The following is a 55,356-nucleotide window of genomic DNA, read 5'->3' as shown; positions in this document are numbered from 1 at the left end:
AAGCTGCCGACGGCACGGGAGGTCGTGGAGGCCACCAGGGTCAACCCCAACACCGTGCTGAAGGCGTACCGCGAGCTCGAGCACGAGGGGCTCGTGGAGGGCCGGCGGGGCATGGGCACGTTCGTCACCGCCTCCCTCGCCACCGACGCGGCGAAGGCGGACGCGCCGCTGCGGCAGGACTTGGAGCAGTGGATGGACCGCGCGGTGGACGAGGGGCTCTCGGGCGACGAGGTCGACGCGATCTACACCGACGTGCGGGGCACGCACTACTGATGCCCGCCGAATGATGTCCACTGTGGACTTGGGAGCACGATGAACGCCGGTCCCGTGCGCGCGGAGCACGTCGCGAAGCACTTCGGGCGCACCAAGGCGCTCGACGGCTGCTCGTTCTCGTTGCCGGAGGGCAGCGTGACCGGGCTGGTCGGGCCGAACGGCGCGGGCAAGAGCACGCTGCTGTCGCTGATCGCCGGGCTCGCGAAGCCCACCAGCGGTGAGATCACCGTGCACGGCACCGCGGTCCGCGGCCGGATGCACCCGGACGTGGCGCTGCTGACCCAGAAAAGGCCGCTCTACGACCAGTTCACCGTCCGCGAGATGATGCGGGCGGGCGCGGCGATGAACGACCGCTGGTCGGACGAGCGCGCGAACGAGGTGCTGGATCTCCTTGCGGGCGTGGACGAGGACGCGAAGGTGGGCACGTTGTCCGCCGGCGCGCGCACGCAGGTCGCGATCGCGGTGGCGCTCGGCAGGCTGCCGAAGGTGTTGCTGCTCGACGAGCCGTTGTCCGACCTCGACCCGTTGGCGCGCGACGAGACGTTGCGGATCGTCATGACCGAGGTCGCCGAACGCGGCACGACGGTGCTGCTGTCCTCGCACCTGCTCACCGACCTCGGTGACGTCTGCGACCACCTGCTGCTGCTCGACGAGGGCCGCGTGCAGGTGTCCGGTGACATCGAGGAGATCCTGGACGAGCACCACGTCGTCGTGGGGCCCGCCGAGCTGGAGCTCGGGGTGGACGGCGTCGTGGACTCCTCGCGCACCGCGCGGCAGGCGACGGCGCTGGTGCGCGGCGGCACCGTGCCCGAGGGCTTCCAGGCCGCGCGCCCCGACCTGGAAGCGCTGGTGATGGGCTACCTGCGGGCCTCACGGACCCGCAGGCTCGCCCGCCGGTAGCTCCGGAACGTCAGTAGATCGTCTTGTGCAGGCCCTGGATCAGCATCCGGTAGAGCTCGCCGGCCGCACCCCACCGCGCGAGCGCCGCACGTGCCGCGTTCGCGCCCGCCGCGCCGTGCACGCCGCCGCCCGGCCACGCCGACGACCCGGTCAGGTAGAGGCGGTCGAACGGGGTGTCCGCGCGGCCGAGGCCCGGTACGGGCCGGAAGACCAGCTGCTGGTGGATCGCCGCCGTGCCGCCGTTGACCGACCCGATCTGGTCGGGGCCCAGTACCGAGCGGTCGAGGATGCGCGAGCGGAAGCCGGGTGCGCGTTCCTCGATCATCAGCTCGAGGCGGTCGGCGCGGCGCTTGAGCCGCTCCGGCGTCCAGCTCCCGCCCAGCGGCACGTGGGTGTAGGCCCAGGCCGCCTCGGTGCCGGCGGGGGAGCGGGTCGGGTCGGTCGTCGTCATCTGGCCGAGGATCATGAACGGGTTGCGCGGCACCTTGCCGCACGCCAGCTCGTGGGCGACGTTCGCGAGGCCGTTGACGTCGCCGCCGAGGTGGACCGTGCCCGCCTGCGCGGCCTCGGGGTTCGTCCACGGGATCGGGCCCGACAGCGCCCAGTCGACCTTGATCGTGTCGCCGTCCCACTGGAACTTCTTCAGGTCCTGCGCGAGCTTCGACGGCAGCGCGTCACCGCCGATCAGGTCCAGGTACAGCCTCGGCGCGGGCACGTCGGCGAGCACCGCACGCCGTGCGCGCACAACGGAACCGTCTTCCAGACGCACACCCACGGCGACACCGCGCGCGTGCAGCACTTCGGTCACCCGCGCACCCGTCTCGATGCGTCCGCCGAACCGGCGGACGAGGGACCCGGCCAGCTCACCCGCGCCGCCGCGGGGCACGGGATTGCCGACCTCCTGGGCGAGCATGGCCAGCAGCCAGCCGAAGCCCGCTCCACCGGCCTGGTCGGGGCCGAGGTCGGAGTGCATCGTGTTGCCCGCCAGCAACACCCGCGCGCCCTCACCGGCGAAGAGCTCCTCGCCGAGCCGTCGCACGGGCTGGGTCAGCAGCCGCGTCAGCCGCAGCGCGTCGCCCAGGCCCAGCGTGCGCAGCAACGAGATGCCGCCGCGCACCGGTGGGAACGGCCGCAGCAGGCTCTCCAGCACGCTGTGGCGGACCTGCTGCCACTGGGCGTACGTGGCCTGCCACGCCTCGGCGTCCGAGTCGGCGAACGAGCCGACGGACTTCGCCGTGACGTCGACGTCACGGGAGAGCAGCGCGACGCGGTCGTCCGGCAGCACGTGGGCCAGCACGGCCGGTGCGTGCTCCCACTGCACGTCGAGGTTCAACGCGCCGATGACCGGCGAGCCGAGACCGAGTGGGTAGAACGCGCTGTAGACGTCGTTCCTGAAACCCGGAGCGGTGGTCTCCGCCGATGCCACGGCACCACCGGCCGTGTCGCGCTGCTCCAGCACGAGCACGTCCCAGCCCGCGTCCGCCAGCAGGGTCGCGGCGACCAGCCCGTTCGGACCGGAGCCGATGACGACCGCGTCGACCTCGTTCACGCACGTCCTCCCATTGCTGTCATGACCTCACGCAGCACATCGCGCGCGTCGTGTTCTGGCCACCATTTCAGATCTTGATGTGCCCGTGTGGTGTTGCGCGGTGACGACGGTGCGCGCACGTCGAGACCGGCGTCGGTGAGGTCCGGGTGGCGGCGCAGCGCGGTGCCGGCGTTGCCGGACGCACCGGTGACGACGATTTTCACTCCACGGGGATACCCGCGATGTGACCGATCACGCGTATCTCATTTCGTTCGGTGCCGAAGAGCTAGCACACTCCGTAACCGAACGGTAGTCACATGAACCTTACGGAGCTGTGTTCCGTAGCACATAAGGGGGCATTATGTGGGCCCCCGCCCAATACTGAGCTACCGCTTAGTATGTCTCGATCATTTGGACAAGGACCTCTGCATGCCCCTCCGCCGTGTACTGCCCACCGCCGCCTTGGCCCTGGCCGTCCTGGTGGCCGGCTGTGGTGCCAAGGAAGACGCGAAGGCCCAGGTCAAGACCGGGCCGGGCGTTACCGACGACACGATCTCGCTCGGCATCCTCACGGACATGACAGGGCCGTTCAAAGCCTCGGCGCTGACCCGCATGAAGGGCTACGAGCTGTACTTGAAGCAGGTCAACGACCGCGGCGGCATCTGCGGCCGCAAGGTCGAGCTGAAGACGAAGGACCACGCGTACGACGTGCAGAAGGCGCTCGACGCCTACTTCGACCTGGAACCCCAGGTCCTGGGCCTGCTGGAACTCGCGGGCACGCCGATGACCGCGGCGATCGAGCCCGACATCATGCAGACCAGGACGCTGACCGCGCCGGCCTCGTGGGCCGCGTCCTTGCTCGGCAACCCGCACATGATGATCGTCGGCACCACGTACGACCTCGACGTCATCAACGGGCTCGACCACTACAAGCGTCGCGGTGTGATCAAGGAAGGCGACACCGTCGGCCACGTCTACGCCCAGGGCAGCTACGGCGACAACGCCGTCGAGGGCAGCCGGTTCGTCGGGACGCAGTGGAACATGAAGATCGCCGAGCAGCCGATCAGCGAGACCGCCGCCGACCTCACGCAGCAGATCGCCGCGCTCAAGGCCGCGGGCGCGAAGGCCGTCGTGCTCAGCACCACCCCCGCCCAGACCGCCGCCGCCGTCGGGGTGGCCGCGGCGCTGAAGTGGGAGGTGCCGTTCATGGTCAACGTGGTCGGCTTCGACACCGCGATCCTCGACTCGCCGGTCGGCCCGGCCGTGGAGAAGCAGGTGTCCGTGGTGACGTCCGTGGCGCCGTTCACCGGCAGCCAGCCCGGCCCGCGCGAGGTGGCGGCGGCGTTCAACAAGTACTACCCGAACGACAAGCCCGCGATCTACGTCGACCACGGCTACACGGTCGCGAAGGTGTTCCTCTCGGTCGTCGAGAAGGCCTGCGAGAAGGGCGACCTCTCGCGCGACGGCGTGCTGGACGCGTTCCACAGCACCAACGGCCTGGACACCCAGGGCCTGACCAGCGCGTTGCACTACTCGCTGGTGGGACGGCCCTCGGCCACGCAGTCCTACATCACGAAGGTCGACTCGAAGGCGCCCGGCGGTCTCACCACCGTCGAGGAGCTGTTCGAGTCGGAGCTCGTGAAGCTCAAGGGCACGCGGGCCAAATAGGCGCCAAATGAGAAACGCCCCCTCCCGCGTGCGGGAGGGGGCGTTTTCCGTCCTACTTGCCGAATCCGGCCTTGCGGAGCGCGTCCGCCATCGACCCGCTCGCGGGCGGCGGCGCGGTGCGCTGCTGGCCACCACCGCGCTGCTGTCCGCCGCGCTGCTGCGGGCGGCCGCCGCGGTCACGGCCACCGCCGCCCCCGCCCTGCTGCTTCGGAGCGGGCTTGCCCGGCTCGTCGGTCAGGCGCAGCGTCAGGCCGATGCGCTTGCGGGCCTCGTCGACCTCCAGCACCTTCACGCGCACCACGTCACCGGACTTCACGACGTCGCGCGGGTCCTTCACGTAGGTGTTCGAGAGCGCGGAGATGTGCACGAGACCGTCCTGGTGCACGCCGATGTCGACGAACGCGCCGAACGCGGCCACGTTCGTCACGACGCCCTCCAGCACCATGCCGGGCTTGAGGTCGGCGATCTTCTCAACGCCGTCCGCGAAGGTCGCCGTCTTGAACGCCGGGCGCGGGTCGCGGCCGGGCTTCTCGAGTTCGCGAAGGATGTCCGTGACGGTCGGCAGACCGAACTGCTCGTCCACGAACTGCTCGGGCCGCACCTTCGTCAGCACCGCGGTGTTGCCGATGAGCTCGGCGCCCGCGGCCTCCTGGATGCGGCGCACGACCGGGTACGCCTCCGGGTGCACCGAGGAGGCGTCGAGCGGCTCGTCGCCCCCGCGGATCTTGAGGAAGCCCGCGCACTGCTCGAACGCCTTCGGGCCCAGGCGCGCGACGTTCATCAACGCCTTGCGGGTCTTGAACGGGCCGTTGGAGTCGCGGTGCAGCACGATGTTCTCCGCGAGGCCGGCGGTGATGCCGGAGACGCGGGTCAGCAGCGGCACGGACGCCGTGTTGAGGTCGACGCCGACCGCGTTCACGCAGTCCTCGACCACCGCGTCGAGCGAGCGCGACAGCTTCGACTCCGCCAGGTCGTGCTGGTACTGGCCGACGCCGATGGACTTCGGGTCGATCTTCACCAGCTCGGCCAGCGGGTCCTGCAGGCGCCGCGCGATCGACACCGCGCCGCGGATCGTCACGTCGAGGTCGGGCAGTTCGGACGACGCGTAGGGCGACGCCGAGTAGACCGACGCGCCCGCCTCGGACACCACGATCTTGGTGAGGTTCAGCTCGGGGTGGCGCTTGATCAGGTCGGCGGCCAGCTTGTCGGTCTCGCGCGAGGCGGTGCCGTTGCCGATCGCGATGAGGTCGACGTTGTGCTGCTTGGACCACGCGGCGAGCTTCGCGATCGACTCGTCCCAGCGGTTCGCGGGCACGTGCGGCTGGATGACGCCGTGCGCGACGACCTTGCCGGTGGCGTCGACGATCGCGACCTTCACGCCCGTGCGGTAGCCGGGGTCGAGGCCCATCGTGGCGCGCGTGCCGGCCGGGGCGGCCAGCAGCAGGTCGCGCAGGTTCGAGGCGAACACCTTCACGGCCTCGTCCTCGGCGAAGCTGCGCAGCCGGCCGCGCAGGTCGATGCCGAGGTGCACGAGGATCCGCGTGCGCCACGCCCAGCGGACGGTGTCGGTGAGCCACTTGTCGCCGGGGCGGCCGCGGTCGTCGATGCCGAAGCGGGACGCGATGCGCGCCTCGAACGTCGAGGGGCCCTCCTCGCGCGGCTCCTCCGGCTCCAGGACGAGGTCGAGGACCTCCTCCTTCTCACCGCGGAAGAGCGCGAGGATGCGGTGCGACGGCAGCTTCGCGAACGGCTCGTCGAACTCGAAGTAGTCGGAGAACTTGGCGCCGTCGGTCTCCTTGCCCTCGCGGACCTTGGAGACGACGCGGCCGCGCGTCCACATCTGCTCGCGCAGGTCGCCGATCAGGTCGCCGTCCTCGCCGAACCGCTCGACCAGGATGGCCCGCGCGCCCTGCAGGGCGGCCGCGGCGTCCGCGACCTCCTTGGCCGGGTCGACGAACTTGGCGGCCTCTTCCTGGGGGTTCAGGCCGGGATCACCCAGAAGTGCGTCGGCCAGCGGTTCGAGACCGGCCTCCTTCGCGATCTGGGCCTTGGTGCGGCGCTTCTGCTTGTAGGGCAGGTAGAGGTCCTCGAGCCGCGCCTTGGAGTCGGCGGCGTGGATCTGCGCTTCCAGGGCTTCGGTGAGCTTGCCCTGCTCGCTGATCGAGCTGAGGACGGCCGCGCGGCGCTCCTCCAGTTCGCGCAGGTAGCCGAGGCGTTCCTCGAGCGTGCGCAGCTGGGCGTCGTCGAGACCGCCGGTCGCCTCCTTGCGGTAGCGGGCGACGAACGGGACGGTCGCGCCACCGTCGAGCAGTTCGACAGCAGAGCCGACCTGGCCTGCGGCCACTCCGAGCTCGTCAGCGATCTTCTGGTGGATGAGCGTTGTCACAGCGCGCCATTCTGCCCGCTGCCGGATTCGACGTGGCACGGTGTCCTTCATGACCATCGCCGCGGTCGTCCCATCACTGCTGTCGGGCCTGGACGTTCCTGGCGCCGACAACACGCTAGGCCTGCCACGGGCCCGGCGTGTCGTCCTGCTGCTCGTCGACGGGCTCGGCCACGAGCTGCTGCGCTCGTACGCCTCGCACGCGCCGTTCCTGTCCTCGCTGCCCGACCGGTCGATCGACGCCGGGTTCCCGTCCTCGACGGCCACGAGCCTCGCCTCGGTCGGCACCGGGCTGCTCTCCGGTGAGCACGGCATCGTCGGTTACACGTTCGCGGTCGGCGACGAGGTGCTCAACTCGCTGACCTGGTCGCGTGCGGGCGACCACCGCCACGACCTGCGCAAGGCGCTCGTGCCCGAGGTCGTGCAGCCGCACCCGACGCTGTTCGAACGGGCGGCGGCGGCCGGGGTCGCGGTCAGCGCGGTCGCGCCGCTCACCCACCGCGGCAGCGGGCTGACGAGGGCGGTGCTGCGCGGGTCGTGGTTCCGCGGCGTGGCCGGGTTCGGCGACCTCGCGCTGGGGTCGGTCGCGGCGGTCGCCGAGGACCGCTCGTTCTGCTACGCCTACCACCCCGACCTGGACACGATCGGGCACTTCTACGGCCCCGGCTCCGAGGAATGGGTGCTGCAGCTGGAGTTCGTCGACGCGCTGGCGTCGCGGATCGCGTCACGGCTGCCCGCCGGCTCGCTGTTCGTCGTCACGGCGGACCACGGGATGATCACCGCGGGCGAGCGGATCGACTTCGACACGGAACCGCTGCTGTGGCAGGGGGTGCGCGTGATCGCCGGCGAACCGCGGGTGCGCTACCTGCACACCGAGACCTCCGAGGTGCTGCCGGTGTGGCGGGAGTTCCTCGGTGACAGGGCGGACGTGCTCACGAGGGAGGACGCGGTGGAGGCCGGGTGGTTCGGCCTGGTCAGCCCGCTCGCGGCGGACCGCATCGGGGACGTCGTCGTCGCGATGAAGGGCACCGCGGTGCTGCTGCGCGGCCAGGCCGAGCCGAGCTGGAACGCCCTGACGGGGTTCCACGGGGCGCGGACCAGGGAGGAGATGGCGATCCCGCTCCTGGTCCACTCAGTACCTTCAGCGTAGACCGAATCCAGCCGCTTCCCGCACCTCGTCTTAGGATCACCGGACGTGACGATCGAACTGCCAGGACCAGTCGCCTTCGTGCTCGGCGGTGGGGGAAGCCTCGGCGCCGCCCAGGTCGGCATGCTGCGCGCGCTGCGGGAGCACGGCGTGCGGCCCGACCTGGTCGTCGGCACGTCGGTCGGCTCGGTCAACGGCTCGTTGCTCGCCCTCGACCCGGACGAGGCCGCGGAACGGCTGGCCGTGCTGTGGCAGGGCATGACGCGGCAGCGGGTGTTCCCCGGCGGGCCGATCGCGCAGCTGAGGTCGTTGCGCACCAACAAGACCTACCTCTTCCCGAACACCGGGCTGGCGCACGTGCTGTCCGAGGGTCTCGACGGCCGAACCTCGTTCTCCGACCTGACGCTGCCGTTCGGCGCGGTGTCGGTGAACGGCGTGACCGGGGAGGCCGTGAACATCACCGAGGGCGAGCTGGTGCCCGCGATCCTCGCCAGCGCGGCGATCCCGGGTGTCTACCCGCCCGTGCGCATCGGCGACCAGGTGCTCTACGACGGCGGGGTGCTGGCGAACGTGCCGATCCGCCAGGCCCTCGCGATGGGCGCGAAGTCGTTGGTGGTGCTGGACTGCGCGTTCCCCGGCCACCTGCCGACGGTGCCGGAGACGCTGGCCGAGACGTTGTTGTTCTGGGCGACGCTGGGCATGCGCAACCAGGCCGTGCTGGAGGTGGAGCTCGCGTCGCAGAGCGCCCCGGTGCTCTACCTGCCCGGCCCGCCCGTGCAGGCCGTGACGCCGCTGGACTTCTCGCACACCGCGGAACTGGTCGAGGCCTCCTACCTGGCCTCGACCACGTTCCTCACGTCCCTGGAGTTCGCCGGCGTGGGCCTGTACGGGCACCCGTCACACGGGTAGCGCCGCGAACTGGCCGGCGGGGCGCGGCAGGCCGTAGTGCTCGCGCAGGGTGCTGCCGGTGTACTCGGTGCGGAACAGGCCGCGTTCCCGCAGGATCGGCAGGACCTCGTCCGCGAACCGCTCCAGCCCGGACGGCAGCACGGCGGGCATGATGTTGAACCCGTCCGCGGCGCCCGCCCGGTGCCACTGCTCGAGCTGGTCGGCGACCTGGACCGCGGTGCCGGTGAACGTCTTGTGGCCGCGGCCGCCGCCCAGCCTGCCGATCAGCTGGCGGACGGTCAGGTGTTCGCGCCGGGCCAGTTCCACGATCAGCGTGTACCGGGACTTGGCGCCCTCGATCGCGGCCTCGTCCGGGAGGTCGGCGGGCAGCTGCTCGTCCAGTTCCAGGTGGTCGACCTTGAGCAGGCCCGCGAGTTGCCTCGCCGCGTGCTCCGGGACGATCAGCCGTTCCAGTTCGGCGTCGAGCGCGTGCGCTTCCTCCTCCGTGGAGCCGATCACCGGGACCAGGCCGGGCAGGATCTTGACCTCGTCCGGGTCGCGGCCGAACTCGATCGCCCGGCGCTTCACGTCCTGGTAGAACGCGACGGCGTCCTCCAGCGTCTGGTGGGCGGTGAAGACGGCTTCCGCGTGCTTCGCGGCGAAGTCCCTGCCGTCCTCGGAGCTGCCGGCCTGGACGAGCAGCGGGTGGCCCTGCGGTGAGCGCGGGACGTTGAGCGGGCCGCGCACTTTGAAGTGCGGGCCGACGTGGTCGATGGTGTGGACGCGGTCGTCGACGGCGTGCACACCGGTCGCCTTGTCGGCGATGATCGCGTCGTCGTCCCAGGAGTCCCAGAGCTTCTTCGACACCTCCACGAACTCCGCCGCCCTGTCGTAGCGGGTGAGGTGGGCGGGCTGGGCGTCGAGGCCGAAGTTCTGGGCCGCGTCGTCGCCCGCGGTCGTGACGATGTTCCAGCCCGCGCGGCCACCGCTCACGTGGTCGAGGCTCGCGAACCGGCGGGCCAGGTTGAACGGCTCGTTGTAGGTGGTGGACGCCGTGGCGATCAGGCCGATCCTCGTGGTGACGGCGGCGATCGCGGTGAGCAGGATGGTCGGCTCGATCTTGCCGGACGGGCGGCGGCTCGGTTTTCCCCACAGCACGGGGGAGTCCGCGAGGAACACCGAGTCGAACTTGGCCTCCTCGGCGATGCGCGCGATGCGTTGGTGGTAGGCGATGTCGATGTGCGCCAGCGGTTCCGACTCCGGCAGGCGCCACGACGCCTCGTGGTGGCCGGTGTCGTGGAGGAACAGGTTGAGGTGGAGCGTCATGCGGCTACTCCGATGCCGAGTGCGGACAACAGGTGCGTGCGGTCGGCGTCGCGCGCCGGGAGGTCGAGACCGATGCGGCTCTCCTGCAGGACGACCACGCGGTCGGCGAGTTCGATGGCCTCGTCGACGTCGTGCGTTACCAGCAGGACGGCCGGCCGGTGCTTGGCGCAGAGTTCGCGCAGCAGGTCGTGCATCTTGATGCGGGTCAACGCGTCCAGCGCGCCGAACGGTTCGTCGGCCAGCAGCAGCCGGGGTTCGCGGACGAGGCAGCGGGCGAGCGCGACCCGTTGCTGCTCGCCGCCGGACAGCTCCGCGGGCCACGCGCGCTCGCGGCCCTTGAGGCCGACCTCCTCCAGCGCCGCCCTGCCCCTGCCGGGTCTCACGCCGAGCTCGACGTTGTCCAGCACCCGCAGCCACGGCAGCAGCCGGGAGTCCTGGAACGCGACGGCGACCTCCTGCGGGACTTCGAGCTCTCCGCTGCCGGTCACGTCGTGGTCGAGCCCGGCGATGGCCTTGAGCAGCGTCGACTTGCCCGATCCGCTGCGCCCCAGCAGGGCCACGAACTCGCCGGGCGCGATGGTGAGGTCGAGGTCGTCGAGGACCGTGCGCTCCTGGAACGCGCGGGTCAGTCCGGTCACCCGGACAGCGTGCGCCGCCATGCCAGCGCCCTCCGTTCGATGATCCGCAGCAGCGCGTCAGAGAAGAACCCGAACAGGCCGTAGACGACGAGCCCGACGACGATCACGTCGGTCTGGCCGTAGTTCTGGGCCTGGAACATCAGGTAGCCGATGCCGCTGGTCGCGTTGATCTGCTCCAGCACCACGAGAGACAGCCACGACGCGGTGACCGCGAGCCGCAGCCCGAGGAAGAAGCCGGGCAGGGCGCCGGGGAAGACGACCTTGCGCACGTACTGGGAGCGCTTGAGGCCGACGGCCTCCGCCAGTTCGACGTACCGGCTGTCGATGCTCGTGAGCGCCGAGTAGGTCTGCAGGTACATGATCGTCGCGATGGTCACGGCGATCACCACGATCTTGAACTCCTCGCCGATGCCGAGCCAGAGGATCAGCAGCGGGATCAGGCCGAGCGACGGGATCGCGCGCTTGACCTGGACGGTGCCGTCGATCAGCGCCTCGCCGACGCGGCTCAGCCCGGAGGCGATCGCGAGCAGCGTTCCCGCTGTGGCGCCGAAGAAGAAGCCGAGTGCGGCGCGTTGCAACGAGGTCAGGATGCTCTCGGGGAGCTTGCCGCTCTCAGTGAGTTCGATTCCTGTGTGGACGATCGTCCACGGCGCGCTCAGGATGCGCGGGTCGAGTGCGCCGGTCGCCGACGCGACGCTCCAGACGGCGATGATCAGCGCGGGCCCGAGCAGCCGTCCGTACGGGATGGGTCTGCCGAGCCCCAGCCGTCGTCGCCGGGTGGGGCTCGTGGTGGCGGTGACGGCCTTCGGGCGTTCGAGGACCTGGGTCATGTCCGGCTCCGGTACTTGGCGTCGACGGCCTCGGCGGCGACCTTCTCGAACCTGCGGTCGAAGAGCTCGGTGACGTCGAACTTCTCGACGAAACCGCCCTCCGCCAGCAGGTCCGCGGTCTCCTGCTCCCACTGGACCGCGCGGTCCCAGCTCGTCGGGAAGGTCAGCGGCGGCTGGGACTGCACGATCCGGTCGCCGTCTGCCTTGGAGACGTTCTGGTCCTTCACGTAGTAGGCATCGACCCACTTGTCCGGGTTCTCGTCGCTCCACACGGTTCCGCGTGCCCAAAACGGGATGAACGCCTTGATCGCGGCGAGCTTCGCCGGGTCGTTGAGGACCTCGACCGGCGCCCACAGGACCGTGAGCAGGTCGACGGAGTTCATCTCGATCGCCCGCGCGTCCGGGTACTGGCCGAGGTACTTGGTGAGCTGCGGTTCGGCGAGCACGGCGACGTCGACCTGGCCCGCCTGCACGGCGGTGAGGAACTGGTTGCTGGTCAACGGGATCAGCTCGACGTCGGTGATCTTGAGCCCGAGCTCCTTCAGCGTGCGCAGCACCACCACGCCCTGGGCCTGGCCCTGGCTGAACGCGATCTTCTTGCCCTTGAAGTCTCCGAGCGACTTGATCGGGGAACCCGGCTTGGTGGCGTAGGTGTAGAGCGGCTCGTCGCGTTCGCCGACGGCCACGATCTTGGTCTGCAGGCGGGTGGCCTGCGCCTGGATCGGCGGGATGCCGGCGTTGGCGCCGAGGTCGACGGACCGGGCGCGGAACGCCTGGATGACGTCGGGCCCGGCCTGGATGTTCGGCCAGTCGCTGACCTGGAACGGGAGCTTGCCCAGCTCACCGCTCGCCTCGAGCTGCTTGAGCGTGGTGCGGATGGAGATCGAGAGCTTGGTGTCGGGCGGGGGCGCGGTCGTGGGCAGGTCGCCGAGGACCTGCGTGGTGGTGCCGCCGCCCGCGGAGCACCCCGCGGCACCGAGAGCCGCGAGGCCGAGCAACAGGGAACGTCTGGTCAGCATCGGTCACACCTGGCCGATCGTGTGGTAGGAGCCGTCGTGGTAGAGCAGGGGAGGGGAGGAGTCGGAGACGTCGCTGTCGACGACCCGCGCGATGACGACCGTGTGGTCGCCGATCTCGATGAGCCGGTGGGTCTCGGCGCGCAGCCAGTTCGACCCGGTGATCACGGGATCGCCGCCGCCGAGCCGGTGCCAGTGGTCGCCGGCGAACCTGTCGATGCCGCTGGTGGCGAACGTCCGTGCGACCGCTTCCTGGTGCGCGGTCAGGAAGTTGACGACGATCGTGCGCGCCAGGTTGATGTGCGGCCAGCTCGACGACGACCGCGCGATGCCGAACGACAGCAGCGGCGGGTCGAGCGACAGCGACGTGAGGGAGGTGGCGGTGAACCCGACCGGCCCGTGCTCGGCGTCGGCGGTGATCACGACGACCCCGGCGGCGTGGCGGCGGAACGCCTGCTTGAAGTCGGCGCCCGGCAGGACCGCCGTCATCAGTCGACCTTCACGGCGTGGTCCGCGGTGAAGGGACGGCCCGCGACCAGCGTGGACTCGCGCCCGTCCGGCCCGACCGGCGTGTCGCCGACGATCGTGACGCGGTGCAGGGTGCGCTGGACGTCGAGGTGCTCCAGGTCGCGCGGCGCGAGGTGTGCGGTGGCGCGGTTGTCCCAGAACGCGACGCTGCCCGGCTCCCAGCGGAACCGCACGGTGTACTCGGGCCGCGTGATCTCGGCGTAGAGCAGGTCGAGGACCGCCTTGCTCTCCGCTGCCGTGGTTCCTGTGATGTGGCTCGTGAAACCGGGGTTGACGAACAGGCCCTTCTCGCCGGTGACCGGGTGCACGCGCACCACCGGGTGTTCGGCGACGAGCAGGTTGTCGTTGACGCGCTTGGCGTACGCGCCGTCCGCGACCTTCACCGAGCCGCCGTAGCGGTGCTCGGCCCTCAGCCCGTCCACAAAGGACTGGAGTGGCTTCGAGAGGCCGTTGTACGCGGCGACGAGGTTCGTCCACGTCGTGTCGCCGCCGATCTCGGGCACCACGTCGGCGCGCAGGATCGAGGCGGCCGGCGGGTTCACCGCGGCGGTGACGTCGGTGTGCCAGCCGGAGAAGTAGCTGTACTGGCGCTTCTGGGTCTGCTGCTTGAAGTCCTTGCCGTAGCGCTCCGCGTAGCGGCGCGGGTCGATCGTGAAGATCTCCGGGAAGCCGGTCGGCGGGGCGTCGTCGTGCGGGTGCGCGTAGGTGAGCTCGCCGAACTGCCGGCCGAACGCGATCTGGCTCGCGTGGTCCAGTTCCTGGTTCCGGAAGAAAATCACCTTGTGCGTGTGGAGTGCCTTTTGAACCGTTTCCAACTCGGTCGCGCGAAGCGGCCTGGAAATGTCGATGTCCGAGATTTCCGCGCCGATGTGCCCGGCGATCGGCTTGACGGTGACGGTCTTTTCCTGGACTGAGGTCATGGGTAGAGCTTGCAGTTCAGGGCGTTGCCGTGTCTATTTTGCGCTCACGGAAAATAAGTCGGCTGACCATAGAGTTCGCTGAGCACGACGGCTCCTGCGGCCACGCTGAGCACGTTGCGTCCGAAACTGCTGAGAATTACCTCGCTCGTGCGTGATCCGATTTCTTTTGTCAACACCTCCCAGCATTCAGGAATGAACATCGCCCCCGCCTCGACCACGACGAGGACGTCCGGGTTGATCACGTCGAGCAGCAGCCGGGCGGCCTGCCCGACCAGCCCGGCCCGGTGGTTCAGGAGTCCGGCCGCCCTGCGGTCACCGCGTTCGGCGGCGTCGACCACGTCCATCAGCAACGGCTCGCGCACTACACCTCGCTCCACCGCCCGTTCGGCGATGGTCTTGTCCGACACCGCCGCCTGCAAGCACCCGACGCCACCGCACGGGCAGGGCGTGTCGTCACCCCGCAGCCGGAGGTGCGCGATCTCCCCGGCCGCACCTCCGGGCCCGCTGTGCACCGCGCCGCCCGTGACGATGGCCGCGTCGACCACGTTCCCGACGAACAGGTGCACCAGGCTGGTGCGGGCTCTGGGGTCAGCCCCGAAGAGCTGCTCGGCCCGCGCGAGTGCCCTCGAGTGCGACTCGACCTGAACTGACGTGTCGAGCGCGGTGGTCAGAAACTCCTTGGCACGAACGTCCTTCCAGCCCAACTGGCTGTGCTCGGCGATCGTCCCGTCGTCCACGCGCCCACCGGTCGCGACCCCGACCCCGATCGGCACCCGGTCGTGCCGGCGCAGGAACGCGGGCACCCGTTCGGCGATCCGGCGCAACGCCTGCTCCGGCGCAGGCCGGTCGTGCGTCTCCCGCTCCTCCGCGATCACCCGCCCCCGCAGGTCCACAAGTGCCAGAGTCGTGTGCCCGTAAGCGATGTGCACCCCGCACACCACGTGCCGGTCCACGTCGATGTCCACCGGCACGTGCGGCCGCCCGATCGTCACCCGCGGAACACGCGTGTCGACCTCCCGCACCAGCCCGCGCTCGGCCAGCTCGGCGTACTGCTTGGTGACGGTCGCGGCACTCAACCCCGTCAGCCGCGCGATGGTGCTGCGCGCGACGGGCCCGTGCTCCAGCACGGACCTGAGCACGGTGGCGGCGGTGCGGCTCATGCGGTCCCTCCCCTTCTCGCAGGGGTTCGTCTGATCTCCGGTCAGGCGAGGGCGGGCACCGCACAGATCGCGCTCGCCTGCCGACGGAGGTCGACGTGGCGGCGCGTGCTGAGCACAGATGCCTGGGACACGCCTCCGACTCTGACATCCCGCGCTGCCGCGGCCAAGGGCGCCCACGTGGTGGGACCACCGGATGTGCGACGCTCCGGACACCGGGTGGCTCGGCTGACGTGCAAGCCGGCGACCCCCTGGAAGTCGCGCTGAAACGTCACTACCGATCGGTACGCCCAACCGACATACTGGTTGGTATGACGACTGTGGCGAACTTCGGCGGCACCAGCCACCACGCGGACCTCGACGGGCCCGTGCACTGGGTCGACTTCGGCGGACCGGAGGACGCGCCGCGCGTCGTCCTCGTGCACGGGCTGGGCGGCTCGCACCTCAACTGGGTGCTGCTGGCGCCTCTGCTCGCGAAGAAGGTCCGCGTCACGGCCGTCGACCTCGCCGGGCACGGGCTGACCAACCCGGAGGGGCGGCAGAGCACGGTCCAGGCCAACACGAAGCTCCTGGGCCGGTTCCTGCGGGAGGTCGTCACCGAGCCGGTGGTCCTGGTCGGCAACTCGATGGGCGGGCTGATCTCGCTCTTCCAGACCGCTCACGACCCCGAACTGGTGCGGGGCCTGGTGCTGGTCGACCCCGCGCTGCCGATGGTGTTCGGGACGCGGCCGGACCCGACGATGCTCTCCACGTTCTTCCTGTACTCCGTGCCGGGGCTGGGGGAGCGGTTCCTGGCGAGGTCGAGGACCGCGCCGGCCCGCCGCCAGGTCGACCGCCTGCTGGAGCTGGTCTGCGCGGACCCGTCGGGCATCCCCGAGGAGCTCAAGCAGGCGTCGGAGCACCTGATCGGCGAGCGCGCCAAGGTCGAGGGCCTCGACAAGGCGTTCCTCGAGGCGGCGCGCAGCGTCGTGTTCACGAGCTCCAAGCGCGGCGCCTACTACGGGGCGATGGCGAAGGTGCGCGTGCCGGTGTTCCTGATGAGCGGTGATCGGGACAGGCTCGTCAACGTCGCCGCCGCCCGGTACGTGGCCCGCAGGTTCCCGCACTGGCGCTACGACGAGTACGCGAACGTCGGTCACGTGCCCCAGATGGAGATTCCCGAGGTCGTGTCCGAACGGGTCCTGGACTGGATGGACGCCAACCGCCTGAGCACGTCCGCGAGCTGACGCAGCGTGAGCCGCTCCCGCAGGACGGGGGCGGCTCCGGTCAGCACGAAGTGGTCGTCGTGCTGCTCGACGCCCGTCAGCTCGATGCCGCGCGGCAGTTCCGGCACCGCGAACACGCGTGCGGGCAGCCACCTGTGCAGCCGCACGTGCAGCTCGGTGCCGACCAACTGGACGGTCAGCGGCAACCAACTGACCGGTTGTAACTCCGGGATGTCCGAGAAGTCCACTTCGACGCGGAACTCGACGGGCGACGCCACCAGCACGGCGGGCGGGTTCACGTGGACGTCCCGGCACACGACCGTCGCGCGGCGGGCACGCCAGCGCGACCACCTCACGTCCTCCAGCTCGATCCGGACGTCGTCGACCTGGCCGAGGGCCAGCCCGAGGGCGCCCAGCCGCGCGTCGAGTCCCACCACGGTCAGGTGCAGGTCGTGCGCACCCGCCTGGACCGTCAGATCGTGCCTCAGGCCGTGGTCTCCGGCTTCGCACCATTGGTCGACGCCTTGGCCGCCGAACGGGCCGCACGCGGCTTCGGAGCCGCCTTCTTGGCCTCGACCACCTTCTTGACCTGCACGACCTTCTGGGCAGCCTCGGTGCGCTCCGCCGCCTCGGCCGCCAGCGCGACCATCTCGTCGAAGCCCGCCCGGATGCCGTCCGCGAGCAGCTGGACGTCCGGCACGCCGTCGAAGTCGGCGTTGATGCCGAAGGTGAACCTGTCGAGGTAGGAGAAGATGCCGACGGTGATCCGGATCGTCGACGCGACCGGCACGTACGGGAACATCTCCACCAGCGGGCGCCCGAGCATGTAGAGCGGGATGCGCGGGCCGGGGACGTTCGTGGTGACGGTCTGCAGGATCTGCTGCGGGAACCGCATCGCGGTGCGCGAGCCCAGCGCCATCAACGTCGGCGCGGCGAAGTTCGACAGGTTCGTCAGCACGTCGGCGCCCGCGGCCTGGCGGGAGCCCTTCAGGTCGTCCATCTGCTCGCGGATCGACGCGAGGCGCTTCACCGGATCCGCCTCGCCCACGGGCAGGTTGACCAGCACGGCGCTGACGCGGTTGTTCAACTCGTTGTGCTGGTCGGACTTGCGCATCGACACGGGGACCATGGTCCGCACGACCATGCCCTCGGTCAGCTCACCGCGCTTCTCCAGCAGGTCGCGGAAACCGCGGGTGATCGCCGTCAGGATGACGTCGTTGACCGTGCCGCCCGCGGCCGTGCGGATCTGCTTGATCTCGGCCAGGTTCGCGCGCGCCCACACCCAGCGGCGGTGCGGCCCGATAGGACCGTTCAAAGAGGTCGCCGCCCGCGTGACCAGACGCTTCGCCGTACCGGGAAGAGAACCGAGAACGGACTTGCCGAAGTCCAGGATCTCGTTGAGGGAACGGACGTTCCGGGCGACGGCGGGCAACGCGGACAGGTGCTGCACCGGCGTCACCACGGCGTCGCGGACGCCGTCGATCACCAGGTCGAGCGTCGAGGGCTGCGGCTGCGGCTTCCACTCCTTCGGCTCCGGCAGCACGCTGTCCTGCTTGAAGTCCAGGATGAGCTGCAGCATGTCCGAACCGGACACTCCGTCGATCATGCAGTGGTGGACCTTGGAGATGATCGCCCAGCGACCGCCCTCGAGGCCCTCGACCAGCCAGGCCTCCCACATCGGCTTCGAGTCGTCGAGCTTCTGCGCGAAGATCCGGCCGGCGAGGTTGCGCAGCTGGTCCTCCCCGCCCGGCGACGGCACCGCGGTGTGGCGCACGTGGTAGAGGATGTTGAAGTGGTCGTCGTCGACCCAGACCGGGCGGCCCACGTGGAACGGCAGCGCCTTCACCTTCTGGCGGTAGCGCGGAACCTGGTCCATGCGCGCCAGGAAGAGCCGGATCACGTCGCCGTAGGACGGCGCGGGCCCGTCGAAGACCAGGACGGAACCCACGTGCATCGGCACGTTCTCGTCCTCGATGAAGTAGAAGCTGGCGTCCAGGGAGCTCATGCGATCCACTCGAAAAATGGTAGAGCAGCGTTGCGTCTCAATCGACGTCCATGCAGGTGAGAGGCACTGCACAGCTGTGAGGTTGCCGACGCGTTACCGGCACGTGGCGAATCGAGACTCGAAAGTGCTGGCAAAAAGATCGTTCACGAAACATCATGGACTCACCGGGCGACGTGGCCCGGGGCGCCGGCTCGGGGTTGTCGACGTGTGGGGAGGCTCCTATGTCTGCCGTACCTTCGGACGAAGTCTTCGAAGTGCCTGCTGCTCCGCCCCTCCACCTGGTCAGAGGCAACGCTCCCGGTCTGTTCTGGTACCTCACCGAACCCACCCGCTGCGCGCTCGACGTCAGCGAGTTCGTGGCCACGCGGGCGATGCTGCGCGGCGCGCCGTCCGGTGACGGCCACCCGGTCCTCGTCTTCCCCGGCCTCGGCGCCGCGGACTCCTCCACGGTGATGCTGCGCCGTTTCCTGTCCGGGCTGGGCTACGACGTCAACCCGTGGGGCCTGGGCCGCAACATCGGGCCGACGCGCAAGGCCGTGGACGGCATGCACGCGTTGGTGAAGAAGGTCTCCGACGCCTACGGCGCACCGGTCTCGATCGTCGGCTGGTCGCTGGGCGGGATCTTCGCGCGCGAGATGGCGCGCGACCACCCGCACCGCGTCCGCCAGGTCATCACACTCGGATCGCCGTACAACATGAGCGATCCCGTGCAGTCGCGGGCGATGCCGGCCTTCTCCCTGTTGTCCCGCCTGCACATCCCGAAGGACGAGTTCCCGCCGCTCGAGTCGACGAGGCCGCCGATCCCGGTGCCCGCCACGTCGATCTACTCCAAAACGGACGGCATCGTCTCGTGGGAGTCGTGCGTCGAGGAACCGGGGCCGCGCAGGGAGAACATCCAGGTGTCGTCCTCGCACCTGGGCTACGGCTTCAACTCCAGCGTCCTGTGGGTCGTGGCGGACCGGCTGGCGCAGGCGGAGGGCACGTGGGCGCCCTTCGCCGCGCCTCCCGGCATGGCGCGCCTGTACCCGCGGGCCGCCTGAATCCCTAACAGGGCAACGGATCCGCGTAGACCACGAGCGTGTGGTCGGGCTGCTCGGCGAGGTGGAACGCCGCGTACGAGTACTCGACGGCGCCGAGTTCCGGGTGCCGCAGGCGCTTCCGCCCGCCCTGACGGGGCTGCACCTCGTAATGGGGCCACCAGGAGCGCACCTCCTGGCTGGCCTCGTGCAGGTCCTCGACCAGCGCGGTGAACCGGGCCTCGCCGGGGTGCCGGGCGGTGAGCGCGCGAAGCCGGGCCAGCAGTCCGCGCGCCTCCACCTCCCAGTCGATCAGCACGTGGCGCGACTCCGGATCGGCGAACACCCAGCGCGCGAAGTTCGGCTCCCGCTCGTCCAGGCCGGGGAACAGGACGGTGGTCGCCGCGTTGTGGCTGAGCACGTCGTAGGCGGGGCCGATGACGTACGCCGGGTTCGGCTGCAGGAGCGCGGGAACGGCGGCCACCTCCGGCGGCAGTGGCGCGGCGGTGGTGTCGTCCGGCGCCTGCCCGGCCAGGTGGAACAGGTGGTCCTTTTCGGACCGGTCGAGCCGCAGCGCCGACGCGAGCGCGGTGAGGACCTGGTCGGACGCCCGCACGTCACGGCCCTGCTCGAGGTAGGTGTACCAGGTGGCGCTGATCCCGGCGAGCACCGCGATCTCCTCACGTCGCAGCCCCGGCGTCCGGCGCCGCGCGGTGGGCGGCAGACCTGCCTCGGCAGGGGTGATCCGCTCCCGGCGGCTGCGCAGGTACACGCCCAGCTCACGTCGTCGCTCCGCAGTCATGGCACCTCCAGTACCAGAATAAACCGGCTCTGAATACCAGGCTGAGCCCGGCTCAGGCTGAGGTCATGGCTATCGAAGGCAAGGTCGTGGCGATCACCGGAGCGAGCAGCGGGATCGGCGAGGCGACCGCGTTGCTGCTCGCCGAACGAGGCGCACGGCTCGTTCTCGGAGCACGACGGACGGACCGCCTCACGGATCTGGTGAGCAGGATCGAGCGAGCGGGCGGCACGGCGGTGAGTACGCGCACGGACGTGACGCGCCGCGAAGACCTGCATGCGTTGGTGGGCCTCGCCCGTGAACGGTTCGGGCGGCTGGACGTGCTGGTCGGCAACGCCGGTGTGGGCCCGATCTCGCCGCTGGACGACCTGCGCGTGGACGAGTGGGACGAGATGGTCGACGTCAACATCAAGGGCGTGCTGCACGGCATCGCGGCCGCGCTGCCGGTGTTCCGGGAGCAGGGGTCGGGGCACTTCGTCACGACGGCCTCCACGGCCGCGTTCACCGTGGCGCCGTCCATGGCGGTCTACGCGGGCACCAAGGCCGCGGTGCGGGCGATCTGCGAGGGCCTGCGCCAGGAGGCGGGGGCCTCCCTGCGGGTCACCACGGTGTTCCCGGGGTTCGTGCACACCGGCTTCGCGGAGGCGTCGTCCAACACCGCCGTGCGGGAACGCATCGCGGGCCTGCGGGACGAGATCGCGATCCCGCCGGACTCGATCGCCCGCGCCATCGCGTTCGCCGTCGAGCAGCCGGCCGACGTCGACGTGAACGAGATCGTCGTGCGGCCGGCTGCCCAGAGTTAGGTCTAGCGGAAGGAGTTGCGCGTGTAGGTCAGGCTGAAGTCGCCCTTGTTGGAGAAGTACCGGTCGATCAGCAGGGCCGGGTCGGTGGCCACGTAGCCGCGGTAGACCGGGCCGTCGTTCTGGTCGTCCCAGCCCCACGGCGCGTTGGCGGCGTTGTCCTTGCCGTTGTCACCGCGGAACGTGCCGAACGACGAGAAGGTCTCCGCATTGGCGCGGCGAGCCCACATCCCGTTAGCCTCCAGCGTGTTCACCAGTCGGTAGCCGACGCTCCTGTCGTTGCCGCCCGACGGCACCTCACCGGTCGCGGCCGGTTGGTAGACCACGCCGTCACCGCCGGGGAACTCGGCGCCGTTCCAGCGGTACAGGCCGTGGCCCTTGGCCTCCTGGAACGTCGCCGGACGGCCGCCCACCAGCAGCAACGTGCCGTCGATGGTCTCCGCGCCGTTCTGGTAGGGCGACCCGGCGGGCACGTAGGAGTAGAAGTCGCTGTGCGCCACGGTGACCGCGGCCTCGAGCTTGCCGAACCCGCTGTCCTTGCGGACGGCGAGCAGCAGGCCCTCCAGGTCGTTCTCGTGGGTGCGCTGGCCGAACGGGTCGGGCTGGTCGTCCCAGTCGCGCGGGTGGAAGAAGCCGTAGACGAGGAACCAGTGCGTGGCCGTCTCGACGACCGAGTAGTAGGCGGCGCCGGTGAGCTTGGCGAGCTGGGTCTGGTTCTCCCAGTTGTTCAGCGTGTTCCAGTCGCCGTCGAAGTCCACTGTGGACAGGTAGTCGGCGTCGGCGTCGGACGAGTCGGTGTCCTGGTGGTGCACGGGGGCCCAGTGCAGCGCCAGGTCGTGGTCCGAGACGGCCGCGTGGGCGGGCGCGGTGAGGGTCGTCGTGAAGAGGGCGACGGCCAGCAGGGAGGCGCGGATCGTTTTCACGACGGCGCAATCTAGCTGTAGATGGTGACCGTCAGGCGGGGGTTCGAGCGAAAATCAGTCGACTCGTAGGCAACGCGCGCGAGTGGCATCGAACCCGCCGCCGCCGTCAGCGTCGTCTCGATCTCGTGGCGTTCGTCCTCGGTCAGGTACGCCCAGAACGAGCTGTGCCAGATCACCGTGTACGTGCCGCGCTCCTCCGGCGGCACGAGGTTCTCGCGCAGCCACCGCCCGGCGGGGGAGCGGGCCACCTTCACGCCGACCCTGGCGGCGAGCTCGATGGCGTCGTCGAGGTCCCACCGCAGCGCGTCGTGCTCGGGCGGGATGAACGACTGCAGGATCATCGCGTGCTTGGGGTCGGCGGGGTCGCGCGGCTGCAGGTCGCAACCGGCCCTGTCGACGATGCGCAGGTTCGGCGGCTGCGGCCCGACCGCGGCCAGCCGCACGGGCGAGTCCTTGTCGCCCCACTCCCAGCCGAGGCCGAACCAGCGGTAGTGGTCGAGGATCAGGTTGAGCCCCGCGCACGCGCCGAGCTCGAGCAGCCGGACCTTCGGCGCGCCGATCATCGTGAGGCCCCGCAGGAGGAACCCGGCCGTCTTCGGCTGGTGCTGTTGCACGGTGCGGTCGAGCGCGGCCAGGATCTCGCCGGGGTTCTCGACGATGGCGCTCCGCGCCGCGAGCCACGCCAGCAGCGCCGGCGAGTCGGACTCCCCGCCCATCGCCGCCGCGTGCGCGCTGGCGAACCGCTCGGTGAGCTCCGGGGCCCTGCCCGACAGCATCAGCAACCGCACCCCCGCGAGCGCCTGGACGCCGAACAGCGGGCTGTGCACGGCGCTGTGCGAGCACAGCAGGTCCGACACGGCCCCGCCCTTGTCGAGCTCGCTCGCGAGCTCCGACAGGATGCGCGCGGACACCGGCGCGGTGGTGCGCAACCGCACTGCGAACGTGCGCAACGTGGAAGCGCCTATGGCAGCCGCGGTCACGTGTCCTCCAGTGTCGTGAGCAGGGGACTTTACAAGGGCGTCGGTATCGTGCGGCGGGTGAGCGAGTTCCTCGAGCTGTCCGCGGCCGGTCCGGTCGCCACGTTGACGATCAACCGCCCGGCCAAGCGCAACGCCATGAGCTACGAGATGTGGTCGGCCCTGCCGGGGTTGCTGGGGCGCGTTTCCGCAGATGAGACTATTCGCGTGCTCGTGATCCGCGGTGGGGAGCACTTCTCCGCCGGTGCCGACATCGCCGAGTTCTCGACGTTGCGCAGGGGTGCCGAGGGCGCCGCCCACTACGGCGAAGCCGTCCACAACGGCGAGCGCGCGATCGCACAACTGGACAAGCCGACGATCGCCGCGGTCTCCGGGGTCTGCGTCGGCGGCGGCTGCGAGATCGCCCTGGCCTGCGACATTCGGGTGGCGTCCGTCGACGCCCGGTTCGGCATCACGCCCGCGAAGCTCGGCATCGTCTACAACTTCACGTCCACGAAGGCGCTGGTCGACGCCGTCGGCCCGGCGTGGGCGAAGCAGATCCTGTTCTCCGCCGACCTGATCGACTCGGCGACGGCGTTGCGGATCGGGCTCGTGAACGAGGTCGTGGAGTCGCTGGACGCCCGCGTGAAGGAGCTGTCCGAGCAGATCGCGGGGCGCGCGCAGGTGTCGGTGCGGGGCGCCAAGAAGATCATCAACTCGATCACGGACGGCGGGCACGAGGACGACTTCGTGCGCGCGCTGTACGCGGAGGCCGCCTCCAGCGCCGACTACGCCGAGGGCGTGACGGCGTTCCTGGAGAAGCGGCCTCCGCGGTTCTGAGCGGCTAGAACACCTCGGCGGCGATCGTGGTGTCGTCGCCGTGGCCGGTGTGCACCACGGTCTCGCCGGGCAGCGTCAGCAGCTTCTCCCGGATCGACGCCTCGATCGTCGGCCGGTCCGAGAACGACCGGCCGGTCGCCCCGGGCCCGCCCTGGAACAGCGTGTCGCCCGTGAACACCGCGCCCAGCGACGGCACGTAGAAGCACACGGCGCCAGGGGAGTGCCCCGGCGTGTGCAGCACGTGGATCTCCTCGCCGGCCACGGTCAGCACCTGACCGTCCTCCAGCGCCTGGTGCGGGAGGACGCCGGTGTGCGTCAGGTTCCACACCACGTGGTCGGCCTGGTGCAGGGCGAGCGGCGCGCCGGTCGCGTGCGCCAGGTCCGGTGCGACCCGGACGTGGTCGTCGTGCGCGTGCGTCAGCAGGATCGCCACGACCTTGCGGCCGTCCACGACCTTCAGGATCGCGTCCACGTCGTGCGGGGCGTCGATGACGACGCACTCGCTGCCGTCGCCGATGACCCAGACGTTGTTGTCGACGTCGAAGGTCTCGCCGTCCAGCGAGAACGTGCCGGACGTGACCGTGTGGTCCACGCGGAGCGGCATCAGAACACCACGACCGATCGCAGCACGTCGCCGTGGTGCATCTTCTCGAACGCGCCCTCGACACCGTCGAGCGCGATCTCCTCGGTGACGAACGCGTCGAGGTCGAAGCGGCCCTGCTGGTACAGGTCGACCAGCATCGGGAAGTCGCGCGTGGGCAGGCAGTCGCCGTACCACGAGGACTTCAGCGCGCCGCCGCGCGAGAAGAAGTCGATCAGCGGCATCTCGAGCTGCATGTCCGGCGTCGGAACACCCACCAGGACAACGGTTCCGGCGAGGTCGCGTGCGTAGAACGCCTGCTTCCACGTCTCGGGGCGGCCGACCGCGTCGATCACGACGTCCGCGCCGAACGAGTCCGTCAGGTCCTGGATCGCGGTGACGACGTCGTCGACCTCACGGGCGTTGATGGTGTGCGTGGCACCGAATCCCTTGGCCCATTCCAGCTTCCGCGGGTCGGTGTCGACGGCGATGATCTTCGCGGCGCCGGCGATGCGGGCGCCCGCGATGGCGCCGTCACCGACACCGCCGCAGCCGATCACGGCCACCGAGTCGCCGCGGCCGACGTTGCCGGTGTTCACGGCGGCGCCGACGCCGGCCATGACACCGCAGCCCAGCAGGCCGACGGCCGCGGCGCGCGCGGACGGGTCGACCTTCGTGCACTGTCCTGAGTGGACGAGCGTCTTCTCCGCGAACGCGCCGATGCCGAGCGCCGGCGACAGCTTCGTGCCGTCGGTCAGCGTCATCGGCTGCGAGGCGTTGAACGTCGAGAAGCAGTACCAGGGCTTGCCGCGCTTGCACGCGCGGCACGTGCCGCAGACCGCCCGCCAGTTCAGCACGACGAAGTCGCCGGGTGCGAGGTCGGTGACGCCCTCGCCGACCGACTCCACGACACCCGCGGCCTCGTGGCCCAGCAGGAACGGGAAGTCGTCGTTGATGCCGCCCTCGCGGTAGTGCAGGTCGGTGTGGCAGACGCCGCACGCCTGGACCTTCACCACTGCCTCGCCGGGGCCGGGATCGGGCACCAGGATCGAGGTCAGTTCGACGGGTTGACCTTTGCCACGGGCGACGATGCCCTTGACCTCTTGCGCCACTGGGACTCCGCTCTCAGTTGATCAGTGTCGTGCATTCGAACTCGCCGAGTTCTTCCCGGTAGAACTCAATCCCTACACCGTTGGGGTCGCGGATGTACAGGCTGTCCTCGACGCCGCGGTCGGGGCCCAGGTACTCGAGTCCGGCCTCGTCCAGCTTGGACTTGATCTCGTCGAACCGCTCGGGTGAGGTCGAGAGGGCCAGGTGCTGAACGGCGCCGATCGTCTCGGAGAACGGCGGGTGGTCGTGGCCCGGGAAGTCGAAGAACCCCAGCAGGTTCTTGGACCCGAGGTCGAAGAAGAAGTGGCTGGAGCCGTTGTAGTCGCGGTTCTCGACGAGCTCGACCAGCGGGAATCCGAGGAACTCCTGGTAGAACCGAATGGTCTCCTCGACGTCCTTGCAGATCAAGGCGATGTGGTGGACGCCCCTGGTGGGCGAGCCGCCGCGGTCGGCGAGCGGCTTCACGTAGCGTTCGCGCAGCTCATCGCGCTTGGCTCGGATGGCGGCGAGCTCTTCACCCTCTGGCTGTGGCATGCCCACGAGGGTAGTTGATCGTTCAAACGTTCGCAGGATCAGACGCCGACGCCCGGCCCGCGAACGGGCCGGGCGTCCGGATCGGCGTCGTCAGTCCTCCTCGTCACCGGGCCATTCACCGGTGAGCTTCTGGAAGCCCTTGGCGCCGCCGCGGTCGATCGCGGCCTTCACCAGTCCGAAGATGGCGCCCTGGATGGCCGCGGCCATCAGCACCTCGGTCCAGGCGCGGTTGCGCATCGTCGCGCTCGGCGCTTCCTTGTCGCCCGCGACGAGCTTCCAGATCTGGCCGAAGATCGCGGTGGCGAGGAAACCTCCCAGCGCACCGAACAGCATGCCCAGGGGGCGGTAGAGCAGCTTCATCGGTTCCTCCTCGAGATCGCCCAGATGGCGACGATCAACGCGATCAGCGCGGCGGCGATGGCGCCGGGGTGGCGGCGCGCCTTCTCGACCTGCGCCGCGACGGGGTCGGGCAGCGAGTCGATGGCCTGGTTGGTCGCGGCGGTCATCCGCACGACCGTCTCCTGCGCCTGCTCCTTCACGCGGTCGGCCGTCTCCTGCGCCTGCTCCTTGACACGGGCGGGCACGTCGACCTTGTGCGCCAACGCTTCCACGGTCTCGCCGAGCTCACGCCGGGTGCGCTCGACGTCGCGCTGCAGCTGGTCCTTGGGATCGGTCATCGGTGCGCACTCTCCTTGATCGTCGCGATGTCCTGCTGGACGTTGTCCATCGCCTGCCGCGGCACCGGCGGAGCGGCCTGCTTGACCTGCCCCTTGCCCACGAGCGCGAAAACGCCCGCGAACACCAGAAGGGCGGCCGCGACGATCAACGCGGCCGCCCACGGCGGTACTACGAGAGCCAGCAGCAGGATCAGGCCCGCGACGACGCTGAGCCCACCCCACCACGCGAACACGCCGGCCACGCCGAACATCCCGGCGCCGACACCGGCGTGCTTGCCCTTGTCCTTGAGCTCGGCGACGGCGAGACGGATCTCATCGCGCGCGAGCCTGCTCACCTGCTCGGACAGCTGGCTCACCAGCTGTGCGGTCGACGTGTCGGTGTTCATGCACGTCAGATACCCACAGGTGCGCTACGTCAATCAGCCCTGCTGGGCCTGGGCCTCCGCGACCTTCGCGTGGACCTCTTCCATGTTCACCTCGCGTGCCTGCTGGATCAGGTCGTCCAGCGCCGGAGCGGGCAGCGCACCGGGCTGCGAGAACAGCACCACGCCCTCGCGCACGATCATCAGCGTCGGGATCGACCGGATGCCGAACGTGGCCGCGAGCTCCTGCTGCGCCTCCGTGTCGACCTTGCCGAACACGACGTCCTCGTTCTTGTCCGACGCGGCTTCGTAGGTGGGTCCGAACGCGCGGCACGGGCCGCACCACTCGGCCCAGAAGTCGACCAGGACGATGCCGGAGCCGTCGGAGTCGCCGACCACCTCGTCGAAGTTCTCCTTGGTCAGCTCGACCGTCGCCATGTTGGTCCTCCTCGTTTTCTGGGGGCACTCCCTCCAACGGAGCAGGCCTCGATGGAATTCCCCGGGCACGTTCCGGTGTGGCCCGACCAACAGGACGTTCGGCTGAGATCATGCCGTCGTGCGCACTCCGGAAGCGATCTTGCGGGGCACCTGCGGGGCGCTCCCGGCTGCCTCAACGCCTCCCTGCTGCACCTGGGTTCGGTGTACTCGGCCACCCCGCCACCCCGCGGCCGCCGCGTTCGTGGCCGCGCCCCTCGACGACCCGCGCGTGAGCGTGCCGTGCGAGAGCGTCGCGCTGACCTTTGCCCACCGAACGGGACGCGCTGAGCGCTCTGCTCCAGTCGGGCCTCGGGTCGCCTGGCGCGATCTCAACTTTTTGTGGATGCCTTCAACGACCTGTTCACGCAGGTCCGGCGGCATGTCCGGACCACGGCCGGTGACCTGCCCGAATTGGTTGGTTCAACTTTTTGTGGACGGCTTCAACTCGGCGTTGTACGGTCCCCGCCATGATGCCGCGCCTGCTCGTGACCTCGCTGCTCGTGTTGGGGCTCGCCGCCTGCGGGTCCACGTCCGACCCCGCTCAGACGTCCACGCCCCCGTCCTCCGACCTGGGCTCGGTCCAGAAGGACGACAAGCTCGCCGCACTGCTGCCGCCCGAGATCGCCTCGGCCGGCACGTTGAAGGTCGGGTCGAACATCCAGAACCCGCCGAACAACTTCTACGACCAGGACGGCAAGACCCCGATGGGGTCCGAGGTCGACCTGATCAAGGCGATCGCCGCCAAGCTCGGGCTCAAGGCCGAGCACAGCGACATGGCCTTCAGCTCGTTGATCACGAGCCTCGAGACCGGCCGCGTCGACGTGACGATGGCCGCGATGAACGACACCGCCGAGCGTCAGCAGAAGATCGACTTCGTCGACTACTTCACCTCCGGCATCACGATCATGGTGCAGAAGGGCAACCCGCAGGGCGTCAAGTCCGTCGAGGACCTGTGCGGCAAGGGCATCGCGGTGAACCTGGGCAGCTCGCAGGAGCTGTTCGCCAAGGAGCAGAGCGCCAAGTGCGTGGCCGCGGGCAAGGCCGAGGTGACGCTGAGCGTCACCGACAGCGACACCGGCAACCAGAACCAGCTGCGCACCGGCCGCGTCGCCGCGATCCTCAACGACCTGCCGACCGCCGTGTACGTCGCGAAGACCGCCGGTGACGGCCAGTACTTCGAGGTCGTGCCGCTCGCGCCGATCAACGGTGGCCCGTACGGCATCGGTGTCGCGAAGAAGAACGCCAAGCTGTCCGAGGCGATCAAGGGCGCGCTGCAGGCGCTGATCGACGACGGCACCTACGAGAAGATCGTCACCACCTGGGACATCAAGCAGGGTGCGATCGCGAAGGCCGCCATCAATGGCAAGTGACACCCGCATGAACGACGTTCGTGAGGAACTGGTCGTCGTGCCGCTGCGCCACCCCTGGCGGTGGGTCAGCGGCACGGTGATCGTGCTGCTGCTCGCCGCTCTGGGCTGGGCGATGTCCGAGGCCCAGATCCAGTGGGAGGACGTGCCGGGGTTCTTCACGCACCCCGTGATGTTCGAAGGCCTGCTCAACACCATCGTGCTCGCCCTCGCCGCGCAGGGCGGCGCGATCGTCCTCGGTGTCGTCGTGGCGCTGATGAGGTTGTCGGCGAACCCCGTCGCGCGGTGGTTCGCGGTCGGCTACATCTGGCTGTTCCGCGGCCTGCCGGTGCTGCTGCAGATCCTGATCTGGTTCAACCTCGCGCTGGTGTTCCAGAACATCAGCATCCCCGGCCTGTTCTCCGTGCCCACCAACCTGGTCATGACGACGTTCGTCGCGGCCCTGCTCGGCCTGGGCCTCAACGAGAGCGCCTACATGGCCGAGATCGTCCGCGCGGGCCTGAGCAGCGTCGACGAGGGGCAGACCGAGGCGGCCAAGTCGATCGGCATGACGCCGATGACGACGCTCCGGCGAGTCGTGCTGCCCCAGGCGATGCGGGTGATCATCCCGCCGACGGGCAACAACTTCATCAACATGATCAAGGGCACGTCGATGGCGTCGGTGATCGCCTTCACGGAGCTCGTGCACGCCGCGAACAACATCTCCTCGCGGAACCTGGAGATCATGGAAACCCTGTTCGCCGCCGCGGCCTGGTACCTCGTGATGGTGTCCATCGCGTCGATCGGGCAGCACTACCTGGAGCGTGCTTATGGCCCTCGTTGAGGCGATCGGTGTCCGCAAGTCGTTCGGCCACACCGAGGTGCTCAAGGGCATCGACATGGAGGTCGAGCGCGGCGAGGTCGTGTGCCTGCTCGGCCCCTCGGGCGCCGGCAAGTCGACGTTCCTGCGCTGCGTGAACCACCTGGAGACCATCGACGCCGGCCGCATCTGGGTCGACGGCGTGCCCGTCGGGTTCCGGGCGTCCGGCGGGAAGCTCCACGAGCTGCGCGAACGCGACGCCGCGCACCAGCGGCGCGACGTCGGGATGGTGTTCCAGCGGTTCAACCTGTTCCCGCACCGCACGGCGCTGGAGAACATCATGGAGGGCCCCGTCCAGGTGCTCGGGCGCCGCAAGGCCGAGGTCGGCGCGGAGGCGCTGGCCCTGCTGGAACGGGTCGGCCTGGCCGAGAAGGCCTCCGCCTACCCCGGCCAGCTCTCGGGCGGTCAGCAGCAACGTGTCGCGATCGCACGCGCCCTGGCGATGAAGCCCAAGCTGATGCTGTTCGACGAGCCCACGTCCGCGTTGGACCCGGAGCTGGTCGGCGAGGTGCTCGACGTGATGACCTCGCTGGCCCGCGACGGCATGACGATGATCGTGGTCACCCACGAGATCGGCTTCGCCCGCTCGGTCGCCGACCGCGTGGTGTTCCTCGTCGACGGCGCGGTGGTGGAGTCCGGCACGCCGTCGGACGTGCTGGACGATCCGCAGCAGCCGCGCACGCGACAGTTCCTCGCAAAGGTGCTCTGAGTTGATCGACGCCTCGTACCTCGCCCAGTTCCGCGAACCGGAGGGGTATCTCGACTTCGCCCGCTTCGGCCCACCGTCGTTGGCCGTGGTGACGGCCACCTCTCGCCTGATGGAACAGTCCTCGCTCGCCGGTCCGTCCACAGTGGACACCCTGATGCGCGAGGAGCAACGGGTGAAGGCTGCCGTCGCGCGCCTCTGCCGTTCGGACACCGACCACGTCGCTCTGGTCCCGAACACGTCGGTCGGCCTGTTCCAGGCCGCCTTCGGACTCTCGGGCACCGTCATGTACTCGGCCGCGGAGTTCCCGTCCAACACCTATCCGTGGGTGCGGGCGGGCCTCCCGTCGGTCGTCCTCGACGGCCCGGTGCACCCCGCGGCCGTGGCGAACGCGCTGACCCCCGAGGTCTCCGCCCTGTCGGTGTCCGCTGTGGACTTCCGCACCGGCTACCGCGCCGACCTGGCCGCACTGCGCGAGGCCGTGGGCGACCGTCTGCTGATCGTGGACGGCATCCAGGGCTTCGGCGTCGTCGACGAGCCCTGGGAACTGGCCGACGTGCTCGTGGTCGGCGGCCAGAAGTGGCTGCGGGCGGGCTGGAGCACCGGTTTCGTCGTGCTGTCGGACCGCGCCCTGGAACGCCTGTCGCCGGTGCTGTCCGGCTGGACCGGCGCCGTGGACGCGGGCCTGTTCGACGACTCGGTGCACGCCGCCGCCCCGGACGCCGCCTCCTGGAACATCACGAACCTCTCCCCGGTCGTCTCCGGCGCCTTCGCGGAGGCGCTGGAACTCCTCGAGCTGGCAGGCGTTGCGGAGATCGACGACGCCGTGGCCGAGATCGTCGCGGAGGCCGAGGAGATCGTGCTGTCGAGCGGCGGCAAGATCGTCTCCGCTCGCGAGCGCCGCGCGGGCATCCTGGCGTTCACCATGCCCGAGGCCGCCTCGGTCGTCGGGGAGGCGTTGAACGCCTTCGGGATCACCGCCACGATCCGCCCGGAGCACGTTCGCCTCTCCCCGCACGCCACCACCTCGCGCGGCACGCTGGAGCGGTTGCGGTCCGCTCTGAAGTCGTTGTCCGGCGCGGCGTCCTCCCCGATCCCGGCGGCGCTGTCGGCACTGGTGCCCACCATCGACAGCCTCGCCTCGGCACTGGGCCCGGACACCGAGGTCGTCGTGCACGACCTGTCCCGCCTGCCGAACTCGATCATCGCGATCGCCGGCTCGCTGACCGGACGCCAGGTGGGCGGCCCGATGACGGACCTGCTGCTGGGCCTGGTCCGCCGTGGCACCACCACCGACATGCCCGGCTACGAGACCTACGCCCCCGACGGCCGCGCGATCTGGTCGTCGACGACGTTCGTTCGCGACGCGGCCGGCATCGCCGTGGGCTGCCTGTGCGTCAACAAACTCGCCGCCCACGAGGCCTCGGGTCCGGTGGAGTCGTTCCCGCAGGACGTGGACACGCTGCAGCGCGTGCTGGTCGAGAAGGCCATCGCCGACGTCGGCGTGCCCGTCGAACTGATGAAGAAGGTGCACAAGTCGCAGGTCGTCCGAGTGCTGGACGAGGCGGGCTTCTTCCTCATCCGCGACTCGGTCGACCACCTGGCGGGCGTCCTGGAGGTCACCCGCTACACGATCTACAACTACCTCAACGAGAACCGAGGAACCTGAGCAGGTTCCGCCAGGCGGGGACCGAGAACGCGAGCACGTCGCCGCTCGCGTTCTTCGAGTCCCGGACGAGTGCGTTGTGGGTCAACGACACCTCGACGCACTCGCCGTCCTCGGTGCCGTCGCTGTAGCTGCTCTTACGCCAGGTGCGGTCCTGAGTCATCGAGTCCCTCTCGCGGTCGGCTGACGTACTCCGCCAGCTTGCTCCGCGATTGTTCCGCACTCAAGGCGACTTCATCCAGGCGGTCGAAGAGGAGCCTGGTTCGCGCGATCGCCCCCGGATCCTGGACGAACACCTTCGCGAGGTTGGTCTCGCTGAAGACGATCGGTCGAGATTTCTCGTACTCCCACAGCACACAACCCGTGGCGGCCATGGGCGCGTCGGCGGACACGATCCGGATGGTGTGCGTGTCGAACAGCAGCCGGGCGTACTGGTCCTCCATGATCGCGCTGCTCCCGACTTGGAGTTGGAGGGCGTGCTCATGGATGTAGAACACGCAAGTCGGCCGATCGTGTCGGCGGAGAATCGTTTGGCGGTCGGTCCGGAACTGGACGAGTGCCGGGATGCGCTCCTCCGTCACGACTCCGGTCATCCGGTACAGCCCATCGGCGTACTCCGGGATCTGGACCAAGCCTGGTATGGACTGCGGTGAGTAGCTCGTGATTCCCGTGGCGGTGGACTCGGCCATCGCGACCGTGCGGAGGTTGCCCGACACCTGCACGATGTACTCGTCGAAGGCGTACTGGTAGCGGCGCCTGAAGTCGTTGACGAAGTCGATGTCCTTGCCGCACATGGACAAGTACTGGATCAGGTCGATCTCGCTGGCGCGTGCCTTGCCGTGCTCGACGGTCGAGACCTTGCTCGGGTCCCAGCCCAGCTTCTCGGCGAGCTTGTTGCCGCTCAGGCCGGTGCAGGTCTCGCGCAGACGCCGGAGCTCGTCGCCCAGGTCCCTGCTGTACGCGGTGGAGGGAGTCATGCGTCGACGCTATGGGTTGTATTCACTACAAGCAGGTGCTCGTTCGGGTGAAAACAAACTGGCGCCGGGAAGCTTTCGTGAAACTTGCATCTTCCCTCATCGTCATCTCAGCTTTACCGTTCCAGGTGTGAGAGCGCTCTCAAAGACGAGATGGCGGCGAGGACTTGCCGCCGTAGCGATTGCCCTGTCGTCATTGGCGACGGTCGAGGCCGCGTACGCGGCCGACGACTACACGCAGAACGTGACCGCGATCGACGCGACTCAAGCCAGGATCAACTTCACGCCGACGACCCCTGCTGTCTACGTCGACGTGCACTACCTGATCTCCGGCCAATCCCAGCAGAACTTCCGCATGACCAACAACGCCGGGACCTGGCAGAAGACCGTCGGGTCGCTGTCGTCCGGCACGGTGATCGACTACTGGTTCACCTACGAGAAGAGCGGCCCGCAGTACGACACGCCGCACTTCACCTACACCCACCAGGGTGCGGTGCAACCGGTGGCGACGCCGACGTTCAGCCCGCCCGGCGGTACCTACTCGTCGGCGCAGAACGTCACGATCTCGACGTCCACCTCGGGCGCGACGATCCGCTACACGGTCGACGGATCGACACCGACCACGAGCTCGCCGGTCTACAGCGGGGCGATTTCGGTCCCCAGCAACAGGACCGTCAAGGCGATCGGCATCAAGTCGGGGCAGCCGAACTCGGCTGTGGGCAGCGCGTCGTACGTGATCGGCACGCCGGTCGCGACGCCGACGTTCAGTCCGCCGGGTGGTGCCTACGCGTCCGCGCAGACGGTGACGATCTCCACGGCGACGAGCGGTGCGACGATCCGGTACACAGTGGACGGTTCGACGCCGACGACGAGCTCGCCGGTCTACAGCGGGCCGATCTCCGTGTCCAGCAACAGGACCGTCAGCGCGATCGGCATCAAGTCCGGTCTCGCGAACTCGGCCGTGGCCAGCGCGACGTACACGATCGGGACGCAGCAGGGATGTGTGCAGTCGGACAACCCGAACTTCGGGCCGAACACGCGCGTCTTCGACCCGAGCATGTCGGCGACGAGCATCCAGGCGCAGCTCGACACCGACTTCAACAACCAGAAGGACACGCTGACCGCGCAGATGGCGCCGCGGCGGGTCGCGCACCTGTTCAAGCCGGGCACGTACAACGGCATCCACGACGACGTCGGCTACTACACGTCGGTGTCGGGACTGGGTCGCAACCCCGGTGACGTGGTGATCAACGGTGACATCACCGTCGACGCGTTCAACGAGTCCGACAAGGGCGTGGCGCTGCAGAACTTCTGGCGCTCCGCCGAGAACATGGCGGTCGTCCCGAGCAGCGGCACCAACCGGTGGGCCGTCGCGCAGGCGGCGCCGTTCCGCCGCATGGACGTCCGCGGCAACCTGGCGCTCTACCCGGCGTCGTACGGCTTCGCGAGTGGTGGCTACACGGCCGACACCCGCGTGTCCGGTCAGACCGCGTCGGTCTCGCAGCAGCAGTGGTACACGCGCGACACCAACTACGGCAGCTGGAACGGCGGCGTGTGGAACATGGTGTTCTCCGGAACGCCGGGCGCGCCCGCGACCACGTTCCCGACGCCCCCGTCGACGAACCTGGCGACCACGCCGATCTCGCGCGACGTGCCGTACCTGTACCTCGACGGCAACCAGTACCGGGTGTTCCTGCCCTCGTTGCGCACCAACGCCTCCGGTGCGTCGTGGCTCAACGGCGGCACGCCCGGCACCTCGCTGCCGATGAGCCAGTTCTACGTCGTGAAGTCCGGTGACACGGCCGCCACGATCAACGCGGCCCTGGGCCAGGGCTGCAACCTGTTCTTCACACCCGGCATCTACAACGTCAACCAGACGATCAACATCACGCGGCCCAACACCGTCGTGCTGGGCATCGGCTACGCGACGATCGTGCCGCAGAACGGCGTCACCGCGATGCAGGTCGCGGACGTCGACGGCGTGCGGATCAAGGGCATCCTGTTCGACGCCGGCACCACCCTGTCGAACTCGCTGCTGACCGTCGGGCCCGCGGGCTCCTCGGCCTCGCACGCGTCCAATCCGACCACGCTGCAGGACGTGTTCTTCCGCGTCGGCGGCGCAATCGCGGGCAAGGCGACCAACAGCCTGGTCGTCAACAGCCACAACACGATCATCGACCACAGCTGGATCTGGCGCGCCGACCACGGCAACGCCGGAACCTGGGGCTGGGACGAGGCGATCGGGGACACCGGCCTGGTGGTCAACGGCAACGACGTGCTGGCCACCGGCCTGTTCGTCGAGCACTACCAGAAGTACCAGGCGATCTGGAACGGCGAACGCGGGCGGACCATCTTCTTCCAGAACGAGATGCCGTACGACGTGCCGAACCAGGCGACCTGGAACAGGCCGAACGGGCAGGCCGGATGGGCTGCCTACAAGGTCGGTGACAACGTCACCACGCACGAGGCGTGGGGGCTCGGCAGCTACTGCTTCTTCAACGTCAACCCGTCCGTGCGGGCCGAGAACGCGTTCGAGGTGCCCAACCGGTCCGGCGTGAGGTTGCACAACCTGCTGACCGTGTCGCTCAACTACCAGGGAACGATCACCCACGTGGTGAACAACGTGGGGGCGGTGACACCGCCGGGCACCGTGCCGGTGAACGTCGTCAGCTACCCGTAGTCACACGCCGGTGATACGGCCCGTCACCTCAGGTGGCGGGCCGTATTCTCGTCCGGTGAGCTGGACGACGACCATCTCCCGGATCATCGAGGTGGCCGACGGGTTCGTGGAACTGCTGGACGGCACGTTCCCCGCCGACCCGCCGGGCGGCGCCTGGTTCCTGGGCAACGGCGAGGGCTGGGCCGTGATGCCCCTGCACGCGGATGCGTTGAACAGGCCGCGGTTCGCCTGCCGCTGAGGGCCGTATTCGTGATCGCGCGGCATCGGTCGCGGTCCAGCCGATTTCGTGTCGGGCGCCCGGCATTGCGATGATGCGTGCCATGTCGATCGACCGCGGTGCCGAGTTCGCCGAGTTCTGGACCGAGCGGCACCTGTGCACGCTGTCCACCGTCCGTCCCGACGGGACTCCGCACGTGGTGCCCGTCGGGGTCACGCTCGACGCCGAGGCCGGCATCGCGCGGATCATCACCTCCGGCGCGTCGTGGAAGGTCCGGCACGTCCGCGAGGCCGGGTACGCCGCGGTGTGCCAGGTGGACGGTCGGCGTTGGTCCACCTTGGAGGGTGTGGCCGTGGTGCGCGACGACGTGGAATCCGTGCGCGAGGCCGAGCGGCGCTACGCCCTGCGGTACAGGAAGCCCCGGGTCAACCCGGAACGCGTCGTCATCGAGATCCAGGTGAAGCGTGTCACCGGCACCGTCTGACGTCGTGGTCGTCGGCATCGGCGCCGACGGGTGGGACGGGCTGTCGCCGGCCGCTCGCCAGGCTGTTTCCGGCTCGCGCGTGCTCATGGGGTCGCAGCGGCAGCTCGACCTGGTGCCGGGGGAGTTCGAGCGGGTGGCGTGGCCGTCTCCGCTGGTACCGGCGTTGCCCGCGTTGTTCGAGAAGTACCGGGACGTGTGCGTTCTGGCGTCGGGTGACCCGATGTTCCACGGCATCGGCACGACTTTGGTGCGGCTGCTGGGCGATCGGGTGCACGTCGTTCCGCACCCCTCCTCCGTGTCGCTGGCCTGCGCGCGGCTCGGGTGGGCGTTGAACGAGGTCGAGGTCGTGTCCCTGGTGGCGCGGTCGGCCGACCTGCTACGCCCCGTGTTGACGCCGGGACGGCGCGTGCTCGTGCTCGGTGGTGACCCGGAGACCGTGACGGCCATGGCCGGTGAGATCACTGTGCTCGAACAGCTAGGTGGGCCCGCCGAGCGGGTTTACCCTTGGTCCGGGCAGGACTCGGACCCGTTGTGCGTGATCGCGATCGAGTACGGCGGGAGCGCTCTCTCACGGGTTCCCGGTCTGCCTGACGACGTGTACGAATCCGATGGCCAGCTGACGAAGCGAGAGGTGCGGGCTATTTCGCTGTCGAGATTGGCGCCGCTGCCCGGGCAGCTGCTCTGGGACGTGGGGGCGGGGTCGGGTTCCATCGCGATCGAGTGGGCGCGCACGCATCCGACGTGCCGGGCGATCGCCGTCGAGCAGTCCGCCGAACGCGCAGAGCGAATCGCTGGTAACGCTGCGTCTCTGGGTGTGCCGGGTGTGGAGGTCCACATCGGACGCGCGCCGGAGGTGTTGGAGGGGCTGGAGAAGCCCGACGCGATCTTCATCGGCGGCGGTGTGACCGTGCCCGGTCTGCTGCAGGCCTGTTGGGACGCGCTGGCGTCCGGTGGTCGTTTGGTCGTCAACGCCGTGACGCTCGAGTCCGAGGCCGTTGTCGCGCAGTGGTACGCGCGGCTCGGCGGTGACCTGGTGCGGATCGCGGTGAACCGCGGGTCGCCCGTCGGCAAGTTCACCGGGTGGCGGCCGCACATGCCCGTGACGACGTGGAGCGTGACGAAGTGACCGTGCACTTCATCGGGGCCGGGCCTGGTGCGGCCGACCTGATCACGGTGCGGGGGCGGTCGCTGATCGAGTCGTCGCCGGTCTGCCTGTACGCGGGTGCGCTGGTGCCGGTGGAGCTGCTGAACTTCTGCCCCGCGGGGGCGCGCAAGGTCGACACGGCGTCGCTGACGCTGGACGAGATCGTGGCCGAGCTCGTCGCCGCGTCGGAGCAGGGACTGGACGTCGCCCGGCTGCACTCCGGCGATCCGTCGGTGTTCAGCGCGATGGCCGAGCAGATGCGCCGGCTGGACGCGTTGGAGATCGACTACGACGTGACGCCCGGAGTGCCGGCCTTCGCGGCCGCGGCGGCGTCGTTGCAGCGCGAGCTGACGGTGCCCGGTGTCGGGCAGACGGTGATCCTGACGCGGACCTCGCAGCGCGCGACGCCGATGCCCGAGGGTGAGGACCTGGACACGTTGGGTCGCAGCCACGCGACTCTGGTGCTGCACCTGGCCGTGCAGCGGATCGCCGACGTCGTGGCGGAACTGGTGCCGAACTACGGGCGGGACTGCCCGGTCGCGGTCGTCGCCTACGCGTCCCGTGAGGACGAGGTCGTGCTGCGCGGGACGTTGGACGACATCGCCGCGCAGGTCGGAGCCGCCGGGATCAAGCGGACCGCGGTGATCGTCGTCGGGCAGGTGCTGGGAGCGACGCAGTTCCCGGACAGCCACCTGTACTCGGCCGCCAGGGTTCGATGATCCTGATCCTCGGGGGAACGGGGGAGGCGCGGGAACTCGCGTCCCGCGTACCGGCCGTCTCCTCGCTCGCGGGACGGGTCAGCGCGCCTCGTCTCCCCGTCGGCGAGGTCCGGATCGGGGGGTTCGGCGGAGTCGACGGGCTCGTGCGGTGGTTGCGCGACAACGATGTCCACGCCGTCGTCGACGCCACGCACCCGTTCGCGCGGCAGATCACCGCGAACGCCTTCGAAGCCTGTTCCCAGGTCGGCGTGCCGTTCCTCGTCCTGCGACGGCCGGGGTTCACGCCCGCGGACGGCTGGCGGTGGGTGGACGGCGTTGCCGAGGCCGCGCGCGATCTGCCGGGGGAGCGGGTGTTCCTGACGACCGGGCGGCAGGACCTCGCGGAGTTCGCCGCGTGCCCGCAGTGGTTCCTCGCGCGGATGGTCGAGCCGCCGGAACCGCCGATGCCGCACCGGATCGAGGTGCTGCTGTCGCGCGGTCCGTTCACCGTGGACGGTGAGCTGGAGCTGATGCGGTCGCGGGAGATCGACGTCCTCGTCACCAAGGACAGCGGTGGCTCGATGACGTCGGCCAAGCTCGAAGCCGCGCGTCAGCTCGGGGTGCCGGTCGTGGTCGTGCGCCGGCCACCGCTCCCGCCAGCGGAAACAGTGGCCGACGTCGACGCCGCCGTCAGGTGGTTGGGTACCGCCGGGGCGTGAAGACGACGCCCTGGGGCGTCACGACCGTCTGCGACGAGCCGATGATCAGCAGGCAGCGCATGTCGATCGTGGCCGGGTCGAGGGCGCCGAGCGTGAGCACGCGGATCTCCTCCTCCGGCCCGCCGACGTCGCGTCCGACGACGACCGGGGTCTCCTGGGAGCGGTGCCGCAGCAGGACGTCGCGCATGTCCGCGACCTGGTGCGTGCGGGCCTTGGACGCCGGGTTGTAGATCGCGATGACCAGGTCGGCCTTGGCGGTGGCCTCCAGGCGTTCGGCGATGACGTCCCACGGCTTGAGCCTGTCGCTCAACGAGATCACCGCGTAGTCGTGCCCGAGCGGTGCTCCCGCCTTGGCCGCCACGGCGTTCGCCGCCGTGACGCCGGGGATGACGCGCACCGGCACGTCCGCGGACTCGGCCGCGACCTCGAGCACCGCGGTGGCCATCGCGAAGACGCCGGGGTCACCCGAGGACACGACGGCGACCCGCGCGCCCTTGCGCGCCAGGTCCAGCGCGAAGGCCGCGCGTTCGGACTCGACCTGGTTGTGCGAGGAGTGCCGCTGCTGGCCGGGGCGCTGCGGAACGCGGTCCAGGTAGGTGCTGTAGCCGACCAGTTCGTCGGCGGCCTCCAGTTCCTGGCGGGCTTCCGGGGTGAGCCAGTCGCGCGAGCCCGGCCCGAGGCCGACGACCACGACCTCGCCCTTCGGCTTGGCGGGCTTGGACCGGCTCGGCAGCACGGCGATCGAGAAGTACGGGACGGTCTCGGGGTCGACGTCGGCCAGTGGCGACATCTTCTCCCGCCCGGTGGTGGCGCGCTCGACGTACCAGGCGCCCTCGAGCCGCCCGGACGCTTCGAGGGCGGCGCGGACGTTGCCGAAGGTGCGGCCCAGCTTGAGGATCGCGGCGCAGTCGGTGTCGGCCAGGCGGGACGCGAGCTCGGCGGGCGGCAGCGTGCCGGGAAGGATCGTGAGGACCTCGTCGCGTTCGACGAGCGGGGTGCCGAGGACCGCCGACGCGCCGCTCACGGACGTGACGCCGGGGACGACCTCCCACTCGTAGCGGTCGGCCAGGCGTTTGTGCATGTGCATGTAGGAGCCGTAGAAGAACGGGTCCCCGGCGGCCAGCACCACGACGTTGCGGCCCGCGTCGAGGTGTGCGGCCAGCTTGGCGGCGGCCTCCTCGTAGAAGGCGTCGATCTCACCCTGGTAGTCGTCCGACTCCTCGGTCGTGACCGGGTAGACGAGCTGTTCGATCACCTGGCCGTTGCGGAAGTACGGCGCCGCGGTGGTCTTCGCGACCGATTTGCCGTGCCGCGCGCTGTGGAACGCGATGACGTCGGCCTCGGAGATAAGCCGCGCGGCCTTGACCGTCACGAGTTCCGGGTCGCCGGGACCCACACCGACGCCGTAGAGCTTGCCCGTCATTCTTCCTCGCTCGCGATCGCGTTGATGGCCGCCGCCGTCATGGCACTGCCGCCGCGCCGGCCTCGCACCACGAGGTGCTCCAGATCCGTTGCGGCCAAAGCTTCCTTGGACTCCGCGGCCCCGATGAAGCCGACCGGGATGCCCAGGACCGCCGCGGGCCGCGGGGCTCCGGCGGCGATCAGGTCGAGGAGGTGGAACAACGCCGTGGGGGCGTTGCCGATCGCGATCACCGCGCCGCCGAACCGGTCCGCGAGCAGCTCGAGCGCGGCGGCGCTGCGCGTGTTGCCGATCTCCCGCGCCCGCGCCGGGGTGCGCGGGTCCTGCAGGTAGCACAGGACTTCGTTGTCCTTCGGCAGCCGCCGGCGGGTCACGCCGGACGCGACCATGTTGGCGTCGCACAGGATCGGCGCGCCCGCCTGCAGGGCCGCGCGGGCGTCGCGCACGACGTTCGCGGAGAACCCCACGTCGGCGGGCAGGTCGGTCATGCCGCACGCGTGGATCATGCGGACGACGACTTTCGCGACGTCGTCGGGAAACCCGGTGAGGTCCGACTCCGCGCGGATGGTGGCGAAGGACTGGCGGTAGATCTCCGCCCCGTCCCTGATGTACTGCGTCAACGGATCTCCTCGTAGCCGTCGCCGGTGGCGACGAACTCGATCACTTCGCCCGCGGGACGGCCGCAGCGGCGGGCACAACCCGACCAGTGCACCGCGCCCGGACTGTCGGACCTGCTCCCTAGAATTGAAATTGGGGGTACCCGGCCCGGCACGTGTGTGTGGTGCGCCGTATCGGCTCGTGCGGGCTCATCGGTCCGTAGGTGCTCATTGACCCGTGGGGGCGCATCCACCCAAGCGCGCGCGTCGGCGCGCACGTCGGAGAGCGACTTCGCGCAGCCGGGGCGTCCGGTGCAGGCGCTGACGCCGTGCCAGGGGGAGTCCGGGTCGGTGATGAGGCCGGACGTGTCGGTGCCGGCGGGCACGACCAGGCTGCGCCACGGCGTGAGGCGCAGGGCGACACCGGGGAGCTGGTCCGCGTCCAACCGCCCGAGTGGGACCCCTGGTGTCAAAGGTGAAGGTGCGACAGGAGTCACAGCCGGGGCGATCCGCGGGGCGTCGGAAGTGCCGAAGTGTGCGGTGATCTTTCGCACACCGTCGTCCACTTCGGACAGGCGCCAGGCCGGGCCGCGCAGCTGCTGGAAGAGGCGGGCCGCAGTCACCACGGCGTCGACGGGGTCGGTCACGCGGACGCCCGTGTCGGTTCCCGCCAGGAGGAGGACCCACGTCTCCGCACGGGCCCTGACCAGCCCGAAGTCGCCGCTCAGGCCGCTCACCGCGTGCCCCACCGTGAGCAGGAACCTGCCCGGCAGCGCGGCCAGCGCGGGGTCCGCGCACAGGGCCGCGTCGATCTCGTCGACCAGCCCCTGCTCGTCCTCCAGCGGTGCCGCGATGATGTTGCGGATCCGCTCGTGCGAGGCCGACGGCAGCAGGCCCGCCGCGGCCAGGCGCGCGCCCAGTTCGACGCCGTCCGCGAGGCCCCTGATCTGGAGGTTCGCCCGCGAAGTCAGTTCCACTGAACCGTTTCCGAGCTCGGCGGCCGCGACCCGCACGACGTCCCACTGAGCAGCGGAAAGGGTGCCGCCCGGCACCCGGATGCGCGCCAGCCCGCCGTCAGCCGCGGCATGCAGCTCGACGGCGCCGGGGCAGGCATCCGGGTGACCCCGATAAATCCCTCTGGGCATAGGTCGGACTGTAACCCGCCCGTTAGGGTGAGCCCGAACGACGAAGCGCAGGAGGAAGCCGGTGTGAATCCGGCGCGGTCCCGCCACTGTGACCAGCGAACAACCGCTGGGAGTCAGGAACTCTGCTTCGCCAGTCACCCGCAACCTGGGGCGCGGACCCCACGAGGGATGGAGCCTGCGTGATCCTGCTGCTGTCGACCTCCGACACCGACCTGCTGTCGGCGCGCGCGAGCGGTGCCGACTACCGGCTCGGCAACCCGTCGCGCACCCATACCGACGACCTTCCCGGCCTCGTGGACGGCGTCGACCTGGTCCTCGTGCGCATCCTCGGCGGCCGCCGGATGTGGGAGGAGGGCCTCGACTGGCTGCTGGCGGCCGGGCTGCCCGTGGTGGTGCTCGGCGGTGAGATGCAGCCGGACGCCGCGCTGATGGAACTGTCGACGGTGCCCGGAGGCGTGTGCGCGGAGGCGCACCTCTACCTCGCGCACGGCGGTCCGGCGAACCTCACCGAGCTGCACAAGTTCCTCTCCGACACGGTCCTGCTGACCGGTCACGGCTTCGAGGCGCCCGCCGCCACCCCGAGCTGGGGCGTGCTGGAGCGGGAGAGCGTTCCCGAGCAGGGCCCGACGGTCGCGGTCCTCTACTACCGCGCGCACCACGTCGCCGGGAACACGGCGTTCGTCCACGCCCTGTGCGACGCGATCGAGGCCAAGGGCGGCAGGCCCCTGCCGGTCTACTGCTCCTCGCTGCGCACCGCCGAGCCCGAGCTGCTCGACACGCTGCGCCAGGCCGACGCGCTGGTCGTGACGGTCCTCGCGGCCGGGGGCACGAACCCCGCCAAGGCCTCCGCCGGTGGTGACGACGACGCGTGGGACGTCGGCGCGCTGGCGGCGCTCGACGTGCCGATCCTGCAGGGGCTGTGCCTGACGTCCAGCCGCGAGACGTGGGACTCCAACGACGACGGACTGTCTCCTTTGGACACCGCGACGCAGGTCGCGATCCCGGAGTTCGACGGCCGGATCATCACCGTTCCGTTCTCCTTCAAGGAGATCGATTCCGACGGTCTCACGGTCTACGTCGCCGACCCGGAACGGGCGCTGCGCGTCGCGGGCATCGCCGTGCGGCACGGCAGGCTGCGCCACATTCCGGTCGCCGACCGCAAGGTCGTCGTGATGCTGTCGGCGTACCCGACCAAGCACTCCCGCATCGGCAACGCGGTCGGGCTCGACACGCCCGCGTCGACCGTGCGGCTGCTGAAGGCCATGCGGGAGCACGGGTACGACATCGGCACCGAGCTGCCGGGCGTCGACGAGCTCGACGGCGACAAGCTGATCCACGCGCTGATCGCCGCCGGTGGCCAGGACGCCGACTGGCTCACGCAGGAGCAGTTCGAGAGCAACCCGATCCGCATCGCCGCGGCCGACTACCGCGAGTTCTACGAGACGCTGCCCGACGACTTCCGCGAGTCGATGCGGGAGCACTGGGGCGAGGCGCCGGGCACGCTCTTCGTCGACCACTCCAAGTCGAAGGACGGCGAGATCGTGCTGGCCGCGCTGCGGTCCGGCAACGTCGCGGTGATCGTCCAGCCGCCGCGCGGGTTCGGCGAGAACCCCATCGCGATCTACCACGACCCCGACCTGCCGCCGTCGCACCACTACCTCGCGGCCTACCGGTGGGTCGAGTCGAACTTCGGCGCGGACGCCGTGGTGCACGTCGGCAAGCACGGCAACCTGGAGTGGTTGCCGGGCAAGACCGTCGGCATGTCGGCGTCCTGCGGCACGGACGCGGCGCTCGGCGACCTGCCGCTGATCTACCCGTTCCTCGTCAACGACCCCGGTGAGGGCACGCAGGCCAAGCGCCGCGCGCACGCCACGCTGGTCGACCACCTCGTCCCGCCGATGGCCCGCGCCGACAGCTACGGCGACATCGCGCGCCTGGAGCAACTGCTCGACGAGTACGGGAACATCTCCGCGATGGACCCGGCCAAGGTGCCGGCGATCCGCGCGCAGATCTGGACGCTGATCAAGGCCGCCAAGCTCGACCACGACCTGGGGCTCGACGACCGGCCGCACGACGCGGAGTTCGACGAGTTCATCCTGCACGTCGACGGCTGGCTGTGCGAGGTCAAGGACGTCCAGATCCGCGACGGCCTGCACATCCTCGGCGAGGCGCCGACCGGCTCCGTTCGCGTCAACCTCGTGCTCGCGATGTTGCAGGCGCGGCAGATGTGGGGCGGTCAGGTCGCCGCGCTGCCCGGCCTGCGCGAGGCTCTCGGCCTCACCACCACGGGCCGTGAAGACGTTGACGCCGTTGAGGAAGAGGCCCGCGCGCTCGTCCAGGCGATGGAGGACGCGGGCTGGGACCGTTCCGCCGCGGCGGGTCTGCACGAGTCGGTGGACGTGCAGAAGATCCTGGAGTTCGCGGCCGTCGAGGTCGTGCCCCGGCTTGCGCGCACCACGGACGAGATGACGAACGTCCTGCACGCGCTGGACGGCGGCTACATCCCGGCCGGCCCGTCAGGTTCTCCGTTGCGCGGGCTGGTGAACGTGCTGCCGACCGGCCGCAACTTCTACTCGGTCGACCCGAAGGCCATCCCGTCGCGGCTCGCGTGGGAGACCGGCCAGGCGATGGCCGACTCGCTGCTCGCCCGCTACCGCGACGAGAACGACGGCGAGTGGCCGCCGTCGGTCGGCCTGTCGGTCTGGGGCACGTCCGCGATGCGCACCGCCGGCGACGACATCGCCGAGGTGTTCTCGCTGCTCGGCGTGCGCCCGGTGTGGGACGACCAGTCCCGTCGCGTCACCGGCCTCGAGGTGATCTCGCTCGAGGAGCTGGACCGGCCGCGCGTCGACGTCACGATCCGCATCTCCGGCTTCTTCCGGGACGCCTTCCCGCACGTGGTGTCGATGTTGGACGACGCGGTGCAGCTGGTGGCCGCGCTGGACGAGCCGGCGGAGCACAACTTCGTGCGGGCGCACATGCTCCAGGACCTGGAGGAGCACGGCGACCAGCGTCGCGCCACGTTGCGCGTCTTCGGTTCCAAGCCGGGCGCGTACGGCGCGGGCGTGCTGCCGTTGATCGACAGCCGCAACTGGCGCGACTCCTCCGACATCGCCGAGGTCTACGCGGTGTGGGGCGGGTACGCCTACGGCCGCGGGGTCGACGGCATCGCCGCACGCGCGGACATGGAGTCGTCGTACCGCAGGATCGCGGTGGCGGCCAAGAACATCGACACCCGCGAGCACGACATCGCCGACTCGGACGACTACTTCCAGTACCACGGCGGCATGGTCACGATGGTGAAGGCGTTGACGGGCAAGGCGCCCGCCGCGTACGTCGGGGACAGCACCCGCCCGGAGGCGGTCCGCACCCGCACCCTGACCGAGGAGACCTCGCGCATCTTCCGCGCCCGCGTGGTGAACCCGCGCTGGATCGGGGCGATGCGCAACCACGGGTACAAGGGCGCGTTCGAGCTGCAGGCGACGGTCGAGTACCTGTTCGGCTACGACGCCACCACCGGTGTCGTCGCGGACTGGATGTACGAGAAGCTCACCGAGAGCTACGTGCTCGACCCGGAGACCCGGAAGTTCCTGCAGACGTCGAACCCCTGGGCGTTGCACGGCATCGCCGAGCGCCTGCTGGAAGCGGCCGAGCGCAAGATGTGGGAGCACCCGGAGGAGTCCACTTTGGACGCGCTGCGGGCGGCCTACCTGGAGACCGAGGGCGAGCTCGAGGACGGCGCCTGATCGAGCCGGACGCAGCAGTGACCTGACGACGGGTCGAGGCGGGCGGACACCCCGTTCGCCTCGATGCCGTCCAGCAGGCCGCTGACCAGGCACAGGTTCATGCCGCACACCAGTTGCGCGTGCCGCCGCGCCAGGCTGTGGAACGGGCAGTTGCCCAGCAGGATCGAGCCGCCGTCGGCCCGCGGTTCGAAACCCAGGCCCGCCAACGCATCGACGACATCGCCTCCCGCGGACGTGGCGAGGTCCGCGCCCCACTCGTAGGCGCGCCGGTTGAGGACCTCGCGCGCCGGTTCGCCCGTGCTCTCCGCCTCCACCAGCGCGTCGGTGAGCAGGTGGCTCGCCGCCTCGTACCGGCGGTCGGGCAGCGACACCTCGATCTGCTCCTCGGAGCGGCAGTAGAGCTTGGCCGGCCGCCCGGCCCCGGGACCGCTGCGCCCCGACCGGCGGTGGCGCACCACTGTGAGCAGGCCCATCTCGACCAGCTTGTCGAGGTGGAACGCGGCCGTGGTGCGGGGCAGCGCGACGGCCTGCGCCGCCTCGTCCTTGCTGATGGGCGAGGTCTGGCGCACCACGAAGTCGTAGAGCCTGCGGCGGTTCGGTTCGTCGAGGGCGGCGACGGCGGAGACGGGGTCTGCCATCTCTAAAACCTACTCTTGTTGACTAAATTCGGCCAGCGGATCTACCGTGGCGGCATGGACGTCGAAGGTGCGCAGAAGGCGGTCACGGACCTGCTCAAGGCGCTGGGCAAGGATCCGTACTCGGTGCACCTCGCCGACACCCCGCGCCGGGTGGCCGAGGCGTACGCGGAGATGCTGACCCCGCGCTCCTTCACCATGACGACATTCCCCAACGACGAGGGCTACGACGAGCTCGTGCTGGCGCGCGGCATCCCCGTGCAGTCGTTGTGCGAGCACCACATGCTGCCGTTCCACGGCGTCGCGCACGTCGGATACCTGCCGGGGGAACGGATCCTGGGCCTGTCGAAGCTCGCCCGGGTCGTGGAGATGTTCGCCCGCGACCTGCAGGTGCAGGAACGGCTCACCAAGCAGGTCGCGGACTGGTTGCAGGAGCACCTGCAGCCCTTGGGGGTCGGCGTCGTGATCGAGGCCGAGCACATGTGCATGGCGCTGCGCGGCGTGCGGGTCAACGGATCCCGCACGGTCACGTCCGCGGTGAAGGGCGTGCTGCGGTCGGATCCCGCGTCACGTCAGGAGTTCTTCACCCTCGTTCACGCCGCCCGGACCGGCCCGAACACGTAGGAGCCGGCGGCGTCGGGGTCGTCGCCCGCCCAGAACTCCGCCCACAGCGTCGTGAACTCGTTGCGCGACAACCTGCCGTCGCCGTCGAGGTCGAGCCTCGCGAAGACGGTCTCGCTGTCGTCCCCGGTCCAGGCGTTGATCATCGCGCGGTACTCGTCCTCGGAGACGTAGTCGTCGCGGTTCGCGTCCACGGCGCTGAACATCGCGTCCGCCGTGCCCAGCACCGGGTCGATGTTGTCCGGCAGCACGTCGACGACGTTCAGCACGTCCTGCACCGTCACGTGCTCGGCTCCGCCCGCGGCCGACTGCAGGGTCGTCCACCAGCCCAGCATGACCGTGGACAGCAGTTCCTCGTCGCTGCCGCGCAGCTCGGCCCAGCGCCGGGCGAGCAACCGGAAGTCGTTCGCGGTCAGGAACCCGTCGCCGTCGGCGTCCATCGCGCCGAACACCAGATCCACCTTGCTGCGCTGAAATTCGCTCGCCATGAGCAGGACGATAGGCCGAATGCCGCACATCGAACCATCGGCCGAACGGGTCCGAACCATCACACGAAAAGAGCATCGGCGAGCTGCAAACGGCCGCCGATGCCGAGCTTGCGGTAGATCCCCGAGAGCACGTTCTCGACGCCGTCGGCGGGCATGAGCAGCGTCGACGCGATCTCGTCATCCGAACGGCCGCGTGCCGCCAGTTCCGCCACCTGGTGCTCGACCGGGGTCAGCGCGGTCGGCCCCGTCTGCCGCATCCGCCGGGGCCCGGCGCTCGTCGCCACCAGTTCGGAGTAGGCCCGCCCGGCCATCGCCGAGGATCCGCACTTCTGCGCCAGATCCACCGCGTCACGCAGGCACGTGCGCGCGAATGCCGTGTCGCCCTGGCGCCGGGCCACCACGCCGAGGTCGACCAACGCGCGCGCCAGCTCCAGGCGGGCGGGGGAGCCGCGCAGCACCCGCACGGCCTCCTCCAGCACCGTCCGCCCGGCGGCACCGGCCGTCACGCGGCCCTCCGCGCGCAACGCCATGCCCAACGCCCTCGGCGCGCCCCAGACGCGGGCCAGCGCGACCTCCTCCTGCGCGAGTGCGCGGGCCCGTTCGCCGTCGCCCAGCGCCGCGTAGGCCACCGCCGCACCGGAACGCCACGCCAGCGGCGCCGGATTGCGGTACGGCCACGCGGCGCAGTGCCGTCCGGCGGCCAGGAACGCCTCCAGGGCCTCGTGATCGTCGCCTCGCGCGGTCAGCAGCCGCCCGCGCACGGTCAGCACGCCGCCGAACGACCACGTGCGCCGCGCCTCGTCCGTCGAGGCCTCCGCGATCACCGCGGCCGCCTCGTCGAGGCGGTTCTCCTCGAGCAGGATGTCGCCGAGCAGGGTGGCGTGCCACGTGGAGACCGCGTGCCAGCGCCGGTCCTGCCGCAGGTGGCGGGCGGCCTCGTCCAGATCGGCGCGCGCGGAGGTGAGATCTCCCTTGCGGCGCTGGACGTTCGCGCGCATCACGTTCGTGAGGGCCCGCAACGCCGGGGCCTGCGCGCGGTCCACCTCGTCCAGCACGGCCAGCGCCTCGTCCAGCGAGTCGGCCAGGTTGAGCGTCATCGCGGACGTCAGCGACGACAGCACGTCCGCGGTGGAGATCCGCGACACGGCCTCGGCCGCGCTGATGTCCCCGACCATCACGTGGTGCAGCACCCCGGCGGGCGTGTCGAGCGGGACCGACGACGGCACGGCCTCCTGCCACGCGAGCCCGTGCACGGCCAGATGTGCCTGCGCCCAGGGGGAATCGCCCAGCACCGACGCGATCTCGGCAGGGTTGCCGTCGGCGTGCAGGGCGTACGACAAGGCCACGGCGGACTCGACGTCGTCCACATCGGACTGGAACGCCTCGCGCAACCGGGCCGTGGCACCGGGCAGGTTGCCGACCAGCTCGGCGATCCCCAGCAGCCGCAACGCCCGCGACGGGTTCGCCACCGGCTCGCGCAGCGCCCGCCACAGCAACCGCGCGGCCGCGGCCGTGTCGCCTCGGGCCACCGCTTCCTGGGAGGCGCGGTCGAGCACCTCGCCCGCCCACGGCTCGAGACCGGGCGAGGTCTCCAGCAGGTGGTCGGCGACGACCCCGTCCGGGGCGCCGTGCGCGCGCAACGACCGCGCGGCCCGCAGGTGCAACGCGGCTCGCGCCGGTGCGGGCATGTCGTCGAGGACCGCGGGACCGGCGACGCCGAGCAGTTCGACGGTCCGGACGGCCTCGGCCAGCTCGTCGGGACTCAGCCGGGTGAGTTCCGCCAGCACACCCGGATGCGGCGACGGCCCCAGCGCGGCCAGGCAGTGCGCCGTGGTCACGACGGAGGCCGGACGGCGGCGCAGCCGGGCCGCCATGATCTCCCCGGCCACCTCCGCGCCGCGCTGGGCGACTCGCCACGCGGCCTCGGCGGTGGGCGGCACACCGTCCTCCACCAACGCTTTGAGCAGGCGCGTCACCGTCAGCGGGTTGCCGCCGGACACCTCGGCGCACGCGCTCACGAACTCGGGCGCGGCCTCACCCAGCGCGGACGTGACCAGCACACCGACCTCGGCCGGCGTCAGGCCGTCCAGCGCGACCCGTTGGCACGCCGCCATGATCTCGCCGTGCGACGGGTCGTCGCACCGCTCGCCCAGGCCCACGGCCAGCACCACCGCGATCGGCAGGCGTTGCACCCTCAACGTCAGGTGGGCGAGCCAGCGCAGCGAAGCGGAGTCGGCCCAGTGCGCGTCGTCCACGACGACGAGCAGGTCAGCGCGTGCGGCCAGCCCCGCCGCCAGCCGGTAGACGCCGTGCAGCACCGGGAAGTCGGCGGTCGTCGCGGTGAGCCGCAACGCGCCCAGCGCCTCGGCGGGCACGAGATCGGGATCGGCCAGGTCGAACAGCTGGGCCACGATCCCGAACGGCAGGCCGGCCTCCAGCCCGCTACCGCGTGCCCGCACGACCTGGCCGCCGGAGGCCTCCCAGCGCGCGGCGACGTCGTCGAGCACCGCCGTCTTGCCCGTACCCGGCGCGCCTTCCACCACCGTGGTCGTGCCCGGCACCACCTGATCGCCGATTCCGGCGCACCACGCTTTCAGCCGGTTTTCCAAGATCTCTCCACAATCCGCCGCTGAAAGATCAGCAGAATTGATGCTAGGAGAAAGAGCCCCACTTGCCCAGGTAAAGCTTCCTGCGCTATGGCCGTCTCAACAGGAGTGGCTGCACGTATGATCCCGCGGGCAACTACTCGAATGGGTAGCGGCGGCCCCGCGGTGACCTCACGTGTGATCCGAACGGCCTGTGGGAGGCCGGTCGGGGGGTGGTCGTGGTGCGGTCGTTGTGGTATTGCAGCGCTTGTTCTCCGCCGCCGCGGAGCGAAAGGAAAATGGGTGTCGGGGAATCGGAACGGTGTGTTCCGCGGCCGTGAAGGAGAACGGGAGCTCCTCTGCGGTGTGCTGGACGCGGGCACCGGTGTGGTGCTGGTCGACGGGGCGGAGGGCACCGGGAAGACGCGGTTGCTGAACGAGATCGCCGCCGTCGCCGCGAGCCGCGGGTTCGAGGTCGCGACCGCTCAGGACGAACTCGACCAGCCGTTCCTGTTGGCCCGCCTGGCAGAACGCCGGCCCGACGGCCCCGCGCTCGTCGTGCTGGACGACCTCCACCTGGCCGAGCCCGGCACTCTCGCCGCACTCCGCACGCTGTTGTCCGCCTCCGCGCACGAGAAGGTGGTGTGGCTGCTCGCCCGCCGCCGCGAGGGCGCCGACCGCCTGTTCGCCGTCGCGGCGCAACGCGGTGCCACCAGGGTCGAACTGCGGCCGCTGGCGGACGACGTGGTCGCGGACCTCGTCACCGACCTCGTCGGAGCCGCTCCCGACCAGGACCTGAAAGCGCTTGCTTCGACGGCACAGGGCAATCCCGCTGCACTGGTCGAGCTCTTCGACGCCCTCGAACGGGACGGCCGGGTGGTCGTCACCGCCGGACAGGCCTCGCTCGGGGACGGCCGGGGTCCCGGCACCGAGACGCTGCTGCGCGAGCACGTCAGTGCGCTGAGCGGCAAGGCCAGGCACCTGCTGCAGGTCGCGTCCGTGCTCGGGCCGCGCTTCGAACCCGGTGACGTCGCCGAGATGCTCGCGTCGAGCACCGCGATCCTGTTGCCCGCCCTGGACGAGGTCATCTCGGCGGGCGTCGTGACGTCGCTCGACGACAGGCTGGCGTTCCGCCACGAGCTGCTCTGGCGCCTGGTCGCCGACTCCGTGCCCCCGCCCGTGCGGCGCGCGCTGCACCGCGAGGCCGGCGAGATGCTGCTGGGACGCGGCGACAGTGCCGTCGTCGCCGCGAAACACCTGCTGCACGGTGCCCAGCGCGGTGACGCCCGGTCCATCGACGGACTCGTCGCGGCCGCGAAAGCCGTGCTGTGGAACGCACCCGAGGCCGCCGCCGAACTCGCTGTGCGCGCGCTCGAACTGACCGACCAAGCGTCTGCTTCGCTGGTCCACCGCACGGTCATGGCGGTGCGGGCCCTCACCGCGGCAGGTCGGCTGCCGGCGGCGCAAGCCCTCGCCCAGGAAGCCCTGTCCCGCCAGGTCCCGCCGGATCCCGCGGCCAAGCTGCGGCACTGCGTGGCCACCACGACGTTGCTGGGCGCCCGGCACGCCGAGTCGGTGGAGATCTCCGAGGCGTTGCTGCGCGAACCCGACCTGGCGCCGGAACTCGCGCCGTGGGTGGAGATCACCAGGCTGATGGGGTTGCTCGGGCACGACCGGGAGCGCGCCGGGGAGCTGGCGGAGACCGTCGTGCGCACCCGCCGGGGCGGGCCGGACGACGTGCTGGCAACGGCTCTGGCCGTGCTGGCGGCGATCGCGCGGGACACCGGCAGGCCCGGCGCCGCACTCGACCTGGCCCGCGAGGCCGCGCGGTGCGGCACCTCGCACGACCTCAGCGCGTACCCGCAGCTGCTGCTCGCGTCGCTGCTGTCGGGGCTGCGGGAGTTCGCCGACGCCGACAGCGTGGTGCGGCGGGTGCGCAGCGGGCCGTCCGCCGTGGTGACCAGGCAGGTCATGACCGCGGTCGTGCAAGCCCGGATCCTGTTGCAGGCAGGGCGGATCGACCAGGCCGCCGCGGAGGCGCGCGCCGCATTGGCGGTGGCGGAGGAGACCGGGCACGAGACGGTCGTGGCGCCCGCACTGGCGGTGCTCGCGATGGTCGCGATCCACACCGGCGACCTGCCCGCCGCGCTCGAGCACGTCGAGCGCTACCGCGACCAGGTCCCGGCCGACGCGATCATCTTCTCGCGCGCCTACTACCGGTGGACCGCCGTGCTGGTCACCTACGTCGGCTCCGGGCTCGAGAAGGCGTTGCCGCTGCTCACCCCGGACCTGGTGGCGTCGGGGCTCTTCGCGGAGGAACCCCGTGCCGCCGGGTGGTTCGTGCGACGCGCTTTGGAGGCCGGGGACGAGGGACTGGCGAAGGCCGTCGTGGACCGCGTGGAACGGCTCGCGGAGGAACACCCCGGCTTCGGCGCGGTGACGGCGGCCGCGGTGCACGCACGCGGACTGCTCGACTCCGACGCCGCGTTGCTGGACCTGGCCGCGCGGCAGCACCACGACCTGTGGGCGCGGGCGAACGCGGCCGAGGACCTCGGCGTGCTGCTCACGGCCGCGCCGGACCGCGCGGAGTCGGTGCGGGCGCTGGAGAACGCGCTCGGGCTCTACCGGGAGATCGGCGCGTCCCGCGACAGCGCGCGGGTGCTGGGCCGGCTGCGCAAGCTCGGCCGGCGCCGCAGGGCCGCACCCGCCCGCCCCGCGTCCGGGTGGTCCAGTCTGGACGACACCGAACGGGCGATCGCCAACCTGGTCGCCAAGGGGCAGACGAACCGGCAGATCTCCACGCAGCTGTTCATGTCACCGCACACGGTGAACTTCCACCTGCGCAAGATCTTCCGGAAGCTCGAGATCAGCTCTCGCGTCGAACTGGTGATGCGGTCGCGGGACGACCAGTGATCCGCTTGGTCTGCCGGCGCAGCTGCAGGATGCGGGCAGCGCCGACGACGGCGACCAGCAGCGCGCCGCCGATGGCCGCGAACAGCAGGCTCACGCCCAGCGGAAGGCTGAACTGACCCCACAGGAAGTGGATGGTCGCGTTCTCACCGTTCTGCAGGATGAACACCAGCAGGAAGATCAGCACGACGATCGCCACCAGCACGGCGATCCAGGTGCCGCTGATCCGGGTGGGCCGCGGCTTCTTCGCCGCGGTCGCCGGGGCAGACGGCGGAACGGTCACTGGAGCAGACGGGGGAGCGGTCGGGATCGGTTCTGTGACCGGGGTCTTCGGGGTCTCGTCGCTGGAGGTCGCCACGGGGAAATTATCGGCGACCCGGCGTCATCTCGCGCGCTGGCGAACGGGCTACAGCTTGCGCAGCCCGGACAGCACGCGTTCGAGCAGAGCGACGTTCGGCTTGTCGGCCGGCTCGTGCACGGCGACCAGGTTCAGCGTGATCAGGTCGCTCAGCAGCACCCGCGTGACACCGAGCGGGATCTTCATGAGCGCCGAGATCTCGGCGACCGACCGCGGCTGCAGGCACAGCCGCATCATCGCCGCCTGGTCGTTGGTGGCGTGGTAGAGCTTGTCCTCGTCGGTGGAGAGCAGCGTCTCCAGCCGGAGGTCGTGGCGGGCCGCGGTACGCCCGCCGGTGCGGGCGTAGGGACGGATGAGCGAGCTGTCCCGCGCGGGGACCGAGGTCTGTTCGTCTTCTTGCACAGGCCACTCCGGTGGCGGTTCCGGTGGGCGTTGGCGCAACGGTTGCTGACGGGGCAGTTGTTGCGTTTCCGCGCCGTTGAAGTTTCCACTTCCGTCGGCGTGCAGCCGTCTGCGGGTCGCCGGAGACCCGAATCGAGCCCCCGTGTAACCGATATCCGTCGCTTCCTCGTCGTGCACGTGCTCAAGCTATAACGAAGTCGCCCGAATGTGAGTGGATCACGTTGTCTTTTTGTCACTCAGGTCGAATCTGACTTGGATTGCGGTGCCGTTTGACGTCGTTTGGGTGCGCACGAGATCCGCCAAACGGTTGACAAGCAACAGACCGCGACCACCTGGTTCGTTTGCGTGAACAGGGGTGCGTCCAGCCAGAACATCGGTGATGTGTCCGTTGTCGTTGACTTGGCAAACAATACTTCTGCTTTCCGCCCAGACGCGGACCGTGCTCTCGCCACCGCCGTGCCGCACGCTGTTCGTCGCGAGCTCGGTCACCGCGAGCGCGAAGTCGTCGACCCGGTCACGGGCCAGACCGAGCTGCACGGCCTGCTCGCGCGCGAACGCCCGCACCGCCGCCATCGCTCCCGCGCCGACGGACGTGCTCGCCGCGCCGGACGGGATGGCCAGCGGCAGGGAGTGGGTGGCGACGACCACCCGTGCGGGGTGGAAGTGGTCGCTGGGGCGGTGGCCGCTCGCGTCGATCACGACCGGGTGGGTCTTCTCGGCGTCGGCCAGGACGTCGTGGGTGAGGGTGGTGGTGCTGTAGGGGCACAGGATGCTGAGGTCGCGACCGCTGAACGCGTAGTTGACCAACGCCTCGTGCAGCGCGCACGCCGGGTACTCGACGTCGGTGCGGAGGTCCCACACCGGTTCGCTGATGATGCGGACGGCCCCGCGGTGCCGGTCGGCGAACGCACGGAGCTCGGGGATGATCCGGCCGGGGTTGCGGCCGGTCTCCGTCATGTCGACGAACGTGATGAGGTGGGCGAAACCGCTGAGCGCCTCCCTGAGCAGCTCCAGGTTCCTGGTCGGCACCGCCACGGCGACGGGTGCGGCGCTCGCGAGGCCCTCGACCACGAACGGGACGGTCCCGTCGATGTAGGAGTCCTCGTCGGCGTAGAACAGCGCCGGATGTGCGAACGTCATGTGCCACCTCTCGTCAACGTCCCAGGGTGCTCACCCGGACCGTTGTTCAAACCCATCATTTCTTGACCCTGACACCGTGTCAGCCCCTACACAGGAGCAGTCATGTTCACCATCGGAGACTTCGCCCATCTGGGGCGCGTGTCGGTGCGGATGCTGCGCCACTACGACGCGGTCGGGTTGCTCCCGCCGGCGCACGTCGACCAGTCCAGCGGCTACCGCTTCTACACCGCCTCCCAGCTGCAACGACTCAACCGCCTGGTCGCGTTGAAGGACCTCGGTCTGACACTCGACCAGGTGCGCGTGGTGCTCG

The 55,356-nt window shown here is 70.1% G+C and carries 57 protein-coding genes and 1 riboswitch (2 of these 58 running past the window's edge); of the genes, 23 read left to right on the top strand and 34 right to left on the bottom strand.

The features are described from left to right. Together IE307_RS21910 and IE307_RS21905 are read left to right on the top strand one after the other, a co-directional pair. Positions 1-273 carry the 3' portion of a GntR family transcriptional regulator gene (locus IE307_RS21910; RefSeq protein WP_229904953.1) on the top strand. It extends 105 nt beyond the left edge of the window, so only the last 273 of its 378 coding nucleotides appear in the window; its start codon lies beyond the left edge, outside the window; it ends in the stop codon at positions 271-273. Between the two features lie 39 nt (positions 274-312). Then, positions 313-1,173: an ABC transporter ATP-binding protein gene (locus IE307_RS21905; RefSeq protein ID WP_191300452.1), complete on the top strand. Its 861-nt coding sequence runs from the start codon at positions 313-315 to the stop codon at positions 1,171-1,173. 10 nt (positions 1,174-1,183) lie between these two features. Here IE307_RS21905 and IE307_RS21900 read toward each other — a convergent pair whose 3' ends face one another. Next, entirely contained in the window at positions 1,184-2,722 is a 1,539-nt protein-coding gene (locus IE307_RS21900) for a phytoene desaturase family protein (RefSeq protein ID WP_191300450.1), read from the bottom strand. Continuing rightward, the gene (locus IE307_RS21895) at positions 2,719-2,925 is read right to left on the bottom strand and encodes an NAD(P)-dependent oxidoreductase (RefSeq protein WP_191300448.1); all 207 of its coding nucleotides are present in this window, start codon (positions 2,923-2,925) and stop codon (positions 2,719-2,721) included. The genes IE307_RS21900 and IE307_RS21895 overlap by 4 nt, the downstream gene beginning before the upstream one ends. A gap of 205 nt (positions 2,926-3,130) precedes the next feature. Here IE307_RS21895 and IE307_RS21890 point away from each other — a divergent pair, with 205 nt between their 5' ends. Next, positions 3,131-4,369 carry an ABC transporter substrate-binding protein gene (locus IE307_RS21890; RefSeq protein WP_191300446.1) on the top strand — a complete coding sequence of 413 codons (1,239 nt, stop codon included), beginning with the start codon at positions 3,131-3,133 and terminating at the stop codon, positions 4,367-4,369. A 52-nt stretch (positions 4,370-4,421) separates the two neighbouring features. Here IE307_RS21890 and IE307_RS21885 read toward each other — a convergent pair whose 3' ends face one another. Continuing rightward, the gene (locus IE307_RS21885; protein WP_229904952.1) at positions 4,422-6,755 is read right to left on the bottom strand and encodes a Tex family protein; all 2,334 of its coding nucleotides are present in this window, start codon (positions 6,753-6,755) and stop codon (positions 4,422-4,424) included. A gap of 49 nt (positions 6,756-6,804) precedes the next feature. On the opposite strand from IE307_RS21885, the gene IE307_RS21880 reads away from it, so the two are divergent. Continuing rightward, complete coding sequence (locus tag IE307_RS21880) at positions 6,805-7,902, top strand: alkaline phosphatase family protein (RefSeq protein ID WP_191300442.1); 1,098 nt, start codon at positions 6,805-6,807, stop codon at positions 7,900-7,902. 45 nt (positions 7,903-7,947) lie between these two features. Next, positions 7,948-8,808, top strand: coding sequence for a patatin-like phospholipase family protein (locus tag IE307_RS21875; RefSeq protein ID WP_229904951.1), 861 nt, complete (start codon positions 7,948-7,950; stop codon positions 8,806-8,808). On the opposite strand, the gene IE307_RS21870 is transcribed toward IE307_RS21875, so the two are convergent. Genes IE307_RS21870 through IE307_RS47660 form a run of 8 tightly spaced genes read right to left on the bottom strand, consistent with a single transcriptional unit; the run spans position 8,797 to position 15,321 of the window. Further along, positions 8,797-10,113 (bottom strand): LLM class flavin-dependent oxidoreductase, encoded by a 1,317-nt coding sequence (locus IE307_RS21870; protein WP_191300440.1) that lies wholly within the window; start codon positions 10,111-10,113, stop codon positions 8,797-8,799. The genes IE307_RS21875 and IE307_RS21870 overlap by 12 nt on opposite strands. Continuing rightward, complete coding sequence (locus IE307_RS21865; RefSeq protein ID WP_191300438.1) at positions 10,110-10,772, bottom strand: ABC transporter ATP-binding protein; 663 nt, start codon at positions 10,770-10,772, stop codon at positions 10,110-10,112. Before IE307_RS21865 ends, IE307_RS21870 begins: the two co-directional genes overlap by 4 nt. Beyond that, complete coding sequence (locus IE307_RS21860; protein ID WP_191300436.1) at positions 10,748-11,581, bottom strand: ABC transporter permease; 834 nt, start codon at positions 11,579-11,581, stop codon at positions 10,748-10,750. The genes IE307_RS21865 and IE307_RS21860 overlap by 25 nt, the downstream gene beginning before the upstream one ends. Beyond that, entirely contained in the window at positions 11,578-12,600 is a 1,023-nt protein-coding gene (locus tag IE307_RS21855) for an ABC transporter substrate-binding protein (protein WP_191300434.1), read from the bottom strand. The genes IE307_RS21860 and IE307_RS21855 overlap by 4 nt, the downstream gene beginning before the upstream one ends. Before the next feature lie 3 nt (positions 12,601-12,603). Continuing rightward, entirely contained in the window at positions 12,604-13,086 is a 483-nt protein-coding gene (locus tag IE307_RS21850) for a flavin reductase family protein (RefSeq protein WP_191300432.1), read from the bottom strand. Continuing rightward, positions 13,086-14,045: a TauD/TfdA dioxygenase family protein gene (locus tag IE307_RS21845; RefSeq protein ID WP_191300430.1), complete on the bottom strand. Its 960-nt coding sequence runs from the start codon at positions 14,043-14,045 to the stop codon at positions 13,086-13,088. Before IE307_RS21845 ends, IE307_RS21850 begins: the two co-directional genes overlap by 1 nt. A 44-nt stretch (positions 14,046-14,089) precedes the next feature. Further along, a complete protein-coding gene (locus IE307_RS21840) occupies positions 14,090-15,205 on the bottom strand; it encodes an ROK family transcriptional regulator (protein ID WP_191300428.1) in 1,116 nt (371 codons plus the stop codon). A 41-nt stretch (positions 15,206-15,246) separates the two neighbouring features. Further along, positions 15,247-15,321, bottom strand: a complete 75-nt coding sequence (locus IE307_RS47660; protein ID WP_373306032.1) for a putative leader peptide — start codon at positions 15,319-15,321, stop codon at positions 15,247-15,249. 192 nt (positions 15,322-15,513) lie between these two features. Between IE307_RS47660 and IE307_RS21835 the strand changes: the two genes are divergently transcribed. Further along, positions 15,514-16,428, top strand: coding sequence for an alpha/beta fold hydrolase (locus IE307_RS21835; RefSeq protein WP_191300426.1), 915 nt, complete (start codon positions 15,514-15,516; stop codon positions 16,426-16,428). On the opposite strand, the gene IE307_RS21830 is transcribed toward IE307_RS21835, so the two are convergent. Both IE307_RS21830 and IE307_RS21825 read right to left on the bottom strand, forming a co-directional pair. Further along, positions 16,338-16,844: a hypothetical protein gene (locus IE307_RS21830; protein ID WP_229904950.1), complete on the bottom strand. Its 507-nt coding sequence runs from the start codon at positions 16,842-16,844 to the stop codon at positions 16,338-16,340. The two genes, IE307_RS21835 and IE307_RS21830, sit on opposite strands and share 91 nt — an antisense overlap. Before the next feature lie 47 nt (positions 16,845-16,891). Continuing rightward, positions 16,892-18,412 (bottom strand): WS/DGAT/MGAT family O-acyltransferase, encoded by a 1,521-nt coding sequence (locus tag IE307_RS21825; protein ID WP_229904986.1) that lies wholly within the window; start codon positions 18,410-18,412, stop codon positions 16,892-16,894. Between the two features lie 221 nt (positions 18,413-18,633). Here IE307_RS21825 and IE307_RS21820 point away from each other — a divergent pair, with 221 nt between their 5' ends. Continuing rightward, positions 18,634-19,452 (top strand): esterase/lipase family protein, encoded by an 819-nt coding sequence (locus IE307_RS21820; RefSeq protein WP_191300419.1) that lies wholly within the window; start codon positions 18,634-18,636, stop codon positions 19,450-19,452. A 4-nt stretch (positions 19,453-19,456) separates the two neighbouring features. Here the strand turns inward: IE307_RS21820 and IE307_RS21815 are convergent, their stop codons facing one another. Further along, complete coding sequence (locus IE307_RS21815) at positions 19,457-20,230, bottom strand: helix-turn-helix transcriptional regulator (protein ID WP_191300417.1); 774 nt, start codon at positions 20,228-20,230, stop codon at positions 19,457-19,459. A gap of 65 nt (positions 20,231-20,295) precedes the next feature. Between IE307_RS21815 and IE307_RS21810 the strand changes: the two genes are divergently transcribed. Next, the gene (locus IE307_RS21810; protein ID WP_191300415.1) at positions 20,296-21,030 is read left to right on the top strand and encodes an SDR family oxidoreductase; all 735 of its coding nucleotides are present in this window, start codon (positions 20,296-20,298) and stop codon (positions 21,028-21,030) included. 2 nt (positions 21,031-21,032) lie between these two features. Here the strand turns inward: IE307_RS21810 and IE307_RS21805 are convergent, their stop codons facing one another. Together IE307_RS21805 and IE307_RS21800 are read right to left on the bottom strand one after the other, a co-directional pair. Next, entirely contained in the window at positions 21,033-21,950 is a 918-nt protein-coding gene (locus IE307_RS21805) for a hypothetical protein (protein ID WP_191300413.1), read from the bottom strand. Positions 21,951-21,961: 11 nt separating this feature from the next. Next, positions 21,962-22,930, bottom strand: coding sequence for a DUF2332 family protein (locus tag IE307_RS21800; protein WP_191300411.1), 969 nt, complete (start codon positions 22,928-22,930; stop codon positions 21,962-21,964). A 57-nt stretch (positions 22,931-22,987) separates the two neighbouring features. Between IE307_RS21800 and IE307_RS21795 the strand changes: the two genes are divergently transcribed. Then, positions 22,988-23,746: an enoyl-CoA hydratase/isomerase family protein gene (locus tag IE307_RS21795; RefSeq protein WP_191300409.1), complete on the top strand. Its 759-nt coding sequence runs from the start codon at positions 22,988-22,990 to the stop codon at positions 23,744-23,746. 4 nt (positions 23,747-23,750) lie between these two features. Here IE307_RS21795 and IE307_RS21790 read toward each other — a convergent pair whose 3' ends face one another. From IE307_RS21790 to trxA, 7 genes are all read right to left on the bottom strand, one after another. Then, positions 23,751-24,350 carry an MBL fold metallo-hydrolase gene (locus IE307_RS21790; protein WP_191300407.1) on the bottom strand — a complete coding sequence of 200 codons (600 nt, stop codon included), beginning with the start codon at positions 24,348-24,350 and terminating at the stop codon, positions 23,751-23,753. After that, the gene (locus IE307_RS21785; protein ID WP_191300405.1) at positions 24,350-25,438 is read right to left on the bottom strand and encodes an S-(hydroxymethyl)mycothiol dehydrogenase; all 1,089 of its coding nucleotides are present in this window, start codon (positions 25,436-25,438) and stop codon (positions 24,350-24,352) included. The genes IE307_RS21790 and IE307_RS21785 overlap by 1 nt, the downstream gene beginning before the upstream one ends. 13 nt (positions 25,439-25,451) lie before the next feature. Continuing rightward, positions 25,452-25,970, bottom strand: a complete 519-nt coding sequence (locus IE307_RS21780; RefSeq protein WP_191300403.1) for a VOC family protein — start codon at positions 25,968-25,970, stop codon at positions 25,452-25,454. A 90-nt stretch (positions 25,971-26,060) separates the two neighbouring features. Beyond that, positions 26,061-26,330 carry a DUF4235 domain-containing protein gene (locus IE307_RS21775; protein ID WP_030476400.1) on the bottom strand — a complete coding sequence of 90 codons (270 nt, stop codon included), beginning with the start codon at positions 26,328-26,330 and terminating at the stop codon, positions 26,061-26,063. After that, positions 26,327-26,647, bottom strand: coding sequence for a DUF3618 domain-containing protein (locus IE307_RS21770; RefSeq protein ID WP_191300400.1), 321 nt, complete (start codon positions 26,645-26,647; stop codon positions 26,327-26,329). Before IE307_RS21770 ends, IE307_RS21775 begins: the two co-directional genes overlap by 4 nt. Next, positions 26,644-27,033, bottom strand: a complete 390-nt coding sequence (locus IE307_RS21765; RefSeq protein WP_191300398.1) for a phage holin family protein — start codon at positions 27,031-27,033, stop codon at positions 26,644-26,646. Before IE307_RS21765 ends, IE307_RS21770 begins: the two co-directional genes overlap by 4 nt. A 33-nt stretch (positions 27,034-27,066) precedes the next feature. Further along, positions 27,067-27,447, bottom strand: a complete 381-nt coding sequence (gene trxA / locus IE307_RS21760; RefSeq protein WP_191300396.1) for a thioredoxin — start codon at positions 27,445-27,447, stop codon at positions 27,067-27,069. A 506-nt stretch (positions 27,448-27,953) separates the two neighbouring features. Between trxA and IE307_RS21755 the strand changes: the two genes are divergently transcribed. Genes IE307_RS21755 through IE307_RS21740 form a run of 4 tightly spaced genes read left to right on the top strand, consistent with a single transcriptional unit; the run spans position 27,954 to position 32,087 of the window. Beyond that, positions 27,954-28,856, top strand: a complete 903-nt coding sequence (locus IE307_RS21755; RefSeq protein WP_191300394.1) for an ABC transporter substrate-binding protein — start codon at positions 27,954-27,956, stop codon at positions 28,854-28,856. A 7-nt stretch (positions 28,857-28,863) separates the two neighbouring features. Continuing rightward, a complete protein-coding gene (locus tag IE307_RS21750; RefSeq protein ID WP_191300392.1) occupies positions 28,864-29,676 on the top strand; it encodes an amino acid ABC transporter permease in 813 nt (270 codons plus the stop codon). Beyond that, positions 29,663-30,421: an amino acid ABC transporter ATP-binding protein gene (locus IE307_RS21745; protein WP_191300390.1), complete on the top strand. Its 759-nt coding sequence runs from the start codon at positions 29,663-29,665 to the stop codon at positions 30,419-30,421. The genes IE307_RS21750 and IE307_RS21745 overlap by 14 nt, the downstream gene beginning before the upstream one ends. A 1-nt stretch (position 30,422) precedes the next feature. After that, entirely contained in the window at positions 30,423-32,087 is a 1,665-nt protein-coding gene (locus IE307_RS21740) for an aminotransferase class V-fold PLP-dependent enzyme (protein ID WP_191300388.1), read from the top strand. On the opposite strand, the gene IE307_RS21735 is transcribed toward IE307_RS21740, so the two are convergent. Next, a complete protein-coding gene (locus tag IE307_RS21735; RefSeq protein ID WP_191300386.1) occupies positions 32,065-32,247 on the bottom strand; it encodes a DUF397 domain-containing protein in 183 nt (60 codons plus the stop codon). The genes IE307_RS21740 and IE307_RS21735 overlap by 23 nt on opposite strands. After that, complete coding sequence (locus IE307_RS21730) at positions 32,222-33,061, bottom strand: helix-turn-helix domain-containing protein (RefSeq protein ID WP_191300384.1); 840 nt, start codon at positions 33,059-33,061, stop codon at positions 32,222-32,224. Before IE307_RS21730 ends, IE307_RS21735 begins: the two co-directional genes overlap by 26 nt. A 241-nt stretch (positions 33,062-33,302) precedes the next feature. On the opposite strand from IE307_RS21730, the gene IE307_RS21725 reads away from it, so the two are divergent. From IE307_RS21725 to IE307_RS21700, 6 genes are all read left to right on the top strand, one after another. After that, complete coding sequence (locus IE307_RS21725) at positions 33,303-35,738, top strand: pectate lyase-like domain-containing protein (RefSeq protein WP_373306031.1); 2,436 nt, start codon at positions 33,303-33,305, stop codon at positions 35,736-35,738. A 55-nt stretch (positions 35,739-35,793) separates the two neighbouring features. Next, a complete protein-coding gene (locus IE307_RS21720) occupies positions 35,794-35,976 on the top strand; it encodes a hypothetical protein (protein WP_191300382.1) in 183 nt (60 codons plus the stop codon). A gap of 82 nt (positions 35,977-36,058) precedes the next feature. After that, positions 36,059-36,439 (top strand): TIGR03618 family F420-dependent PPOX class oxidoreductase, encoded by a 381-nt coding sequence (locus IE307_RS21715; RefSeq protein ID WP_191300380.1) that lies wholly within the window; start codon positions 36,059-36,061, stop codon positions 36,437-36,439. Next, positions 36,420-37,565: a precorrin-6y C5,15-methyltransferase (decarboxylating) subunit CbiE gene (gene cbiE / locus IE307_RS21710; RefSeq protein ID WP_229904948.1), complete on the top strand. Its 1,146-nt coding sequence runs from the start codon at positions 36,420-36,422 to the stop codon at positions 37,563-37,565. Before IE307_RS21715 ends, cbiE begins: the two co-directional genes overlap by 20 nt. Beyond that, positions 37,562-38,302 carry a precorrin-4 C(11)-methyltransferase gene (cobM, locus tag IE307_RS21705; protein ID WP_191300378.1) on the top strand — a complete coding sequence of 247 codons (741 nt, stop codon included), beginning with the start codon at positions 37,562-37,564 and terminating at the stop codon, positions 38,300-38,302. Before cbiE ends, cobM begins: the two co-directional genes overlap by 4 nt. Further along, positions 38,299-39,000 (top strand): cobalt-precorrin-6A reductase, encoded by a 702-nt coding sequence (locus IE307_RS21700; protein ID WP_191300376.1) that lies wholly within the window; start codon positions 38,299-38,301, stop codon positions 38,998-39,000. Before cobM ends, IE307_RS21700 begins: the two co-directional genes overlap by 4 nt. Here the strand turns inward: IE307_RS21700 and IE307_RS21695 are convergent. Genes IE307_RS21695 through IE307_RS21685 form a run of 3 tightly spaced genes read right to left on the bottom strand, consistent with a single transcriptional unit; the run spans position 38,972 to position 42,161 of the window. Further along, positions 38,972-40,423, bottom strand: a complete 1,452-nt coding sequence (locus IE307_RS21695; RefSeq protein ID WP_191300374.1) for a precorrin-2 C(20)-methyltransferase — start codon at positions 40,421-40,423, stop codon at positions 38,972-38,974. The genes IE307_RS21700 and IE307_RS21695 overlap by 29 nt on opposite strands. Continuing rightward, positions 40,420-41,040: a precorrin-8X methylmutase gene (locus tag IE307_RS21690; RefSeq protein WP_191300372.1), complete on the bottom strand. Its 621-nt coding sequence runs from the start codon at positions 41,038-41,040 to the stop codon at positions 40,420-40,422. The genes IE307_RS21695 and IE307_RS21690 overlap by 4 nt, the downstream gene beginning before the upstream one ends. Then, positions 41,037-42,161, bottom strand: a complete 1,125-nt coding sequence (locus IE307_RS21685) for a ferredoxin-like domain-containing protein (RefSeq protein ID WP_191300370.1) — start codon at positions 42,159-42,161, stop codon at positions 41,037-41,039. Before IE307_RS21685 ends, IE307_RS21690 begins: the two co-directional genes overlap by 4 nt. Before the next feature lie 8 nt (positions 42,162-42,169). Continuing rightward, positions 42,170-42,305: riboswitch (cobalamin riboswitch) on the top strand. A gap of 35 nt (positions 42,306-42,340) precedes the next feature. On the opposite strand from IE307_RS21685, the gene cobN reads away from it, so the two are divergent. Beyond that, the gene (gene cobN, locus IE307_RS21680; protein WP_191300368.1) at positions 42,341-45,907 is read left to right on the top strand and encodes a cobaltochelatase subunit CobN; all 3,567 of its coding nucleotides are present in this window, start codon (positions 42,341-42,343) and stop codon (positions 45,905-45,907) included. On the opposite strand, the gene IE307_RS21675 is transcribed toward cobN, so the two are convergent. Then, on the bottom strand, positions 45,868-46,545 hold the full coding sequence (locus tag IE307_RS21675; RefSeq protein WP_191300366.1) for a helix-turn-helix transcriptional regulator: 678 nt from the start codon (positions 46,543-46,545) through the stop codon (positions 45,868-45,870). The two genes, cobN and IE307_RS21675, sit on opposite strands and share 40 nt — an antisense overlap. Before the next feature lie 54 nt (positions 46,546-46,599). Here IE307_RS21675 and folE point away from each other — a divergent pair, with 54 nt between their 5' ends. Continuing rightward, on the top strand, positions 46,600-47,166 hold the full coding sequence (gene folE / locus IE307_RS21670) for a GTP cyclohydrolase I FolE (RefSeq protein ID WP_191300364.1): 567 nt from the start codon (positions 46,600-46,602) through the stop codon (positions 47,164-47,166). Here the strand turns inward: folE and IE307_RS21665 are convergent. Together IE307_RS21665 and IE307_RS21660 are read right to left on the bottom strand one after the other, a co-directional pair. Beyond that, the gene (locus IE307_RS21665) at positions 47,136-47,651 is read right to left on the bottom strand and encodes an EF-hand domain-containing protein (protein ID WP_191300362.1); all 516 of its coding nucleotides are present in this window, start codon (positions 47,649-47,651) and stop codon (positions 47,136-47,138) included. The two genes, folE and IE307_RS21665, sit on opposite strands and share 31 nt — an antisense overlap. A 59-nt stretch (positions 47,652-47,710) precedes the next feature. Then, complete coding sequence (locus tag IE307_RS21660; RefSeq protein ID WP_191300360.1) at positions 47,711-50,260, bottom strand: AAA family ATPase; 2,550 nt, start codon at positions 50,258-50,260, stop codon at positions 47,711-47,713. Positions 50,261-50,539: 279 nt separating this feature from the next. Here IE307_RS21660 and IE307_RS21655 point away from each other — a divergent pair, with 279 nt between their 5' ends. Continuing rightward, entirely contained in the window at positions 50,540-53,149 is a 2,610-nt protein-coding gene (locus IE307_RS21655; protein ID WP_191300358.1) for a helix-turn-helix transcriptional regulator, read from the top strand. On the opposite strand, the gene IE307_RS21650 is transcribed toward IE307_RS21655, so the two are convergent. The 3 genes from IE307_RS21650 to IE307_RS21640 form a co-directional block, all read right to left on the bottom strand. Beyond that, positions 53,103-53,504 (bottom strand): LapA family protein, encoded by a 402-nt coding sequence (locus IE307_RS21650; protein ID WP_308436383.1) that lies wholly within the window; start codon positions 53,502-53,504, stop codon positions 53,103-53,105. The two genes, IE307_RS21655 and IE307_RS21650, sit on opposite strands and share 47 nt — an antisense overlap. Positions 53,505-53,552: 48 nt before the next feature. Further along, entirely contained in the window at positions 53,553-53,906 is a 354-nt protein-coding gene (locus tag IE307_RS21645; RefSeq protein WP_191300356.1) for a DUF742 domain-containing protein, read from the bottom strand. Between the two features lie 216 nt (positions 53,907-54,122). Then, complete coding sequence (locus tag IE307_RS21640) at positions 54,123-55,046, bottom strand: anti-sigma factor RsbA family regulatory protein (RefSeq protein WP_191300354.1); 924 nt, start codon at positions 55,044-55,046, stop codon at positions 54,123-54,125. Between the two features lie 102 nt (positions 55,047-55,148). Between IE307_RS21640 and IE307_RS21635 the strand changes: the two genes are divergently transcribed. Continuing rightward, positions 55,149-55,356, top strand: the beginning of a protein-coding gene (locus tag IE307_RS21635) for a MerR family transcriptional regulator (protein ID WP_191300352.1). 614 nt of this gene lie beyond the right edge of the window; only the first 208 of its 822 coding nucleotides appear in the window; the start codon lies at positions 55,149-55,151; the stop codon falls past the right edge of the window.

The organism is Lentzea cavernae, from assembly GCF_014653695.1.
GTDB lineage: Bacteria > Actinomycetota > Actinomycetes > Mycobacteriales > Pseudonocardiaceae > Lentzea > Lentzea cavernae.
Note: the sequence above shows the minus strand (reverse complement) of the source record. Positions and strands in the feature narration are given on the sequence as shown.

Excerpts from the sequence above, each read along its gene's own strand:
- IE307_RS21695 (WP_191300374.1), bottom strand. The coding sequence starts at position 40,423 with ATGACGGGCAAGCTCTACGGCGTCGGTGTGGGTCCCGGCGACCCGGAA.
- trxA (WP_191300396.1), bottom strand. The coding sequence starts at position 27,447 with ATGGCGACGGTCGAGCTGACCAAGGAGAACTTCGACGAGGTGGTCGGC.
- IE307_RS21820 (WP_191300419.1), top strand. The coding sequence starts at position 18,634 with ATGTCTGCCGTACCTTCGGACGAAGTCTTCGAAGTGCCTGCTGCTCCG.
- IE307_RS21870 (WP_191300440.1), bottom strand. The coding sequence starts at position 10,113 with ATGACGCTCCACCTCAACCTGTTCCTCCACGACACCGGCCACCACGAG.
- IE307_RS21775 (WP_030476400.1), bottom strand. The coding sequence starts at position 26,330 with ATGAAGCTGCTCTACCGCCCCCTGGGCATGCTGTTCGGTGCGCTGGGA.
- IE307_RS21810 (WP_191300415.1), top strand. The coding sequence starts at position 20,296 with ATGGCTATCGAAGGCAAGGTCGTGGCGATCACCGGAGCGAGCAGCGGG.
- IE307_RS21835 (WP_191300426.1), top strand. The coding sequence starts at position 15,514 with ATGACGACTGTGGCGAACTTCGGCGGCACCAGCCACCACGCGGACCTC.
- IE307_RS21780 (WP_191300403.1), bottom strand. The coding sequence starts at position 25,970 with ATGCCACAGCCAGAGGGTGAAGAGCTCGCCGCCATCCGAGCCAAGCGC.
- IE307_RS21745 (WP_191300390.1), top strand. The coding sequence starts at position 29,663 with ATGGCCCTCGTTGAGGCGATCGGTGTCCGCAAGTCGTTCGGCCACACC.
- IE307_RS21905 (WP_191300452.1), top strand. The coding sequence starts at position 313 with ATGAACGCCGGTCCCGTGCGCGCGGAGCACGTCGCGAAGCACTTCGGG.
- IE307_RS21845 (WP_191300430.1), bottom strand. The coding sequence starts at position 14,045 with ATGACCTCAGTCCAGGAAAAGACCGTCACCGTCAAGCCGATCGCCGGG.
- IE307_RS21675 (WP_191300366.1), bottom strand. The coding sequence starts at position 46,545 with ATGGCAGACCCCGTCTCCGCCGTCGCCGCCCTCGACGAACCGAACCGC.
- IE307_RS21685 (WP_191300370.1), bottom strand. The coding sequence starts at position 42,161 with ATGCCCAGAGGGATTTATCGGGGTCACCCGGATGCCTGCCCCGGCGCC.
- IE307_RS21815 (WP_191300417.1), bottom strand. The coding sequence starts at position 20,230 with ATGACTGCGGAGCGACGACGTGAGCTGGGCGTGTACCTGCGCAGCCGC.
- IE307_RS21640 (WP_191300354.1), bottom strand. The coding sequence starts at position 55,046 with ATGACGTTCGCACATCCGGCGCTGTTCTACGCCGACGAGGACTCCTAC.
- IE307_RS21855 (WP_191300434.1), bottom strand. The coding sequence starts at position 12,600 with ATGCTGACCAGACGTTCCCTGTTGCTCGGCCTCGCGGCTCTCGGTGCC.
- IE307_RS21755 (WP_191300394.1), top strand. The coding sequence starts at position 27,954 with ATGATGCCGCGCCTGCTCGTGACCTCGCTGCTCGTGTTGGGGCTCGCC.
- IE307_RS21750 (WP_191300392.1), top strand. The coding sequence starts at position 28,864 with ATGAACGACGTTCGTGAGGAACTGGTCGTCGTGCCGCTGCGCCACCCC.
- IE307_RS21730 (WP_191300384.1), bottom strand. The coding sequence starts at position 33,061 with ATGACTCCCTCCACCGCGTACAGCAGGGACCTGGGCGACGAGCTCCGG.
- IE307_RS21735 (WP_191300386.1), bottom strand. The coding sequence starts at position 32,247 with ATGACTCAGGACCGCACCTGGCGTAAGAGCAGCTACAGCGACGGCACC.
- IE307_RS21765 (WP_191300398.1), bottom strand. The coding sequence starts at position 27,033 with ATGAACACCGACACGTCGACCGCACAGCTGGTGAGCCAGCTGTCCGAG.
- IE307_RS21825 (WP_229904986.1), bottom strand. The coding sequence starts at position 18,412 with ATGAGCTCCCTGGACGCCAGCTTCTACTTCATCGAGGACGAGAACGTG.
- IE307_RS21880 (WP_191300442.1), top strand. The coding sequence starts at position 6,805 with ATGACCATCGCCGCGGTCGTCCCATCACTGCTGTCGGGCCTGGACGTT.
- IE307_RS21890 (WP_191300446.1), top strand. The coding sequence starts at position 3,131 with ATGCCCCTCCGCCGTGTACTGCCCACCGCCGCCTTGGCCCTGGCCGTC.
- IE307_RS21700 (WP_191300376.1), top strand. The coding sequence starts at position 38,299 with ATGATCCTGATCCTCGGGGGAACGGGGGAGGCGCGGGAACTCGCGTCC.
- IE307_RS21665 (WP_191300362.1), bottom strand. The coding sequence starts at position 47,651 with ATGGCGAGCGAATTTCAGCGCAGCAAGGTGGATCTGGTGTTCGGCGCG.
- IE307_RS21860 (WP_191300436.1), bottom strand. The coding sequence starts at position 11,581 with ATGACCCAGGTCCTCGAACGCCCGAAGGCCGTCACCGCCACCACGAGC.
- IE307_RS21840 (WP_191300428.1), bottom strand. The coding sequence starts at position 15,205 with ATGAGCCGCACCGCCGCCACCGTGCTCAGGTCCGTGCTGGAGCACGGG.
- IE307_RS21715 (WP_191300380.1), top strand. The coding sequence starts at position 36,059 with ATGTCGATCGACCGCGGTGCCGAGTTCGCCGAGTTCTGGACCGAGCGG.
- IE307_RS21865 (WP_191300438.1), bottom strand. The coding sequence starts at position 10,772 with ATGGCGGCGCACGCTGTCCGGGTGACCGGACTGACCCGCGCGTTCCAG.
- folE (WP_191300364.1), top strand. The coding sequence starts at position 46,600 with ATGGACGTCGAAGGTGCGCAGAAGGCGGTCACGGACCTGCTCAAGGCG.
- IE307_RS21790 (WP_191300407.1), bottom strand. The coding sequence starts at position 24,350 with ATGCCGCTCCGCGTGGACCACACGGTCACGTCCGGCACGTTCTCGCTG.
- IE307_RS21850 (WP_191300432.1), bottom strand. The coding sequence starts at position 13,086 with ATGACGGCGGTCCTGCCGGGCGCCGACTTCAAGCAGGCGTTCCGCCGC.
- IE307_RS21770 (WP_191300400.1), bottom strand. The coding sequence starts at position 26,647 with ATGACCGATCCCAAGGACCAGCTGCAGCGCGACGTCGAGCGCACCCGG.